Annotated in this window: 46 protein-coding genes; 28 read left to right on the top strand and 18 right to left on the bottom strand. The window is 71.2% G+C overall.

Annotated features, from left to right (window positions below):
• Positions 1 to 278: 278 nt before the first annotated feature.
• Both AOK17_RS02310 and AOK17_RS02305 read right to left on the bottom strand, forming a co-directional pair.
• Entirely contained in the window at positions 279 to 830 is a 552-nt protein-coding gene (locus AOK17_RS02310) for a hypothetical protein (protein ID WP_055610557.1), read from the bottom strand.
• A gap of 35 nt (positions 831 to 865) precedes the next feature.
• A complete protein-coding gene (locus AOK17_RS02305; RefSeq protein WP_055610556.1) occupies positions 866 to 1,975 on the bottom strand; it encodes a magnesium and cobalt transport protein CorA in 1,110 nt (369 codons plus the stop codon).
• 513 nt (positions 1,976 to 2,488) lie between these two features.
• Between AOK17_RS02305 and AOK17_RS02300 the strand changes: the two genes are divergently transcribed.
• Positions 2,489 to 3,094 (top strand): suppressor of fused domain protein, encoded by a 606-nt coding sequence (locus AOK17_RS02300; protein ID WP_055610555.1) that lies wholly within the window; start codon positions 2,489 to 2,491, stop codon positions 3,092 to 3,094.
• A gap of 49 nt (positions 3,095 to 3,143) precedes the next feature.
• On the opposite strand, the gene AOK17_RS02295 is transcribed toward AOK17_RS02300, so the two are convergent.
• A complete protein-coding gene (locus AOK17_RS02295; RefSeq protein ID WP_055610554.1) occupies positions 3,144 to 4,409 on the bottom strand; it encodes an MFS transporter in 1,266 nt (421 codons plus the stop codon).
• 195 nt (positions 4,410 to 4,604) lie between these two features.
• Between AOK17_RS02295 and AOK17_RS02290 the strand changes: the two genes are divergently transcribed.
• The 3 genes from AOK17_RS02290 to AOK17_RS02280 all read left to right on the top strand — a co-directional run bounded on the left by AOK17_RS02290 (position 4,605) and on the right by AOK17_RS02280 (position 7,148).
• On the top strand, positions 4,605 to 5,246 hold the full coding sequence (locus tag AOK17_RS02290) for a DUF6758 family protein (RefSeq protein WP_055610553.1): 642 nt from the start codon (positions 4,605 to 4,607) through the stop codon (positions 5,244 to 5,246).
• Positions 5,247 to 5,466: 220 nt separating this feature from the next.
• Complete coding sequence (locus tag AOK17_RS02285; protein WP_055610552.1) at positions 5,467 to 6,333, top strand: PHP domain-containing protein; 867 nt, start codon at positions 5,467 to 5,469, stop codon at positions 6,331 to 6,333.
• A gap of 209 nt (positions 6,334 to 6,542) precedes the next feature.
• Positions 6,543 to 7,148 (top strand): MarC family protein, encoded by a 606-nt coding sequence (locus AOK17_RS02280; RefSeq protein WP_055610551.1) that lies wholly within the window; start codon positions 6,543 to 6,545, stop codon positions 7,146 to 7,148.
• Between the two features lie 151 nt (positions 7,149 to 7,299).
• On the opposite strand, the gene AOK17_RS49785 is transcribed toward AOK17_RS02280, so the two are convergent.
• Complete coding sequence (locus AOK17_RS49785) at positions 7,300 to 7,452, bottom strand: hypothetical protein (RefSeq protein ID WP_107102274.1); 153 nt, start codon at positions 7,450 to 7,452, stop codon at positions 7,300 to 7,302.
• Between the two features lie 214 nt (positions 7,453 to 7,666).
• On the opposite strand from AOK17_RS49785, the gene AOK17_RS02275 reads away from it, so the two are divergent.
• Positions 7,667 to 8,569, top strand: coding sequence for an NYN domain-containing protein (locus tag AOK17_RS02275; protein ID WP_055610550.1), 903 nt, complete (start codon positions 7,667 to 7,669; stop codon positions 8,567 to 8,569).
• A gap of 120 nt (positions 8,570 to 8,689) precedes the next feature.
• Here AOK17_RS02275 and AOK17_RS02270 read toward each other — a convergent pair whose 3' ends face one another.
• Entirely contained in the window at positions 8,690 to 9,595 is a 906-nt protein-coding gene (locus AOK17_RS02270) for an alpha/beta fold hydrolase (RefSeq protein WP_055610549.1), read from the bottom strand.
• 659 nt (positions 9,596 to 10,254) lie between these two features.
• Positions 10,255 to 12,813: a DEAD/DEAH box helicase gene (locus AOK17_RS02265; protein WP_055610548.1), complete on the bottom strand. Its 2,559-nt coding sequence runs from the start codon at positions 12,811 to 12,813 to the stop codon at positions 10,255 to 10,257.
• Positions 12,814 to 13,292: 479 nt separating this feature from the next.
• Here AOK17_RS02265 and AOK17_RS02260 point away from each other — a divergent pair, with 479 nt between their 5' ends.
• Complete coding sequence (locus AOK17_RS02260) at positions 13,293 to 14,030, top strand: ferritin-like fold-containing protein (RefSeq protein WP_079052748.1); 738 nt, start codon at positions 13,293 to 13,295, stop codon at positions 14,028 to 14,030.
• A 49-nt stretch (positions 14,031 to 14,079) separates the two neighbouring features.
• Here the strand turns inward: AOK17_RS02260 and AOK17_RS02255 are convergent, their stop codons facing one another.
• From AOK17_RS02255 to AOK17_RS02240, 4 genes are all read right to left on the bottom strand, one after another.
• A complete protein-coding gene (locus AOK17_RS02255; protein ID WP_055610546.1) occupies positions 14,080 to 14,349 on the bottom strand; it encodes a hypothetical protein in 270 nt (89 codons plus the stop codon).
• Positions 14,350 to 14,529: 180 nt separating this feature from the next.
• Positions 14,530 to 14,757: a DUF3107 domain-containing protein gene (locus AOK17_RS02250; protein WP_055610545.1), complete on the bottom strand. Its 228-nt coding sequence runs from the start codon at positions 14,755 to 14,757 to the stop codon at positions 14,530 to 14,532.
• 211 nt (positions 14,758 to 14,968) lie between these two features.
• Entirely contained in the window at positions 14,969 to 15,610 is a 642-nt protein-coding gene (locus AOK17_RS02245) for a TetR/AcrR family transcriptional regulator (RefSeq protein ID WP_055610544.1), read from the bottom strand.
• 195 nt (positions 15,611 to 15,805) lie between these two features.
• Entirely contained in the window at positions 15,806 to 16,021 is a 216-nt protein-coding gene (locus tag AOK17_RS02240; RefSeq protein ID WP_055610543.1) for a hypothetical protein, read from the bottom strand.
• Between the two features lie 298 nt (positions 16,022 to 16,319).
• On the opposite strand from AOK17_RS02240, the gene AOK17_RS02230 reads away from it, so the two are divergent.
• The 7 genes from AOK17_RS02230 (at position 16,320) to moeZ (ending at position 26,010) form a co-directional block, all read left to right on the top strand.
• Positions 16,320 to 17,309 (top strand): alpha/beta fold hydrolase, encoded by a 990-nt coding sequence (locus AOK17_RS02230; protein WP_055610541.1) that lies wholly within the window; start codon positions 16,320 to 16,322, stop codon positions 17,307 to 17,309.
• Between the two features lie 479 nt (positions 17,310 to 17,788).
• Positions 17,789 to 19,219: a DUF3152 domain-containing protein gene (locus AOK17_RS02225; protein WP_107102272.1), complete on the top strand. Its 1,431-nt coding sequence runs from the start codon at positions 17,789 to 17,791 to the stop codon at positions 19,217 to 19,219.
• Positions 19,220 to 19,466: 247 nt separating this feature from the next.
• Positions 19,467 to 21,320: a DUF3492 domain-containing protein gene (locus AOK17_RS02220; protein ID WP_055610540.1), complete on the top strand. Its 1,854-nt coding sequence runs from the start codon at positions 19,467 to 19,469 to the stop codon at positions 21,318 to 21,320.
• Between the two features lie 227 nt (positions 21,321 to 21,547).
• Entirely contained in the window at positions 21,548 to 22,915 is a 1,368-nt protein-coding gene (locus tag AOK17_RS02215) for a hypothetical protein (protein WP_425424585.1), read from the top strand.
• 147 nt (positions 22,916 to 23,062) lie between these two features.
• The gene (locus tag AOK17_RS02210) at positions 23,063 to 24,022 is read left to right on the top strand and encodes an NAD-dependent epimerase/dehydratase family protein (RefSeq protein WP_055610539.1); all 960 of its coding nucleotides are present in this window, start codon (positions 23,063 to 23,065) and stop codon (positions 24,020 to 24,022) included.
• Complete coding sequence (locus tag AOK17_RS02205; RefSeq protein WP_055610538.1) at positions 24,010 to 24,768, top strand: spherulation-specific family 4 protein; 759 nt, start codon at positions 24,010 to 24,012, stop codon at positions 24,766 to 24,768. Before AOK17_RS02210 ends, AOK17_RS02205 begins: the two co-directional genes overlap by 13 nt.
• A 63-nt stretch (positions 24,769 to 24,831) precedes the next feature.
• Entirely contained in the window at positions 24,832 to 26,010 is a 1,179-nt protein-coding gene (moeZ, locus tag AOK17_RS02200) for an adenylyltransferase/sulfurtransferase MoeZ (protein WP_055610537.1), read from the top strand.
• A gap of 110 nt (positions 26,011 to 26,120) precedes the next feature.
• Here moeZ and AOK17_RS02195 read toward each other — a convergent pair whose 3' ends face one another.
• From AOK17_RS02195 to AOK17_RS02185, 3 genes are all read right to left on the bottom strand, one after another.
• Positions 26,121 to 27,665 (bottom strand): alpha/beta hydrolase, encoded by a 1,545-nt coding sequence (locus tag AOK17_RS02195; protein WP_055610536.1) that lies wholly within the window; start codon positions 27,663 to 27,665, stop codon positions 26,121 to 26,123.
• Positions 27,666 to 27,783: 118 nt separating this feature from the next.
• The gene (locus AOK17_RS02190; RefSeq protein ID WP_055610535.1) at positions 27,784 to 29,334 is read right to left on the bottom strand and encodes an alpha/beta hydrolase; all 1,551 of its coding nucleotides are present in this window, start codon (positions 29,332 to 29,334) and stop codon (positions 27,784 to 27,786) included.
• Positions 29,335 to 29,471: 137 nt separating this feature from the next.
• Positions 29,472 to 32,291 carry a lysylphosphatidylglycerol synthase transmembrane domain-containing protein gene (locus tag AOK17_RS02185; protein WP_055610534.1) on the bottom strand — a complete coding sequence of 940 codons (2,820 nt, stop codon included), beginning with the start codon at positions 32,289 to 32,291 and terminating at the stop codon, positions 29,472 to 29,474.
• A 185-nt stretch (positions 32,292 to 32,476) separates the two neighbouring features.
• Between AOK17_RS02185 and AOK17_RS02180 the strand changes: the two genes are divergently transcribed.
• The 5 genes from AOK17_RS02180 (at position 32,477) to nudC (ending at position 42,986) form a co-directional block, all read left to right on the top strand.
• Complete coding sequence (locus AOK17_RS02180) at positions 32,477 to 32,842, top strand: MGMT family protein (RefSeq protein ID WP_055610533.1); 366 nt, start codon at positions 32,477 to 32,479, stop codon at positions 32,840 to 32,842.
• Between the two features lie 305 nt (positions 32,843 to 33,147).
• A complete protein-coding gene (locus tag AOK17_RS02175) occupies positions 33,148 to 36,666 on the top strand; it encodes an ATP-dependent helicase (RefSeq protein ID WP_079052744.1) in 3,519 nt (1,172 codons plus the stop codon).
• A gap of 222 nt (positions 36,667 to 36,888) precedes the next feature.
• Entirely contained in the window at positions 36,889 to 40,539 is a 3,651-nt protein-coding gene (locus AOK17_RS02170; protein ID WP_055610531.1) for an ATP-dependent helicase, read from the top strand.
• A gap of 10 nt (positions 40,540 to 40,549) precedes the next feature.
• A complete protein-coding gene (locus AOK17_RS02165; RefSeq protein ID WP_055610565.1) occupies positions 40,550 to 41,953 on the top strand; it encodes a dipeptidase in 1,404 nt (467 codons plus the stop codon).
• Between the two features lie 85 nt (positions 41,954 to 42,038).
• Positions 42,039 to 42,986 carry an NAD(+) diphosphatase gene (gene nudC / locus AOK17_RS02160; protein WP_055610530.1) on the top strand — a complete coding sequence of 316 codons (948 nt, stop codon included), beginning with the start codon at positions 42,039 to 42,041 and terminating at the stop codon, positions 42,984 to 42,986.
• 12 nt (positions 42,987 to 42,998) lie between these two features.
• Here the strand turns inward: nudC and AOK17_RS02155 are convergent, their stop codons facing one another.
• Positions 42,999 to 43,241: a mycoredoxin gene (locus tag AOK17_RS02155; protein ID WP_055610529.1), complete on the bottom strand. Its 243-nt coding sequence runs from the start codon at positions 43,239 to 43,241 to the stop codon at positions 42,999 to 43,001.
• Between the two features lie 253 nt (positions 43,242 to 43,494).
• Here AOK17_RS02155 and AOK17_RS02150 point away from each other — a divergent pair, with 253 nt between their 5' ends.
• The 5 genes from AOK17_RS02150 to AOK17_RS02130 all read left to right on the top strand — a co-directional run bounded on the left by AOK17_RS02150 (position 43,495) and on the right by AOK17_RS02130 (position 47,367).
• Positions 43,495 to 45,699 (top strand): ATP-dependent DNA helicase UvrD2, encoded by a 2,205-nt coding sequence (locus AOK17_RS02150; protein ID WP_245696983.1) that lies wholly within the window; start codon positions 43,495 to 43,497, stop codon positions 45,697 to 45,699.
• A gap of 162 nt (positions 45,700 to 45,861) precedes the next feature.
• The gene (locus AOK17_RS47945; protein WP_079052742.1) at positions 45,862 to 46,176 is read left to right on the top strand and encodes a hypothetical protein; all 315 of its coding nucleotides are present in this window, start codon (positions 45,862 to 45,864) and stop codon (positions 46,174 to 46,176) included.
• Positions 46,177 to 46,351: 175 nt separating this feature from the next.
• A complete protein-coding gene (locus AOK17_RS02140; RefSeq protein WP_055610526.1) occupies positions 46,352 to 46,720 on the top strand; it encodes a WhiB family transcriptional regulator in 369 nt (122 codons plus the stop codon).
• Entirely contained in the window at positions 46,717 to 47,040 is a 324-nt protein-coding gene (locus AOK17_RS02135; protein WP_055610525.1) for a hypothetical protein, read from the top strand. The genes AOK17_RS02140 and AOK17_RS02135 overlap by 4 nt, the downstream gene beginning before the upstream one ends.
• Positions 47,041 to 47,157: 117 nt before the next feature.
• A complete protein-coding gene (locus AOK17_RS02130) occupies positions 47,158 to 47,367 on the top strand; it encodes a hypothetical protein (protein ID WP_055610524.1) in 210 nt (69 codons plus the stop codon).
• 50 nt (positions 47,368 to 47,417) lie between these two features.
• Here the strand turns inward: AOK17_RS02130 and AOK17_RS02125 are convergent, their stop codons facing one another.
• Both AOK17_RS02125 and AOK17_RS02120 read right to left on the bottom strand, forming a co-directional pair.
• Complete coding sequence (locus tag AOK17_RS02125; RefSeq protein ID WP_055610523.1) at positions 47,418 to 48,830, bottom strand: ABC1 kinase family protein; 1,413 nt, start codon at positions 48,828 to 48,830, stop codon at positions 47,418 to 47,420.
• A complete protein-coding gene (locus tag AOK17_RS02120) occupies positions 48,823 to 50,016 on the bottom strand; it encodes a TOMM precursor leader peptide-binding protein (RefSeq protein ID WP_055610564.1) in 1,194 nt (397 codons plus the stop codon). The genes AOK17_RS02125 and AOK17_RS02120 overlap by 8 nt, the downstream gene beginning before the upstream one ends.
• Positions 50,017 to 50,226: 210 nt before the next feature.
• On the opposite strand from AOK17_RS02120, the gene AOK17_RS02115 reads away from it, so the two are divergent.
• The 4 genes from AOK17_RS02115 to AOK17_RS02100 all read left to right on the top strand — a co-directional run bounded on the left by AOK17_RS02115 (position 50,227) and on the right by AOK17_RS02100 (position 54,162).
• Positions 50,227 to 50,823 carry a M48 metallopeptidase family protein gene (locus tag AOK17_RS02115; RefSeq protein WP_079052741.1) on the top strand — a complete coding sequence of 199 codons (597 nt, stop codon included), beginning with the start codon at positions 50,227 to 50,229 and terminating at the stop codon, positions 50,821 to 50,823.
• Between the two features lie 153 nt (positions 50,824 to 50,976).
• Complete coding sequence (locus AOK17_RS02110) at positions 50,977 to 52,695, top strand: TerD family protein (protein ID WP_055610521.1); 1,719 nt, start codon at positions 50,977 to 50,979, stop codon at positions 52,693 to 52,695.
• A gap of 13 nt (positions 52,696 to 52,708) precedes the next feature.
• Positions 52,709 to 53,389, top strand: a complete 681-nt coding sequence (locus AOK17_RS02105; RefSeq protein WP_055610520.1) for an AIM24 family protein — start codon at positions 52,709 to 52,711, stop codon at positions 53,387 to 53,389.
• A 17-nt stretch (positions 53,390 to 53,406) separates the two neighbouring features.
• Positions 53,407 to 54,162, top strand: a complete 756-nt coding sequence (locus AOK17_RS02100) for an AIM24 family protein (RefSeq protein WP_055610519.1) — start codon at positions 53,407 to 53,409, stop codon at positions 54,160 to 54,162.
• 157 nt (positions 54,163 to 54,319) lie between these two features.
• Here AOK17_RS02100 and AOK17_RS02095 read toward each other — a convergent pair whose 3' ends face one another.
• Entirely contained in the window at positions 54,320 to 54,841 is a 522-nt protein-coding gene (locus AOK17_RS02095; protein ID WP_055610518.1) for an NUDIX hydrolase, read from the bottom strand.
• Positions 54,838 to 56,289, bottom strand: coding sequence for a zinc-dependent metalloprotease (locus AOK17_RS02090; RefSeq protein ID WP_055610517.1), 1,452 nt, complete (start codon positions 56,287 to 56,289; stop codon positions 54,838 to 54,840). Before AOK17_RS02090 ends, AOK17_RS02095 begins: the two co-directional genes overlap by 4 nt.
• A 190-nt stretch (positions 56,290 to 56,479) precedes the next feature.
• Here AOK17_RS02090 and AOK17_RS02085 point away from each other — a divergent pair, with 190 nt between their 5' ends.
• Positions 56,480 to 57,592: an SDR family oxidoreductase gene (locus tag AOK17_RS02085; protein ID WP_055610516.1), complete on the top strand. Its 1,113-nt coding sequence runs from the start codon at positions 56,480 to 56,482 to the stop codon at positions 57,590 to 57,592.
• Positions 57,593 to 57,671 lie beyond the last annotated feature (79 nt).

Here is a 57,671-nt window from a genome sequence, read left to right as displayed (position 1 = left end):
TGAGTCAGGGCTGAGTGCGCGGTTCCCCGCGCCCCTGAGGGGTGGTGGTGCGGGCTTGTGCGTCGGCTGCGGGTACGTCGTGGCTGGGTGCGCGGTTCCCCACGCCCTGGAGGGGGTGGCTGAGGCCGGTGCGTACAAGTGCGGGTGAGTCGTTGTTGAGCGCGCCCCTAAAAAGCCCGGCCCCGCTATTTAGGGGCGCGAGGAACCGCGCACCCCCGCCCCGACTCACCCGCACCCGAAACACACGGCCCGCCGTACCCCGCCTCCCCGCGGAGAGCTCAGCCGCGCTTGCGCCTTTTGAAGAGCAGCCGCGGCAACCCCGCCGGAATCGGCAGACGCGTAGTCGCAGACGTAGGCAACGGCGGCGCGGCAAGCGACCCCTCCGGCAGCGACGCAGTCGCCCCCGTCGGCGCGAGCCGAACCACCCGGCACTCCCGGGCCCACCGCCCGGTCATGGCCTCGCCGTCGGGCGCGTTCAGCCGCTTGCCCTTCAGCTCGCCGACGGCCGCGTCCCACTCCTCGGACCCGGGAGCGAGCTCCACCACCTTCGCGGACCAGGAGACAAGACGACCGCCCTTGTCCTTGCTGCGGACGGTGACGACGGCCTCGCCCCCGTCCACGAGCCCGGGCAGCGGCTGCTCACCGGGCCCGTCCCCGACCAGGCACACCGCCCCGTCGTGCCAGACGTGCCACAGCGCCTGGGAGGACGCACCGTCCGACGACCCGTCCCCCTGGACGGGGCCCTGGGCGGGAATCCCCCGTACCCAGACGAGCCCGGACTTCTTCGTGGCCTCCTCGACGAGGGCCTGGTCGAGCAGCTGATCCGTCATGCGGGCCAGCCTAGTGCCGGGCCCCTCGGGGCAGGTCAGAGCCAGCCGTTGCGCTTCAGGGTCCGGTGGATGCCCAGGCAGAGCACCACGGTGATACCCATGATCACCGGGTAGCCGTACTTCCAGTGCAGCTCCGGCATGTGGTCGAAGTTCATGCCGTACACCCCGCACACCATCGTCGGCACGGCGATGATCGCCGCCCAGGACGTGATCTTGCGCATGTCCTCGTTCTGCGCGACGGAGGCCTGCGCGAGGTTGGCCTGGAGGATCGAGTTGAGCAGCTCGTCGAAGCCCACGACCTGCTCCTGGACCCGCGCGAGATGGTCGGCGACATCGCGGAAGTACTTCTGGATGTCGGGGTCGACCAGCCGCATCGGCCGCTCGCTCAGCAGCTGCATGGGCCGCATCAGCGGCGACACCGCACGCTTGAACTCCAGCACCTCACGCTTGAGCTGGTAGATCCGCGCCGAGTCCACACCGCGCGACACCCCGCCCCGGGGCCCGGGCGAGAACACCTCGGTCTCGACCTCGTCGACGTCGTCCTGGAGAGCGTCCGCGACGGCCACGTACCCGTCGACGACGTGGTCGGCGATGGCGTGCAGCACGGCCGAGGGGCCTTTGGTGAGCAGCTCGGGGTCGTCCTGCAGCCGGTGCCGCAGCGCCCGCAGCGAGCCCTGGCCGCCGTGCCGGACGGTGATGAAGAAGTCCCGTCCGGTGAAGCACATCACCTCACCGGTCTCGACGACCTCGCTGGTGGCGGTGAGCTCGTCGTGCTCGACGTAGTGGATGGTCTTGAAGACGGCGAACAGCGTGTCGTCGTACCGCTCCAGCTTGGGCCGCTGGTGGGCGTGGACGGCGTCCTCGACGGCCAGCGGGTGCAGCCCGAACTCGGCGGCCACACCGGCGAATTCGGCCTCGGTCGGCTCGTGCAGGCCGATCCAGGCGAACCCGCCGTCCCGCCGCGCCTGACGGATCGCCGCACGCGGGGTGAGGCCGTCGTCGGACGGGAGGCGGACGCCGTCGCGGTAGACCGCACAGTCCACGACGGCCGAACTGGCCCCGGCCGCGCGGGTGGTGTCGTACGCGCCGCCGTCCTTGCGCAGCGAGGGACGGACCGCGGCACGCAGGTCACGAATCATCGACATGGCTGGCTCCTTCGCGGAACGAGAGCCGCCGGCAACGGTTGAGACTGCCCGGAATGGGGACGTCCTGAGTGCGGATGTTTGGCACGTCCACAAAGCGGGGAGCACCGCACCGTCGCGGTGGCAGCTTCGCTACTGATACAGATCAGAAAAATTCAGACAGATCAGGAAAAACGAAGTGCTCTTCCGTTGTGCACCGGAGGCCAGGACGCGAGTGCGAGAGGTGGCAGCCAGTAGAGCGTGAGCTCTGGAGCTGAGAGGGACTCAGCAGCCGGAAGAGCGGGTGGTACTGCACGGTCGACTTCGATCCATGGAGCCCCACCTCCTCCGGCCGGTCCCCCGTAGGGGAGGTCCATCCCCCGTAGGGGAGTCTCATGCGTCGAGACTGTCGAGACTTGGGTCGGGACTCGAGAGCGACGCTTCTGCGTGCTGCCCCGACCAGCGGCCAAGACTATCAGCCGACTGAAGTGTCAAGCCGTCGCTTTGCCCGTCACTGACGAGTTCTATGCTCGGCGCATGGCTGATGTTCTTCCTCTGGTCGAGGCCCGGTTGCGTACCGCGCTGGGCGAACCGGACGCGCGCGCCGCGGTGACCTTCCTCGGCACGGACCGCATCGAGGTACTCCGCTTCAGCGACGGAAACGGCGGAGGAACGGACAAGGGGATCGTCCGCTACGCCACGCTCGGCATGTCCGCCCAGCCGATGGCCGACCCCACGGCGGTCGTCGCCGATCCGGTCGCGGGCCCGCGCGCCGAGTTGGTCCTCTCTGTACGGGCCGGCTCCGCCGACACCGACAAGGTGCTCCGCCCGCTCGCCGTACTGGCCGCGTCCCCGCAGGTCGAGGGCCTGGTCGTGGCCCCGGGCGCCTCGCTCGACGTGGGCGAGCCGCTGTGGCCGGGCGCCCCCTTCACCTCCGTACTGGTCGCCGAGGCGGGCGGCCTGATCGAGGACCTGGAGCTCGACGCACCCCTCGACCCCGTACGTTTCCTGCCGCTGCTGCCCATGACGCCGAACGAGGCCGCGTGGAAGCGGGTGCACGGCGCGGGGGCTCTCCAGGAGCGCTGGCTGACGAGCGGAACGGACCTGCGCGATCCCTCACGCACGTCCGTCCCGCTGGACTGATCCGGGCGGCCCGGGGTGAGTAACGTCACCAACCCGTGGCCGAAATCCGTCAGTTGGCAAACACGGCCACACTGTCCTCGGCCGCGTGCCGGGTCTCCAGTTCCTCGGCGTCGTGGGTGAGGGACTTCCGGCGTACGAGGACGACGACCGCACCCAGCACCGCGGTGACCGCCGCGACCACGAACGGGATGTGGATGTCGGTCCACCCCTCGATCCTCGGCGCGAAGAAGGGGGCGGCGGCAGCCGCGAACCAGCGGACGAAGTTGTAGCCGGCGCTCGCCACCGGGCGCGGGGCGTCCGAGACACCGAGCGCGAGCTCCGTGTAGACGGTGTTGTTCACGCCGATGAAGGCGCCCGAGAGGATCGTGCAGACGACGGCCGTGGTGTGGCTGCCGTAGCCGAGGACGAGCACGTCGGCCGCGAGCAGCACCAGTGAACCGCCGAGTACCTTCAGCGACCCGAACCGTGCCTGCAGACGCGGTGCCACGAGCACCGAGAACACGGCGAGCAGCAGCCCCCAGGCGAAGAAGACCGCGCCGGACTTGTACGGGCTCATGTTCAGCACGAACGGCGTGAAGGCCAGCACGGTGAAGAACGTGTAGTTGTAGAAGAACGCTGAGGCCGCCGCAGACGCGAGCCCGCCGTGGCCGAGCGCCTTGATCGGGTCGAGCAGGCCCGTCCTGCGCGCGGGCTTCGGCTGTTCCTTGAGGAACGCCGTGATGCACAGGAACCCGATCGCCATCAGGACCGCGGTGCCGAAGAAGGGGTAGCGCCAGCTGGCGTCCCCGAGCAGCGCGCCCAGCAGGGGCCCGCAGGCCATGCCGAGGCCCAGGGCGGACTCGTACAGCAGGATCGCCGCGGCGCTGCCGCCGGCCGCGGCGCCGACGATGACGGCGAGGGCCGTCGAGACGAACAGCGCGTTGCCGAGCCCCCAGCCTGCGCGGAATCCGACGAGTTCGCCGACCGAACCGGAGGTGCCGGACAGGCCCGCGAAGACCACGACCAGGGCGAGGCCGAGGAGCAGGGTCCTGCGTCCTCCGATACGGCTGGAGACGAAGCCCGTGACCAGCATCGCGACGGCCGTGATCAGGAAGTACGAGGTGAAGAGGAGTGAGACCTGGCCGGCGGTGGCGTCCAAGCCCTTGGCGATGGAGGGCAGGATCGGGTCGACGAGCCCGATGCCCATGAAGGCGACGACGGATGCCCCGGCGGTCGCCCAGACCGCCTTCGGCTGACGCAGGAGGCCCCCGGCCCCCGCGTCGAACGTGTCCCCTTCGGTGGGACCTCCTGTGTGCTCTGCCGTACCGCTGTTCATGCCGGCTCCTTCACTCCTCGCATGGGGATCGTTGGCGTATGCACATAATAAGTTAGCTCGACTAATAAATGCAAGCTACATGTAATTTTTGGATGGTGATCCGAGGTGACCCGAGGTGAGGGGAAGGTGACAGGCGCACGCCGGACGGGTGATCGTCCTTGACTCAACCAAATACGGGGAGGACCGTTGGGCCTTATGAGGGGCGAACCCAGTTGCCCGAAGTGTGGTGGCCGGGTCAGGGCTCCCGGCCTCTTTGCCGACTCCTGGCAGTGCGATGTGCACGGCATCGTGCATCCGCTGCAGCCTGTGATCCCGCCCAGCGTCGAAGCCCTCGGCGTGGTCGTGCACCGTGCGCGCGTACCGGTGTGGATGCCGTGGCCGCTGCCCGTCGGCTGGCTCTTCACGGGCGCCGCGTTCGCCGGTGACGACCGTAGTGGCGGTCGCGCCACGGCCGTGGCCTGCTCCGGACCGGGGCCGCTCGGTGGCATAGGGGAGCTGGTTCTCATCGCCGAGGAGCTCGGTGTCGGGCTCGGCGCGCGGTACGCGGGGATCGACGGGCCCGATCCGGGGCCGTACATGAGCGTCGAGAAACCCGCCCAGGCGAAGCTGCTCGCCGCGGGGCGGCCGACTCCGTTGTGGCACGTCGCCGGGACGCCCGACGACCGGGCCGTCTTCGCGGGGGAGGCGCGGGGGTTGTGGCTCTGGGCCGTCGTGTGGCCCGAGCAGTCGGGGTTGCTGATGTACGACGAGCTGGTGCTCACGGATCTGCGCGATGCGGGGGCGGAAGTGGATCTGTTGCCCTGCGGGGCGCTGTCGCCGCGGATTCTGGAACCGTAGGTTCTTCGGGCGGCCACGGGGGTGGGGTGCCGGTGGTCTGCCGGGTGCGGGTTGGGTGTGGCTGGGTGCGCCCACGCGGCGGAGCCGCAAATTGATACGGCCCCACGCCCCTAAAAGCATGTAGGGGGTGATCCCGCGCTTTGGGTGTGACAGGAGGCGGTCCTGGGGCCGTTATCCTTGAGCGGTCCGTCTTGTTCCGTTCGTGTCTGGAGTTCGTGTCGTGCGCATCGATCTGCACTGCCACTCCACGGCGTCCGACGGTACGGACACCCCCGCCGAGCTGGTGCGCAACGCCGCTGCCGCCGGGCTCGACGTCGTCGCGCTGACCGACCACGACACCACGCGCGGGTACGCGGAGGCCGTCGCGGCCCTGCCCGCCGGGCTGACGCTGGTGACCGGGGCCGAGCTCTCCTGCCGTCTCGACGGGGTGGGCCTGCACATGCTGGCGTACCTCTTCGATCCCGAGGAGCCCGAGTTGCTGCGCGAGCGCGAGCTCGTACGCGACGACCGGGTGCCGCGGGCCCGGGCGATGGTCGGCAACCTCCAGGAACTGGGCGTGCCGGTGACGTGGGAGCAGGTGGAGCGGATCGCGGCCGGCGGCTCCGTGGGCCGGCCGCACATCGCCACCGCGCTGGTCGAGCTGGGCCTCGTGGGCAGTGTCTCCGAAGCGTTCACGACCGATTGGCTCGCCGACGGCGGGCGCGCCTATGTCGAGAAGCACGAGTCGGACCCCTTCGAGATGATCCGGCTCGTCAAAGCCGCGGGCGGGGTGACCGTCTTCGCGCATCCCGCCGCCTCCAAGCGCGGGCAGACCGTGCCGGAGTCCGCGATCGCGGAGCTCGCCGCTGCCGGGCTCGACGGCATCGAGGTCGACCACATGGACCACGAACCGGCCACCCGGGACCGACTGCGAGGCCTCGCGGGCGAGTTGGGGCTGCTGCCGACCGGGTCCAGCGACTACCACGGCAGCCGGAAGACGTGTGTGCTCGGCGAGTTCACGACGGATCCCGAGATCTACGGGGAGATCACCCGTCGGGCCACCGGCGCGTTTCCCGTGCCGGGGGCCGGCGGGGGCGCCGCGCGGTAGGTGGTCGGCGGTGGGAGGTCAGCGGTAGGTGGTGAGCGGTAGGTGGTGAGCGGTCCCGCCCGGTTTCCGCTCGGGTCGCTTTGAAAGCGCCGCGCTCCGGACCGCGCTGAACCCTTCCGAGCCGCGCCAACCCCTTCCGTGCTGTCTGCTGCCCCTCCCTCGTCCTGTGTCCCGTTCTCCGTCTCGTCCCTCTTCTCGCAAGGCTCACCGTGTTCGACCTCGCCGTCTTCGGCTCTCTCTTCCTCACTCTCTTCGTCATCATGGATCCCCCCGGGATCACCCCGATCTTCCTCGCGCTGACGGCCGGACGGCCGGCCAAGGTGCAGAAGCGGATGGCGTTCCAGGCCGTCTGCGTGGCCGGCGGAGTCATCGCCGTCTTCGGGCTGCTGGGGCACCAGATCCTCAACTACCTGCATGTGTCCGTCCCCGCGCTGACGATCGCGGGCGGGCTGCTGCTCCTGCTCATCGCGCTCGACCTGCTCACGGGCAAGACGGACGAGCCCAAGCAGACGAAGGACGTCAACGTCGCCCTCGTACCGCTGGGCATGCCGCTGCTCGCCGGGCCGGGCGCGATCGTGTCCGTCATCCTGGCCGTGCAGAAGGCGGACGGTGTGGCGTCGCAGGTGTCGGTGTGGGCCGCGATCGTCGCCATCCATGTCGTGCTGTGGGTGGTGATGCGGTACTCGCTGCTGATCATCCGGGTCATCAAGGACGGCGGTGTCGTGCTGGTGACGCGGCTCGCGGGCATGATGCTCTCCGCGATCGCCGTGCAGCAGATCATCAACGGCGTCACGCAGGTCATTCAGAGCAGCTGAAGGTCCTCGTGCGCGCGCTCTCCGCGGCGCCGAACGCAGAACCCCCGTACGGCTTCGGTGCCGTACGGGGGTTCTGAAGTCTGTCCGTCAGTCAGTGCGTCTGTCTGTCCGTCAGTGTGTCTGTCGGTCGTGGTCTGTCGAGCGTCCGGTGTTATGAGGCCGAGGTGTTGGCCGGGCGGATCCAGAGGCGCTGCCCGATGGCTGCTGCCTGCTGAACGATCCTGTTGACGGAGGCGGCGTCCACGACGGTGCTGTCCACGGGGGTTCCGTCGACGTCGTCAAGGCGCATGATTTCGAAGCGCACAGGCTTCTCCCTTCGTCTGGTCATCCTCCTGAGGAGAACTACTTGGTTACATAGGGATCCAACGGCATGCGTGTTACAAACATTCCCTACGCTAAAGAAATTTTTCGAACGGCTAACTACTGACTGGTATCCGACCGGTGTCCAGGCCGGCTTCGAGGTCGATTTCCGGACCGGTTGTGTTCGTCCCGTGACCGCCTGCGACAATGAGGCGCATATGAATGACGACCTCGATCCAGCGGTGCTCGGTGCGCATATCGACCGCACGAACGAGCTGCTCCAGCGCATGCTCGCCGAGGTGGCGAAGACGCCGTCGACTCATGCGATCTTCGTCGACGCGGGGTATCTCTACGCTGCCGCGGGCCGGCTCGTCGCCGGGACGGAGGACCGCCGGGCCTTCGATCTGGACGCCGAGGGACTCATCGAGGCGCTCATCGACCGGGCGCGCACGATTTTCGCGGACAGCAGGCTGCTGCGCGTCTACTGGTACGACGGGGCGCGGCGCCGCATCCACACCGCGGAGCAGCAGTCCATCGCCGAGCTGCCCGACGTGAAGGTCCGCCTCGGCAACCTCAACGCCAACAACCAGCAGAAGGGCGTCGACTCCCTGATCCGTACGGATCTGGAGTCGCTGGCCCGGCACCGCGCCATCAGCGACGCGGCGCTCATCGGCGGCGACGAGGACCTGGTCTCGGCGGTCGAGGCGGCGCAGGGGTACGGGGCCCGCGTGCACCTGTGGGGCATCGAGGCGCCGGAGGGGCGCAACCAGGCGGAGCCGCTGCTCTGGGAGGTCGACAGCCAGCGCACGTTCGACCTGGAGTTCTTCAAGCCGTACGTCGCCCGGCGGACCTCCGCCTCGTACGACACGTCGGCGGCGGGCCGGCCCACGCGCGAGGACGTGCGGTTCGTGGGCGCGCAGATCGCCGCGAAGTGGCTGGCCGCGCGCGGGCGCGAGGCGCTCGCGGAGCTGCTGCCCGGGCATCCGTACCTGCCCGGCCCTGTCGACCAGGATCTGCTCGTGGAGGCGGAGGGGCTGCTGCAGTACTCGCTGCGGGGGCAGGCGGACCTGCGAAGGTCGCTGCGGGACGGGTTCTGGGAGCACTTGCAGGGGCAGTACTAGCCCGCGCGTCCGCTGTTTCCGGCCGGACTGGGGCCGAGCTGGGGGCGCCCCTTCAGGGGCGCGGGGAACTGCGCACCGAGCCACGAACGGCCCGCAGCCATAGAACCCGCCGGCAGAGCGTCAGCCCACCCGGTCCCAGAACGCGCCGAGCGCCTCGGCCGTCTCCCGAGGCCGGTCCGAGTTCGGCGAGTGCTCGGCCCCGGGGACGATCGTGCGGTGCGCGTCGAGGCGTACGGCCATGTCGTCGAGGAGTGGCACGGGCCACGTGTCGTCGCGTTCGCCGGACAGGACGTGGACGGGCAGCCCGACGGCGGCCAGCTCGGCAACCCGGTCGGGCTCCTCGCACAACTGGCGCCCCGCGGCGATGAGTTGGGCCGGGCTGTTGCCGAGCCAGCGGCGCTTCAGGTCGTCCTGGTCCTCCAGACCGGCGTCCAGGTCACCCGCGGCGTCCTCCGGCGGCTCAAGGGCCTGGATTGCTTCCCACACCTGACCCATGTCCATCACGGCGAGCGCGTCCCGCAGGAGCTTCACGCGCTGCTGCTGGGAGGGCGAGATCTCGGCGGGCCCCGACGACATCAGGGTGAGCGAGCGGAAGCGGGACGGATCCAGCAGCACGGCTGCCCGGGCGACCTGTCCGCCGAAGGAGTGGCCCACGAGGTGGACGCGCGCCTGCGGGCCGTCGGCCGGGGCGCGGGCCGGACCCTGGGCCGGACCGCCGGTCAGGGCGTCGATCTGGGCGAGGACGTCCTGCGCCAACTCGGCCTGCGCGTAAGGCGTTTCGTCGTCCGTCGGGCCCGGCGTCTCGTACTGGCCCCGCCCGTCCACGGCGACGGTCCGGTACCCGGCCGCGGCCAGCGGTTCGTGCAGCGAGATGAAGTCCTCCTTGCTGCCGGTGAACCCCGGCAGCAGGAGCGCGGTGCCCTTCTCAGGGCTGCCCGCCTCGATCACGGCGAACTCCCCGCGCGCGGTGACGAGCCGATACGCGCGGGCTCCGGGGGGCGGGACGAAGGTGGCGGGCCTGCTCATGAGGAGGAGGCTATCCGGGGAACCTTTCGGACGGCATGCCGGGCGGCACGCCGGGCGTCGGCCGAGGGACGCCGGGCCGGTCTCATGGGCCCTTGACCGTGGGCGGGGGTGCCGGCGGTGGGCTCGCGATTGCGTGAGCGGGGTGTCGGAGATGGGTCCGCGATTGTGAGTGGGGGTGCAGACGATGGGCTCGCGATCGTGTGCGGGGGCGCCGACGACGAGCTCGCGATCGTGTGCGGGGTGCCTGCGATGGGCCTGCGGTTGTGCGCGGGGGCGCCGGTGGCGAGCCCGTGATCGTGGGGGCCCTTGACTGTGCATGGGGGTACCGACGATGAGCCCGTGACTGCGCACGGGCACGCCGACGACGCGCCCGGGATCGCGCGTGGGAGCGCTGGCGACGGGCCCGTGACTGTGGGGGCCGACGATGGCCCGCGACTGTGCGCGGGAACGCCGACGACGGCCCCCGACTGTGCGCGGGAACGCCGACGACGGCCCCCGACCGTGCGCGGGAACGCCGACGACGGCCCCCGACCGTGCGCGGGAACGCCGACGACGGCCCCCGACCGTGCACGGGCACACCGACGACGGCCCCCGCCCACGCGTGGAAACGCCGACGGCCCGGCCCCGCCGAAGCGGGACCGGGCCGTCAGGTGTGAGCGTCAGCTCTCCGTCGGCTCGGCGGCGGCTGCTGCCGTCTTCCGCGCACGGCGGCGGGGCTTGGCCTCGGGGGCGGCCTCGGCCGCGACAGCGTCCGTGACGGTGGCCGTGGCCGCCGTCTTGCGGGTGCGGCGCGCCTTGACCGGGGTCTCGGTCGAGGCGGCCTCGGTGGCCTGGGCCGGGATGTCGGCCTCGGCGACCGCGACCTTGCGGGCGCGGCGGCGGGGCTTCGTCTCGGCAGCCTCGGTCGCCTCCGCGGTGTCCACGGCGGCCTCAGCGGCTGCCGCGGTCTTGCGGGTGCGGCGCGGCTTCGTCGCCGTGGCCGCCGGTGCCTCGACCGTCGTGCCCTCGGCGGTGTCCACCGCGACCTCGGCGGCCTTGCGCGTACGCCGACGCGGCGTGGCCTCCGCGACGGGCGCCTCGTCCACCGGAGCGGTCTCCGCGACCGTGGCGGCCGTGACGGCCTTACGGGTGCGGCGACGCGGCTTGGCCTCGGCCTCGGCCTCCTCGGCCACCTGGGCCGGGATGGCGGCTTCGACGGCCTCGACCGCTGCGGCGACCTCGTCGGACGCGGCGGCCTTACGAGTACGGCGGCGCGGCTTGACCTCCGCGGCCTCGGCGGTGTCCAGGGCGGCCTCCGCGGCTGCCGTGGTCGTCGCCTTGCGGGTGCGGCGCGGCTTGGCCTCGACGGCCTCCACCGGCTCGACAGCGGCTTCCACCACGACCTCGGGGGCCTGGGCGGTCTTACGCGTACGGCGACGCGGCTTCGTCTCGACGGCCTCCGCCGTCTCGACGACCGTGCCCTCGGCGGTGTCCACCGCGGTCTCAGCAGGCGCGGTGGCCGTGGCGGACTTGCGGGTCCGGCGGCGCGGCCTGGTCTCGGACGCCGGCTCGGACACCTCGACCGCCTCGGCGACGGGGGCCACGGGAGCCGTGGGGGCCTCCTCGACGACGGCGGCGGCCTCGGGCTGAGCGGCCTCCGCGGTCCGGCGCGAACGGCGGCGACGCGACCTGGGCTCCGCGGCGACCGGCTCGGCCGACGCGATCGGCTCGGCGGCCTCCGCCACCGTGCCCTCGGCCGTGGCGACGGCCGTCTCGGCCGCCTCCGACGCGCCACCGGAACGCGTACGACGACGGCGACGCGGCGTGCGCGGCTCCGTGGCCGCGGCGGCCGGCGCCGACTCCGTGGTCTCCGGGGTGGTCTGCTGCGTGGTCTGCTGCTCCGTGCCGTCGAGCGGCGTGCCGTTACGGGTGCGGCGACGGCGACGCGGCGTACGGGCCGGACGCTCGCGGTCGCGCTCGGCGACCGGAGCCGAGGCCGACGCCGGGGCGCCGGAACGGCCACCTCGGCCGCGCGGGCCACGCCCGCCGGTCTCGCCGAGGTCCTCGACCACCTCGGCGGAGAGGCCGGCGCGGGTGCGCTCGGCACGCGGCAGGACGCCCTTGGTGCCCGCCGGGATGCTCAGCTCCTCGTAGAGCCGCGGGGACGTGGAGTACGTCTCCGGCGGGTCGCTCAGACCGAGGTCCAGCGCCTTGTTGATGAGCTGCCAGCGCGGGATGTCGTCCCAGTCGACGAGGGTGATCGCGATGCCCTTGGCACCCGCGCGGCCCGTACGGCCGATGCGGTGCAGGTACGTCTTCTCGTCCTCGGGGGACTGGTAGTTGATGACGTGCGTGACGCCCTCGACGTCGATGCCGCGCGCGGCCACGTCGGTGCAGACGAGGACGTCCACCTTGCCGTTGCGGAAGGCGCGCAGCGCCTGCTCGCGGGCGCCCTGGCCGAGGTCGCCGTGGACCGCGCCGGAGGCGAAGCCGCGCTGCTGCAGCTGGTCGGCGAGGTCCGCCGCCGTCCGCTTGGTGCGGCAGAAGACCATCACGAGACCGCGGCCGTCGGCCTGCAGTATCCGCGAGACCATCTCCGGCTTGTCCATGTTGTGCGCGCGGTAGACGAACTGCTTGGTGTTGCGGACCGTCTGGCCCTCGTCGTCCGGCGCCGTGGCGCGGATGTGCGTTGGCTGCGACATGTAGCGGCGCGCGAGACCGATGACCGCGCCCGGCATGGTCGCCGAGAACAGCATCGTCTGACGGCGGGCCGGCAGCATGTTGATGATCTTCTCGACGTCGGGCAGGAAGCCCAGGTCGAGCATCTCGTCGGCCTCGTCGAGGACGAGGGACTTGATGTGCTTGAGGTCGAGCTTCCGCTGGCCCGCGAGGTCCAGCAGTCGGCCCGGGGTGCCGACGATCACGTCGACGCCCTTCTTGAGGGCCTCGACCTGAGGCTCGTACGCCCGGCCGCCGTAGATGGCCAGAACGCGTACGTTACGGACCTTGCCGGCCGTCAGCAGGTCGTTCGTGACCTGCGTGCACAGCTCGCGCGTCGGGACGACGACGAGGGCCTGCGGGGCGTCGGTGAGCTGCTCGGGCTTGGCCCGGCCCGCCTCGACGTCCGCGGGAACGGTCACGCGCTCAAGGAGGGGAAGACCGAAGCCCAGTGTCTTGCCGGTGCCGGTCTTGGCCTGGCCGATGACGTCGGTGCCGGTCAGGGCAACGGGGAGCGTCATCTCCTGGATGGGGAAGGGACTCGTGATGCCGACCGCCTCAAGGGCCTCGGCAGTCTCGGGAAGGATCCCGAGGTCTCGGAAAGTAGTCAGGGTGCTGCCTCTTCTGTGTACGCGGTGCGAGGCGAGCGCGGGGGTCGTGTCGGGACCGTGCCGGGGACGTCGGCCGCTCTTGACCAGCGGGCCGGGTGGCATGGGACCACTGCCGACGCTCGAGCTCTCGTACCGCTGAGGGTTCCCTCCGGGTGTCGTACGCAATGTGCCGTACCGACGAGGAGGGCTGTCTGGTCGGAGCCGATCGGGCCACCGACCGGGCATCCTCATTCGTGCGGCCCGTCGAGTTACGTAGATCAACCCAGCGAGCGCATTACCACCATACCCCGGAATCGCGCATATGCGATGGCCGATTTGGTCACGTAGTCGTCGTCACACTGATTGACCAGGGCCTTCCGTCGTACGGTGGGCGGGCTATTGTGCGCTTCATGACGACGCCTGACAACGCTTCCGACGCATCTGCCGCTCACACCGGAGTCGCCGCCCAGGACTGGGCCAAGGCCTCCGTCGACCCCCAGTACCGAGCCGCGGTCGTGGACCTGATCGGAGCGCTGGCGTACGGGGAGCTGGCGGCGTTCGAGCGCCTCGCGGAGGACGCGAAGCTGGCGCCGACGCTCGCGGACAAGGCGGAGCTGGCGAAGATGGCGTCGGCGGAGTTCCACCACTTCGAGCAGCTGCGGGACCGGCTCACGGAGATCGGGGCGGAGCCGACGCAGGCGATGGAGCCGTTCGTCGCCGCCCTCGACGGTTTCCACAAGCAGACGGCCCCCTCGGACTGGCTGGAGGGCCTCGTCAAGGCGTACGTCGGCGACTCCATCGCCAGTGACTTCTACCGGGAGGTCGCGGCCCGGCTCGACTCCGATACGCGCGGGCTCGTACTGGCCGTGCTCGACGACACCGGGCACGCGTCGTTCGCCGTCGAGAAGGTGCGGGCCGCCATCGACGCGGATCCGCGGGTGGGCGGTCGACTCGCCCTGTGGGCACGGCGGTTGATGGGCGAGGCGTTGTCGCAGTCCCAGCGGGTGGTTGCCGACCGGGACGCCCTGTCGACGATGCTCGTCGGTGGGGTGGCCGACGGGTTCGACCTCGCCGAGGTGGGGCGGATGTTCTCGCGGATCACCGAGGCGCACACCAAGCGGATGGCTGCGCTGGGGCTGGCCGCCTAGCTTTTTTGGCCCCGGTTCCCCTGAAGGGGCGCGCCTCAGTCGTCGTCGTTCACACCGCTGCCGAGTGGCGGCTCAGTCTTCCCGCGGGGCGCAGGAGCAGGGAGACGGACGCCGCCGAGACCGCCACCGCGCCGAGCATCACGGGCAGGAAGCCGACCGATCCCAGGGCGGTGTGGGTGAGGAAGGCGCCGAAGAGGCCTCCCGCGATGCCTGTCCCGAGGACGAGGCGGCGAGCGGGCAGGCGGTGCGGCAGGCGATACGCGGCAGCCCAGGCCAGTGCCAGACCGAGAATCGCGGAGCCGAGCGCTTCCAAGAACATCAGTGGGTCCCTCCCGCACGGCTGTGTGCACTTCGGTCGTAGCCCGTCATACCCGTGACCTGCGGAATGCAATCCTCCTCTGTGAGCGAGTTGTGCTCCATCCGTGAAGCACGGACACCAGGGGCGAGAGCATGGAAAAGGGGCTCGACGGCAACTGCCGTCGAGCCCCTTCTCATCGCCTTACAGCGCGCTGAAGCCCACCTTGCGGGTCGTCGGCTCGCCGAGCTCCACGTAGGCGAGGCGGTCCGCCGGAACCAGGACCTTGCGGCCGTGGTCGTCCACGAGGCTGAGCAGCTGCGACTTGCCGGCCAGCGCCTCGGACACCGCGCGCTCGACCTCTTCCGGGGTCTGACCGCTCTCCAGAACGATCTCGCGGGGCGCGTGCTGCACGCCGATCTTGACCTCCACGGCTATGTCCCTCCGACGGTCACTGATGTGCGCGTTCGTCCGCGCCGTACGCAGCACACATTAGCCCGGTGAGGGGACGTACATGCTCCGCCCGAGAACGCCAGGAGCGAACATCCGGTGGGAACAAAGTGGCGGTCGGTGGTGATCCCCCGTGGTGATTCCCGTGATCAGTGGTGATGCCCCTGGCCTCGTGGTGCTCTGTGTCCCGCGGTCAGTGGTGCTCGCTGCCGTGCAGCGGGAAACCGGCGATGCCCCGCCATGCCAGCGAGGTCAGCAGCTGCACCGCCTGGTCGCGCGGCACGCTGCGGTCGCTGTGCAGCCAGGAGCGGGCCACCACCTGGGCGAGTCCGCCGAGACCCGAGGCCAGCAGCATCGACTCGGCCTTGGACAGTCCGGTGTCCTCCGCGATGACCTCGCAGATCGCCTCCGCACACTCGAACGTGACCTTGTCGACCCGCTCGCGCACGGCCGGCTCGTTCGTCAGGTCCGACTCGAAGACCAGGCGGAACGCGCCGCCGTCGTCCTCCACGTACGCGAAGTACGCGTCCATGGTCGCCCGCACCCGCAGCTTGTTGTCCGTGGTGGACGCCAGGGCGGCCTGTACGGCCTGCAGCAGTGACTCGCAGTGCTGGTCCAGCAGCGCGAGGTAGAGGTCGAGTTTGCCGGGAAAGTGCTGGTAGAGCACCGGCTTGCTGACGCCCGCGCGTTCGGCGATGTCGTCCATCGCGGCCGCGTGATATCCCTGCGCGACAAACACTTCCTGGGCAGCGCCGAGGAGCTGGTTGCGTCGGGCACGGCGCGGCAGGCGTGTGCCCCGCGGGCGTGCCGCCTCTGTCTGCTCGATGGCTGTCACGCCGCCTCCCAAAATCGTCCACATTGCGGTGAGCGCCGCGCGGCCATCGTACTTTTCGGTAACCGTGGTGTGCGCGGTGCGAGCGCAGAATTTCACGGACCGGACGCCGGTGATAACCCTGCATAACCCTTCATGAAGGGGCATAACGGGCGGTCGTGTCTTCTCCGACGCCGTCCCGGTTCGCCTCACCTCGGCTCAGCGGTAGTCGTCCTCGTCGAGTTCGACGACCCTCGCCTGTTCCGCGAGGTCCGCCTCGTCGGCGCTGTCCTTGTCCGCGTCGGTCAGTGGTTCGTCGCGGTGGGGCGCCAGGTCCGCGTGCTGTTCGGCCGCGTCGGCTTCGGGGGCCTCGACACCGATCTCGGTGTCGTCGGATTCCTCGATGGTCTCGGGGTCGGTGGGGTCGACAGTCATGTGTCCTCTTCCCGAGTGGGTGCGAGTGCGCTCTTGTGCGAGTAACGAGTGCCCTCGTCTATGAAGCGTATGAGAGTCGAGATCGGGACGCTATGCGATCGCGCCGTCGTTCGGCCGCCGTCCGGCTGTGGCCCGGTCGTGGTTCGGTCGTGGTTCGGACGGCGACCGGTCGTTGTCCGACTGCTCCTCGGTCGCCGCGGTGCCGCCGCGGCGGGCGTCGGTTCGCCCGTCGTGCGACACCGGACCCTGTGACTGCGAACACACGATCCAGCGCGTGATCGTCTCGTAACATTGCCGCATGTCTTCGACCGAACTGCCGTCCGTACTGGCCACTTCAGTCGCTCCGAAGGTCGGGACCGTCAGGGTGGCCGAGGGGGAGCGGCTGCGCACGGTCGGGCTCCCCGGGATCACGCTGACGGTCCGGTCGAGACCGCCGGTGCGGGAGGGACTGCCGCCCGCGCTGTACGTGCACGGGCTGGGCGGTTCCTCGCAGAACTGGTCGGCGCTGATGCCCCTCATGGACGGCCTCGTGGACAGCGAGGCCGTCGATCTGCCGGGCTTCGGCGACTCGCCGCCGCCGGACGACGGCGACTACTCGGTGACCGGGCACGCGCGCGCGGTCATCCGCTTTCTCGACGCGGCCGAGCGCGGTCCCGTGCACCTCTTCGGGAACTCGCTGGGCGGCGCCGTCACGACGCGCGTCGCGGCCGTACGGCCCGATCTCGTCCGCACCCTCACCCTCGTCTCGCCGGCGCTCCCGGAGATCCGGGTGCAGCGCTCGGCCGTGCCGACGGCACTGCTCGCCCTGCCCGGAGTGGCGGGCCTGTTCACCAGGCTCACCAAGGACTGGTCCGCCGAGCAGCGCGTACGGGGGGTCACGGCGCTCTGTTACGGCGACCCCGGCATGGTCACGCCCGAGGGATTCCGCAACGCGGTCGAGGAGATGGAGCGGCGGCTCGCCCTCCCCTACTTCTGGGACGCCATGGCGCGTTCGGCACGCGGCATCGTGAACGCGTACACACTGGGTGGCCAGCACGGACTGTGGCGCCAGGCCGAGCGGGTGCTCGCGCCGACGCTCCTCGTCTACGGGGGGCGCGACCAGCTCGTCTCGTACCGTATGGCCCAGCGCGCGGGACGCGCCTTTCGCGACTCGCGGTTGCTGACGTTGCCTGACGCGGGACATGTGGCGATGATGGAGTACCCGGAGACCGTGGCCACGGCCTTCCGCGAACTCCTCGCGGACACCGGCGAGTTGGCCGACACCGGCCCTACCAGCGCGAGGAGCTGAGGCGGGACGTGGGACGTCACAGCCGCCGCGGGCCGGCCCCCAAGGGCGACACCGCTGACATACACGTGGTTCCAGCTGCGCGGTCGGAACCTGAGCCGGTGAAGAAGAAACGGACCGGGCGCCGACGGGGCTCTGCCGAACAGCAGACTCCTCAGCCGCCGAGGGGCGGGACGCCGTCCCAGGGCGTGCCCCGGCTGCCCAAGGGGTGGGCACCCCGAGGGCCTGAGGGCGTACAGGGGCAGGGAGTTCCGCGGTCGGGCGGCGGGATGCCTTCGGGCGGAGCACCGGGTCGAGGCCCGGGCGGGGCTTCGGGATTCGCGGGTGGCGCGCCGACGGGGGGACCTCCGCGGTTCTCCGGCGGCCCGTCGGCGGGAGGAGCGGCCGGTGGGGGAGCGCCCACCGGGAGGCTGCCCGACGGCACGCCTGCGTACGGGTTTCCGCGCCTTCCCGACGGGACTCCGGCACACGGATTTCCGCGGATGCAGGACGGGCGAACGCAGGGCGGGCGGATGCAGGACGGCACCCCCGCCTACGGCTTTCCGAGGCCGCAGGACGGCACCCCTGCCCACGGCTTTCCGCGGTTGCCCGACGGGACTCCGGCGCACGGGTTTCCCCGGCTGCCCGACGGGACTCCGGTTCGTGGCACACCGCGTTACCCCGACGGAACTCCCGCTCACGGCGTGCCCCGGGTCCGCGGTGGGCATCCCGAGCAGCGTGAAACCGGCGGTGCGTGGGGCGAGTTGAGGGGTGGGCCGCAGGCATCCCCGCAAGGGCCTCCCGGGGCGGTACGGCCCGGGCCCGGGCAAGGCCAAGGAGGGCAGCCGGGCCGGCCCGGTCCGACGGTTCCCCGGCAGCGGTTCGCGCCGCCCCGGTCGGGACCCGGTGGCCCCAGGCAGGCCTACGTCGACGCCTTCGACCAGGGCGACGACCCCTACGCGCCCCGTTCGGGCGCCGCCGCGACGCTTCGCGCCGACCCCTACGCCTCCGTCACCGTCTGGGACGACGAGGTCGAGCACAAGGTGGCCCCGGGCGGGCACAAGAGGCCTCCGGGCGACCAGGAACCTCCGGACGCGCGGCCCGACAAGGCCAGGGGAGGCAAGGGGCGGGCCTTCACCGGCATCGCGGCAGCCGCCGTCACCACCGTCCTGGCCGTCGTCGTGGCCGGGCAGGTCACCGGCGGACGCGAGGACGACTCCGTACGCCCGCAGTCCGCGAGTGGTGCCGACCGGGAGGGCAAGGACTCGGCGTCGCGCACCGACAGCCGGCCGGTCCCGTCCGCGTCGGTGGATGCGGGGCAGAGTGCGGTCACGCTGTCGTACTCCCAGCAGATGGCGAAGAAGTACCCCCTGGCGGCCGATCTCAAGGGCTCCGGCGAATTCGACGCGGTCTCCGGGTTCGACAAGGCGCCGGGGACCGGGCGGAAGTACACCTATCGCGTCGACGTCGAGAAGGGCCTCGGCCTCGACGGCGGGCTCTTCGCGGAGGCGGTGCAGAAGACCCTGAACGACGACCGGAGTTGGGCCCATGACGGCGGCCGTACCTTCGAGCGGGTCTCCTCCGGGAAGTCGGACTTCGTCATCACCCTGGCAAGTCCCGGGACGACGGCGTTCTGGTGTGCCAAGTCGGGCCTCGACACCACCGAGGACAACGTCTCCTGCGACTCGGCCGCCACCGAACGCGTGATGATCAACGCTTACCGCTGGGCCCAGGGTTCCGAGACGTACGGCGACAAGATGTACGCCTACCGCCAGATGCTGATCAACCACGAGATCGGCCATCGGCTCGGCTTCGGCCATGTGAGCTGCAGTGTGGACGGCGCGCTCGCCCCTGTCATGCAGCAGCAGACCAAGTTCCTCGACCACGACGGAATCCGCTGCCGGCCCAACCCCTGGGCGTTCCCCGGGAGCTGACGCCTTTCCCTCGGGAATCGACGGCCCCTCGCCGGAAACCGGCGGGCCGTGACATGACGAAACGTGTTCGGTTGATCTCTTAGCGCGACAGAACGCGACCCGCACGGGAAAGTTACGACCGTTCACCCCTTTTGGTGGCGCGATGGACAACCGTCCATCGCGCCACCGTCATGTCCGCATACGTTCGTCCCGCTGCGAGCCGCCGGGTCAACGGCGGCTCCCCATACGGGAGATCGGGGGTGCGCTCGTGCGCATCGGACTGCTTACGGAGGGTGGCTATCCGTATGTGAGCGGTGACGCCAGGCTCTGGTGCGACCGGCTCGTGCGCGGGCTCGGGCAGCACGAGTTCGACATCTACGCGCTCAGCCGCAGCGAGCAGCAGGAGGACGAGGGCTGGATCGAGCTCCCGCCCCAGGTCAGCCGCGTACGCACCGCACCGCTGTGGACCGCCGAGGACGACGGTGTCGGATACGGGCGACGGGCGCGGCGGCGGTTCGCCGAGTGTTACGAGGAGTTGGCGGCGGCCGTGTGCGCCGGGGACGCGCCTGTGGGATCCGCCGCGTTCGAGGGATCGGCCGGGGCCGGCGGGTCTGCTGGGTCTGCGGTGGCAGCCGGATCCGTTGGGGCGGCTGGGGGTGGAGTAGCGGCCGGGGGCGCCTCCGCGGCTGTGGCGGACCGTTTCGGCAGTGCGCTGTACGGGCTCGCGGAACTCGCCCGGGACGAGGGCGGACTGGTCGGCGCCCTGCGCTCCGAGACCGCTGTGCGCGCCTTGGAGCGCGCCTGCCGCGCGCCCGGCGCACTTCGTGCCGCACGCGGCGCACGCGTCCCCGATCTGCTCACCGTCGCCGCCCAGGTGGAGCGCACGCTGAGACCGCTGTCCCTCGACTGGTACGAGGACGACGGGCTCGGCTCGGTCGACCTGTGCCACGCCACCTCCGGCGGCGCGGCGGCCCTGCCAGGGCTGCTGGCGCGGCACTTCTCGGGCGTGCCCCTGCTCGTCACCGAGTACGGCGTGCAGCTGCGCGCGCACTATCTGGGTGCGCGGGAGGACCTGGAGGGCCGTGCGGCCTCGTCCTCGGCGCGGGCGCTGCTCGCCGCGTTCCACGGCCGGCTCGCCGCCGAGGCCTACCGGCAGGCCGAGATCATCACGCCCGGCAACACGCACGCCCGCCGCTGGCAGGAACGCTGCGGCGCCGACCGCGCCAGGATCCGTACGGTCTATCCCGGCATGGAGGCGTCCCGCTTCTCGGACGTGGGCGAGAGCGCCGAGGCCGCCGACGCGGACACCCTGGTGTGGGTCGGACGCATCGAGCCCGCCAAGGACCTGATCTCCCTGCTGCACGCCTTCGCGGAGATCCGCAAGGACGAGCCGAAGACGCGGTTGCGCATCGTCGGCGCGCCGGCCGAGGGGCTGGAGGGCGCGACCTATCTGGCGCACTGCAAGGCACTCGCCGCGCAGCTCTTCCCCGACGAGGCGGACGGCGTGCACACCGTCGGCGACAACCCCGTCTCCTTCGAGGAGATCGGCGGACCGGAGGTACCGACCCTCCCGGAGGCGTACGAGGCGGGCGCCGTCGTCGTCCTGTCCAGCGTCGTCGAGGGCTTCCCGATCAGCCTCGTCGAGGCGATGTTCTGCGGACGCGCCACGGTGTCCACCGATGTCGGCGCGGTCGTGGAGGTCATCGGCGGTACGGGTCTCGTGGTGCCGCCGCGCAATCCGCGGGCGCTCGCCGAGGCGTGCGTCTCCCTGCTGCGCGACCCGGAGCGCCGTGCGCGCCTCGGCGCGGCGGCACGCGCGCGTGCGCTCGAACTGTTCACCGTCGAGCAGAACATCACGGCATTTCACAGCATTTACCTGGATATCCTCTCGCGCTGTCCGGTCCGGCGGGTCCTCGTCGACGCCTCGGGCGAGCCCCTGCCGTTCGCCATACCGGCCGAGGTCCATGTACCGGGGCGGTGGGCCGACTCCGGCACCCGACTGGTCGCGGGCAGACCCGGGCCGGGATGGGCCGCGGGACCACCGGTCCGGGGCGTCCCGCTCGGGTCCGCCTCGGGGGCCGCTTCCGGCGAGCCCGTCCCCGCGGGGGAGGGGGCGTGGTGAACGGACGACGACGGACGGGGCGCGCGGACGCGACCAGGGCGCCGGGAAGCCCCGGGGCATGGGACGCAGGGTCCGAGGAGTGGCTGACGGGAGTCGAGGAGCCGGGCACCCCGGACGCCGAGGTGGGCGAGACGCGGGTCGTCGACGTCCAGCCGGGAGAAGTCCGCGTGGTGGACGTGCAGTTGGGGGAGTCGAGGGTGGCGGATGCCCGGCGCGAGGCGCCGAGCGTGGCCGACGCCCGGCGCGGGTGGGATGCCGTTTCCCGTGAGGATGCCGGTGCCGCTTCCCGCGCGGCTGCGGCTGCGGCTGCCGGTGCGGGGGCGGCGGCCGTGGCTCCGGTCTCCGGCCGGAAGCCGTCGGCTCACGTGGGCGAGGCCGCGTCCGCCGTCCGCGAGGATTCCGTCCGCGGGGATTCCCCCTACGGGAGCGAACCGGCCGGCTCCGACCGTGAGGCATCCGCCTACGCCAGGGGAGGCGCCGCCGGGGACCGCAAGTCCTCCGCCCGGCGCGGTGCCGTCGACCCCGTGAAGGCCCTGATGCACCGCCACCGCGAACTGTGCGAGCGCGCGGTGGACCCGCTGGAGATCGCCGCGGGGCTGGAGGCACACGGTGTGACCGACCGGACCGCCACGCGCTTCCGGCACCGGGACGTGTTCTCGCTCGCCGAGGAGATGTACGCGCGCGTGCCCCGCGCCGGTGACCCGGCCCCGCAGTCCGAGGCGCCGGACACCCCCAGGGCGCGCGCCGACTGGGCTCTGCTCACCCTGCTGCCGGGCGCCCTCTGTGCGGCGACCCTGGCCGGGCTCCGGTTCACGGAGGGACGGCCGCGTCTCGCGGTGGCCGTCGTGGGCGTGTTCGCCATCTCCATGGGCCTGCGCGCGGCCGTACGCCGCGGCCCGCTGCGCGCCGCACGCGCATGGCACCCGACCACGTCCACACGCGCGTGGACCTGCGGGCTCCTCGCCTACGCGCTCCTCGGCGACGGCCTGCTCGCCGCCGGGATCGAGGGCGGCCCCGACGGACCGCCCACCGGCGGCCCCGACAGCCCCTGGCCGATAGCCCTCGCATCCGTGCTCGCGCTCACCCTGGCCGTCGTCCCGGCGGCCTGGTGCGCACACCTCTTCGCCGTACGCGCCCGGCGCCGACTCGCCACCAGCCGGGGCCTGGAGGAGTTCGCCTCCTCCGTGAGGCCCCTGCTCCTGGGCGTGTTCGGACTGTTCCTCTGCGCCCTGGGCGGACTGCTCGCCGGCAGCGGGGCATGGCTGGGCGAGCCTCCCGCGTACGCCGCGGCCGGTGCCCTCGGCGCACTTCTGCTGCTCGCCCGGCTCCTCACCGTGCACGGCTTCACCCACGCTCCCGCCGTCATCCTCGCGGCCACGGGCACGGCCGAGGCGCTGGCACTGGTGAGCGTCTTCGCCGGCCGCCTGCCCGGCTGCTCGCTCCTGGCCCGGCCCGTCGAGACCGTGGCCGCCGCCTGGGGTCCGGGATCCGTCCCCGCCCTCGTGTGCGGGGGCGCGGCACTCGTCCTCCTGATCCACGCGACCAGGACCCTCACCCGGGCCTCGGCCCACGCGGCACACGGAGACACACCGTGAACCGCCCCCGGCGCCCGGCCTCCGTGCCGAGCGCCCTTCCCGCGGGGCCGACACCGCGGGCCTTCCGCACGACCCACGGCAACACCCTGAAGGAGAACGCCAGATGATCACCCTCCGCATCGGAGAATCCGCCCCGGGAGCCGCCCGATGAGGGTGCTGCTGATCGGAGCCAACGGATACCTGGGCCGCTTCGTCGCCGACCGTCTGCTCGCCGACCCCGCCGTGCAACTCACCGCGCTCGGCCGGGGTGACGACGCGGACGTGCGCTTCGACCTCGCCAGCGGCAGTCCGGGAGCGCTCACCCGCTTCCTGGACGCGGTGCACCCCGGCGTCGTCGTCAACTGCGCCGGAGCCACCCGCGGCGGCGCCCGCGAGCTGACCCGGCACAACACCGTCGCCGTCGCCACCGTCTGCGAAGCCCTGCGCCGCAGCGGCTGCGGGGCGCGCCTCGTGCAGATCGGCTGCGGCGCGGAGTACGGCCCCAGCCAGCCCGGCTCCTCCACGGCCGAGGACGCCGTGCCCCGCCCCGGCGGCCCGTACGGCGTCAGCAAGCTCGCGGCCACCGAACTGGTCCTCGGGTCCGGCCTCGACGCCGTCGTCCTGCGCGTGTTCTCGCCCGCCGGACCCGGCACCCCGGCCGGCTCGCCCCTCGGCCGCCTCGCCGAGGCCATGCGCCGCGCCATGCAGTCCGGCGACGGCGAACTCAAACTCGGTGGCCTCGGTGTCCAGCGCGACTTCATCGACGTACGCGACGTCGCCCGTGCCGTCCATGCCGCCTCCCTCTCCGCCGCACAGGGCGTCATCAACATCGGATCCGGTCGTGCCGTACGCCTCCGCGACGCCGCCTCCGTCCTCGCACGCGTCGCCGGCTACGGCGGTGCCCTGCACGAACTCGACGGACCGCCCGTCCCGGTCAGGCCGTCCATCGGCCACCCCCGCTCCGAGGCGGAGCACACGGCCCCGGCCGCCTACCCCTACCCGGACGGCTGCGGCAGCTGGCAGCAGGCCGACGTGCGCACCGCACGCGACCGGCTCGGCTGGCGCCCCCGGATCAACCTCGAGGAATCCCTCGCCGATATCTGGATGGAGGCGGCATGCCGCATCTGACCAGCACCGCAACGGGCACCGCGAGCACCGATTTACAGGTCGGCTTCGGCATCCCCGGGTATGCGCACCCCCTTGTCGCCCCGGTCGAATGGGGCGAACTCACCCGCCCCGGAACCCCCTTGCACTGGGTCGTCCTGAACGTCGCCGACGGCCCCGGCACCCGCCCCGACCCCCGCTGCCTGGAGGCGGCCGGACGCCTGCGCAACGCGGGCGTCCGTGTCCTCGGCCACCTGGATGTGACGTACGGCGCACGAGCCTTCGGTGAGCTTGTCTCCGACGCGCACCGCTATCGCGACTGGTACCAGGTCGACGGCTTCCTCCTGGACCGCTGTCCCACGGAGCGGACAGCCTTGCCCGAGATCCGTCGCACGGCCACCACCCTGCGCGCGCTCTTCGGCGAGGGCCGTGAGGGCCACATCGTCCTCGGCCACGGCACCCACCCGTATCCCGGATACGCCGAGGCCGCCGACCAGTTGGTGACCTTCGCCGGGCCCTGGAGCGATTACCGCTGGTCGCAGGTGGCCGAGTGGACCGCCGAGTACCCGCCCGAGCGCTTCTGCCACTTCGTGCACAGCGTGCCCCGCGGCCATCTCGACGAGGCGCTGCGCATCGCCCGCTGGCAGGGCGCCTCGACGATCTACTTCACCGACCGCACGGCTCGCGGGGGTTCGGCCGATCCCTGGGAGAGCATGCCCGGCTACTGGGACGAGATCGTCTCGCGGGTCGGAACGGGTGTCTCGGAATGAAGAAGGGCGTGGCAGTGTTACGGGGAGAACAACTGTAGTGATTGACCGACCAACGGAGTCCCCGTGTCGCTGCCACCCCTGGTCGAGCCAGCTGCTGAGCTCACCGTAGACGAGGTCCGCAGGTACTCCCGCCACCTGATCATCCCCGACGTGGGCATGGACGGGCAGAAGCGGCTGAAGAACGCCAAGGTGCTCTGTGTGGGCGCCGGCGGCCTGGGCTCGCCGGCGCTGATGTACCTGGCCGCCGCGGGCGTGGGCACGCTCGGCATCGTGGAGTTCGACGAGGTCGACGAGTCGAACCTGCAGCGCCAGATCATCCACAGCCAGGCGGACATCGGCCGCTCCAAGGCCGCGTCGGCCCGGGACAGCGTGCTGGGCATCAACCCGTACGTGAACGTGGTCCTTCACGAAGAGCGGCTCGAGGCCGAGAACGTGATGGACATCTTCAGCCAGTACGACCTGATCGTCGACGGCACGGACAACTTCGCGACCCGCTACCTGGTCAACGACGCGTGCGTGCTGCTCAACAAGCCGTACGTCTGGGGCTCGATCTACCGCTTCGACGGCCAGGCCTCGGTGTTCTGGTCCGAGCACGGCCCCTGCTACCGCTGCCTCTACCCGGAGCCCCCGCCGCCGGGCATGGTCCCCTCCTGCGCCGAGGGCGGCGTCCTCGGTGTGCTGTGCGCGTCCATCGGTTCCATCCAGGTCAACGAGGCCATCAAGCTCCTCGCGGGCATCGGCGAGCCGCTCCTCGGTCGCCTGATGATCTACGACGCCCTGGAGATGCAGTACCGCCAGGTCAAGGTCCGCAAGGACCCGAACTGCGCGGTCTGCGGCGAGAACCCCACCGTCACCGAGCTCATCGACTACGAGGCCTTCTGCGGCGTCGTCTCCGAAGAGGCCCAGGAAGCGGCGGCCGGCTCGACGATCACTCCCAAGCAGCTCAAGGAGTGGATCGACGACGGCGAGAACATCGAGATCATCGACGTCCGCGAGATCAACGAGTACGAGATCGTCTCGATCCCCGGCGCCAAGCTGATCCCGAAGAACGAGTTCCTCATGGGCACCGCCCTGGAGACCCTTCCGCAGGACAAGAAGATCGTCCTGCACTGCAAGACGGGTGTCCGCAGTGCGGAGGTCCTCGCGGTCCTCAAGTCGGCCGGATTCGCGGACGCCGTGCACGTGGGCGGCGGCGTGATCGGCTGGGTCAACCAGATCGAGCCGGAGAAGCCCATCTACTAGGGGCAGGCTTCGCAGGCACAGGTCTTGCGGCGAGGGGCCCGGCACCAGGTGTGCCGGGCCCCTTTTCGTCGCCCCGGTCGGGATCGCTCCCGTCGGGACGGCCCGGACCGCTACTCGCAGACCTTGCCGTCCTTCGGCACCTTCCCGTCCAGCAGGTAGTCGTTCACCGTGCTGTCGACACAGTCGCTCCCGCTGCCGTACGCCCCGTGTCCCTCGCCCTTCCAGGTGAGCTGCACACCGACGCCCTTGCCCAGCTCGTCGGCCATCTTGCGGGCGCCCTCGTACGGCGTCGCAGGGTCGCCGGTGTTGCCCACCACCAGGACGGGCTCCGCGCCGGGCGCGCTCACCTCCGCCGTCTCGTGCTGGCCGGCCACCGGCCAGTTGTGGCACCAGCCCGCCGTGTCCCAGCCCATCGAATCGCCGAAGACGGGCGAGATCTTCCGGAACTCGGGGAGCAGCGCCTTCGCCTCCTCGGGCGTCGGCCGCTCCTTGTCGTCCAAGCACGATATGACCCGTTGTGAATGCGTCGTCGTGCCATAGCGCCCCGACGCGTCACGGTCGTTGTAGCCGTCCGCCTGCGCGAGCAGTTCCGTACCGTCGCCGTCCTCGGCCGCTTCGAGCGCGCTGGTGAGCGCGGGCCAGGACGACTTGCTGTAGAGCGGGTAGATGACGCCCGTGAGGGCCAGCTGTTGGGTGAGGTCGCGGCCGCTCGCCGTCGGCAGTGGTTCGGAGTCGATCCGCTTCAGCAGGTCCGCGATCTTCTGGGAGCCCTCCTGCGGGTCCTGGCCCGTCGACTTGAGGTAGTCCTCCAGGGCGCGCTGGAAGCCCTTGGCCTGGTTCTTGGCGTGGCCCACCGTGCCCGCGCTCGGGTCGACGACCGCGTCGAGGAGCAGGCGCCCCACGTTCTTGGGGAACAAGTGGGCGTACACGCCGCCCAGTTCCGTGCCGTACGAGATGCCGAAGTAGTGCATCTTCTGGTCGCCGAGGACATGGCGCATCAGGTCCATGTCCCGGGCCGTGTCCGTCGTCGAGACATGCTCCATGAGCTTGCCCGCCGACTCCTCGCAGCCCTTGCCGAAGTCGGCCGCGTCCTGGAAGAACGTGGTCTCCTCCGCGGAGGTGTCCGGCGTGGTGTCGACCGACTCGGCCGTCTGGATCTCCTTGTTGTCGCGACAGCGCACGCCCTCGCTGGCCGCGACGCCGCGCGGGTCCCAGCTCACCAGGTCGTACCGCTTGTGGAGCTCGGCGAACGTGGGCCCGTACGGCGGCAGATAGTCGACGCCCGAGCCGCCCGGGCCGCCGAAGTTGAACAGCAGCGAGCCGATGCGCTCGTCCGAGGAGCCGCTGGACTCGCTGCGGATCAGCGCTATGCCGATGGTCTCGCCCGTCGGCTTCGACCAGTCCAGCGGCACCTTGAGCGTCGCGCATCGCCAGTCGTCGCCCGGAGCGGGGCCTGTCCCCGTGGCCTTGCAGCCTTCCCAGTCGAGCTTCTGCGAAGTGAGGGAAGCGGGCAGCCCGGTGGTGTCGGAGGGCGCCGCGGCAGGCGGCCTTCCGTCGTCCTTGCTCTCGTCCCCGTCGCTCCCGGACGAGCCGCTGCAGCCGGCCACCAGCAACGCGGCGGCGGCCACAGCCGTCCACCGTGCGATACGCGCCATGAACACTTCCCCCCTCGCGGGCGTCGTCCGCCGGATGTCGCGGATGACAGTCAGGCAATAGTAGGCAGATGGCCGCGAGCGCCGTGATGCCCTGTGGATAACCGTCTGACCTGCTATTTCACGAGCAGACCTTGCCGCTCGGCGGGACCTTGCCGTTCAGCAGGTAGCCGTTCACGGCGTCGCGCACACACTTGTTTCCGCTGTCGTACGACCCGTGCCCCTGGCCCTTGTACGTCAGCTCCACCCCGACGCCCTTGCCCAGCGAGTCCACCATCTTGCGGGCTCCCTCGTAAGGCGTCGCCGGGTCGCCGGTGTTACCGACCACGAGGATCGGCGCCGAGCCCGGCGCGCTCACGTCCGGGTGGTCGGCGGCGCCCGCCACGGCCCAGTCGGTGCAGCCGACCAGGCCCCACGCCAGATAGTCGCCGAAGAGGGGCGAGGCCTCACGGAACTCCGGAAGCTTCGCCTGCACGTCGGCGGTGGTGTAGCGGGGCTTGTCGTCGGCGCAGTTGATGGAGACGTTGGCGGCGGCGATGTTGCTGTACTCGCCGTCCTGATTACGCCCGTTCATCGAGTCGGCCAGCAGCATCAGCACCCTGCCGTCACCGTCGTACGCCTGCTGGAGCCCCTCGGTCAGGTACTCCCAGAAGTCCTTCGAGTACAGGGACTGCGCGATGCCGCTGGTGGCTGCGGTCTGGGTCAGCTGCCGGGGGAAGACGCCCGGGATGGGCTTGCTGTCGAGGTCCGTGAGCAGTTTGGCGATCCGGTCCTTGACGTCCTGGGCGCTGTCGCCGAGCGGACAGTCCTCCGTCTTCGACGTGCAGTCCTCGGCGAAGTTGTCGAGCGCGAGCTGGAAGCCCTTGGCCTGCCCGAGCGACCCCTGCTCCGAGTTCTGGGTCGGGTCCACGACCGCGTCGAAGACGGCCCGCCCCACCTTCTTGGGGAACAAGTGGGCGTACACGCCGCCCAGTTCCGTGCCGTACGAGATGCCGAAGTAGTGCAGCTTTTCGTCGCCGAGGACCTGCCGCATCAGGTCCATGTCGCGGGCCGCGTCGGTGGTGCGCACGTGCGGGAGGGTCTTGCCGGAGTTCTTCTCACAGGCAGCGTTGAACCCCTTGGTGTTGTCCAGGAGCGTCTTCTGCTCGGCCGTGTCGTCGGGAGTGGCGTCCTGCTGGAAGTACTCGTCGAGTTGTTCGTTGCTCTCGCACTTCACGCCCGCGCTGCGGCCGACGCCCCGGGGATCGAAACTGACCAGGTCGTAGCGGGTGCGCAGTTGCTCGTAGTCCTGGCCGAACGCGGGGAGGGTGGTCACGCCCGAGCCGCCAGGGCCGCCGAAGTTGAAGATCAGTGAGCCGATGCGCTGGTCCTTGGCGCCGCTCGCCTCCGCGCGAATCAGCGCGAGCCCGATCGTGTCCCCTTCGGGCTTGTCCCAGTCGAGGGGCGCCTTGAGGGTCGCGCATTTCCACGTGTCACCGTCCGGCAGGGGCGACGGTGCGTCTCCGCCGCCTTCGGCCTCGGAGGGCTCCGGGCAGTCCTTCCAGCTCAGCTTCTGCGCCGACAGATCCTCGTCCTTGGAGTCACCGTCGCCGCCACAGCCGGCGAGGGCCGCCGACAGCAGAACGGCGGTGGCGGTCAGGGCGGCGGCCCGCAGCGGGGAAGGGTTCGGCATGCTCCCATCCTGAGGTCGCCCGGGGCGGGGCGCTCGGGGCACGGGCCGTGCGGGTGAGAGCCCCTACGCCCTTCCGCGGAGCGCGCTCTCGTCTCCCAGGGGGCAGCTCAGGGGCGGCTCCAGGGGCACCTCAGGGGTCAGAGCGCGCCCTTGCGGGTCAGGTGGTTGAAGAACAGCCATCCCGGCAGCACGGGCAGCCACAGCGTGAGCAGTCGGTACAGGAGGACGGCGGGCGCCGCGACCTCGCTGGGGAGCCCGACGGCGATCAGACCGACCGTCAGGGTCGCCTCGACCGCGCCCACGCCACCCGGGGTCGGCGCGGCGGAACCGAGCGCGTTTCCGGCGAGGAAGACCACGGCGACGCTGGCGATGCTCAGCGAGGGCATGCCCTCGGTCCCGAACGCCCGGACCGACGCGTCGAGGCACATCACGAAGCAGGCCGTCAGCAGAAGCATGCCGCCGATGCCGGTGAGGAGCTTCTGAGGCCGCTGCAGCACATCCAGCATGCGCGGCACGACACCCGCGAACAGCGACCTCACGCGCGTGACGACGAATTTGCGCAGGAACGGCACCGAGGTCACCACGAGGACGAGGACCGCCACGGTCAGCAGACCTGCGATGACGGTCCTGGACGGCGACAAGGAGGGCGTCTTCTCGGTACCGGTCAGATAGCCGAAGGAGAGCAGCATCAGGATGTGGCAGCCGAGCCCGAACAGCTGCGACGCGCCGACACTCGCCACCGCGAGCCCCGGCCGTACCCCCGAGCGCTGGAGGAACCGCGTGTTGAGGGCGACACCGCCCACCGCCGCGGGCGCCACGATCTTGACGAAGGACCCGGCGACCTGCGCGGCCACGGTCCGCATGAACGGCACCCGCTCCGGCACGAAGCCCAGCAGGCTCATGGCCGCCGCGAAGTAGCTCAGCATCGAGAAGAGCACGGCGGCGGCGACCCAGCCCCACTCCGCTTCGTCGAAGAGCGTGCCGAACTCGATGTGCGTGAGCTGCGTCAGCAGGAAGTACGCGCCGAACGCGCCCGCGATGAAACTGATCAGCGTGCGCGGCCGGATGCGCTCCAGACGGGCCGGTTCGACCGGTGCCTGCGGCCTGATCAGGAGCACCTGGTGACGGATCTGGGTGAGCAGATCCTCCTCGCGCGCCTCCTCCAGGGCATCGTCGATGGCGCGTTTCTCGGCCCGCTGTTCGGCGCGTACGGCCTTCTTGTCGGGCTTCTCCAAGACGGGCCTGGTCGCCTCGGGAGTGTGCTCGTGCTCCTCGGCGCGGGCCAGTTTGGCCTGCCGGGAGGCTTCCAGAACGGCCTCGCGCTCGCGCTCCGACCGTTCCCGGGCCAGCTTCCGCAGCGTCGCGCGGTGGGACCGCGTGAGCGCGATGGGCTGCAGCATGGGCAGACAGTCCGCGACCGCGTCAGGGCCGAGCACCCCGACGGCCGACGCCACCGCGCGCTCCGCGCCGACCCGCAGGCCGAGCGTGGTCACCAGCTGGGCGACGTCCATGCGCAGCAGCAGCTCACCGGCCGCGATCTCGCCGTTGCGCAGATCCGTGAGGATCACCGTGCCGGAACGATCCACCAGGATCGCGTCGCCGGCCAGCCTGCGGTGCGCGATGCGCCGAGACTGCAGCGCCTGTACCTGATGCCAGGTGTCCCGGAGCAGGTCGTCGGTGATGTCCTCGTCCGGCAGCGAGTCGAGCGTGCGCCCACCGGTGTGCTCGTAGACCAGCATCACGGCGTCGGGGCCGAGCTCGGACGTCGCGATCAGCTTGGGCGCGTTGGCTCCGGCCGCGATGGCCGCGTACGCGAGGAGGGCCTCCTGCTCCAGGGCCTGGCGCAGTGACTGGAGGCTGCGGCGCGTGGTGATGCCGCGCAGCGTCAGACGGCGCCACACGCGGTAGAAGAAGCCCTGCGCCTGCTGCTCGCGGTCGACCACCGTGACGTCCAGCGGTGGACCGTCCTGGAGCGTCACGAAGTACCGGCGGCCACGGTCGCCGTCCAGGGCCTCCGGAGTCTCGTCCCTGGCCGCACTCACCGGGTGGAAGCCGACGTGCCGCAGGCCCGCCATCAGGGTCCGCCCCGTGGGCCGTACGTTCGGCGAGCCGACCGCGTACAGCGTCCCGTACGCCACGCTCCAGCCGATCAGCACGGTCAGGATGATCGAGAACGGGGTCGTGTAGCCGGTGACCAGCATGGAGAAGGCGTCGAGCATCAGCACGACCCACAGCACCGCGCGCCAGCGTGGCCGGCGAGACATGCCGACGGCCGTCATGTACGCGATCACCGGTGCGAGATAGCCGTGCACCGGGTCGGTGAGGGCGTGGATGTCGCCGGGGGAGGGCTGTGTGAGCGCCTTCTGGATCGAGTCCGGTGCCGCCTTGGCGACCCACAGGTCTGTGGCGAGTGTCACTCCGTGTGCGAGGACCGCGGCCAGCACACCGTCGGCGATACGCAGCCCGTCGCGTTTGATCAGCCGCTCGATGGCGAACGCGACCGGCACCAGGAGGATCGCGATGCTCGACGCGAGCCCCGCGATCTTGATCAGCAGGTCGGGCGCCTCGTCGGTGCCCTTGTTGATGTCCTGCGCCAGCCCCGACGTCGTGCCGTGCGCGAACGCGGCGATCGCCAGCAGCAGGGCGATCGCGAGCACGCCCACCAGGAGACGCATCAGGTCGGAAGGGCGGTGCACGCGCGCGGGGAGCAGCGGTTCGTCGCCCTCGACCTCTTCGCTGTGGGCGTCGTCGTCGGCGCAGTCCGCGGCCTCGTCGCCCCTCTCCTTATGCGTGTCCGCCTGCCCGTCGGCTCGCTCGTCGGGGTCCGTCTTCTTGGTCAGATCGGGCTTCTCGGAAGCGTTCGCAGTGCGCTCGTCCGAGTCGTCGCCGGTGTCCGGGCGCGACGAAACCTCAGAGGTGCCCTCCGCGTCTTCGGGGTGCACGCCCTGCTGTTTCATCGTCTCTTCTTGATCTCGTATCACCAGTAACCGCCCGCACGATGGTGGCATGCCCCGCCGACACAGGGGGGCATCAGGGTGCAATGCGGGGTCGCACAGTCTGCCTGAAGCGCTGCTCCGGGGCGAGGGATACGCACAGTCGCCGCCGCGTCACGATGTCGGTGCTCTGGGGCAGGATGGGCCGGATGAGCGAGCAGAGCCTTCCGGCGGACGCCCTGCCGGAGTACGCGGAGCGGGTCCTCGATGTCGCCGAGCTGATCCCGCCCGGGCGTGTCATGACGTACGGAGATGTCGCCGAGTGGCTGGATGAGGGCGGACCCCGGCAGGTCGGCCGCGTCATGGCCCTCTACGGAGGAGCCGTTCCCTGGTGGCGGGTCATACGCGCGGACGGCGTGCTGCTCCCCGGCCACGAGCTGGAGGCGCTGGGCCACTACCGCGCCGAGGGCACGCCCCTGAAGGAGGCGAGCAGGGCTTCCGAGGGCCATCTCCCGCGCGTCGACATGAAGCGGGCGCGGTGGGACGGCGGCGGGCGCTCGGAGGGTCACACCTGACAGCTTCCGGCATCGAGCTGTCAGGAGGGGTACCGATGGCCCGTACGGGGGAAGCGGGGCACGTCCGTGACATGCCGTACGTTCGTGAGGCGGGAGACGCGTGTGCCTGGTGGGAACAAGAGGAAGCGCTGCTTCCACCACATCCACGGGCGTAGCGTCGACGGCGCGCATCCCGTTCATCCCGCGGCCACCGCCCTCACCGCGCGAGGGGCCCTCCACCCGTCGCCCCACCACCACCGCTGAATGACGGCGTTCCGCGTCGACAGAGACAGACCCAAGCACACCCACCAGGACCGGCGAACCACGTGAGCTCCTCTTTCTCCACCAGGCGCCTGTCGCACCCCCAGGGGCGACAGGGGGCCCGTGGCGCTTACCGACTGGTGCGTACCCCGCCGGCCAGGATGGCTCCCCCTCTGCTGGACGCAGGGCAGCGCGCGGCGGTTGACCACGAGCACGGTCCGCTGCTCGTCCTCGCAGGTCCGGGCACCGGCAAGACGACCACACTCGTGGAGTCCGTCGCGGCGCGGATCGCCCGTGGCGCCGATCCCGAGCGGATCCTGGTGCTCACGTTCAGCCGCAAGGCCGCCGTCGAACTGCGCGACCGCATGGCGCTGCGCATAGGAGCGGCCCGCGCGCCCCAGGCGACGACCTTCCACTCCTTCTGCTATGCCCTGGTCCGCGCCCACCAGGACAGTGACCTGTTCGTGGAGCCGCTGCGGCTGCTCTCCGGCCCCGAACAGGACGTGGCGGTACGGGAACTGCTCGCGGGCCAGCCCGGCCTTGAGCGGCTCGGCCTGGCCCATGTGCGCTGGCCGGACGAACTGCGCGCCTGCCTCACCACGCGCGGCTTCGCCGACGAGGTCCGCGCGGTTCTCGCCCGCAGCCGCGAACTGGGCCTCGGTCCCGACGCCCTCCAGGCCTTCGCGCGGCGTATCGGCCGCCCCGACTGGCTCGCCGCCTCCGCCTTCCTCGCCGAGTACCTCGACGTCCTCGACATGCAAGGAGTCCTCGACTACGCGGAACTGGTGCACCGCGCGGTGCTGCTCGCCCGGCGCCCCGAGGTCGCCGAGCGCCTCGCCGCGCAGTACGACGCCGTCTTCGTGGACGAGTACCAGGACACCGATCCGGCACAGGTACGGCTGCTGCACGCGCTCGCGGGCGGTGGCCGCACCCTCGTGGCCTTCGGCGACCCCGACCAGTCGATCTACACGTTCCGGGGCGCCGACGTGAACGGCATCCTCCAGTTCCCGGAGGCATTCCCGCGCGCGGACGGTACATCGGCACCGATGGAGGTCCTCAGGACCTCACGAAGGTCCGGCGCCGGCCTCCTGGCGGCCACCCGGCTGCTGACCCAGCGCATGCCCATGACCCGCCTGCCCGCGGAGAAAGTACGCGCCCACAGGGAGCTTGCCTCCGTAAGGGGCGGCGGCACCGTCGAGGTCCACACGTACCCGACGCCCGGCACGGAGCTGGACAACATCGCGGACATCCTGCGCCGCGCCCACCTGGAGGACGGCGTCCCCTGGAACGAGATGGCCGTCCTGGTGCGCGCGGGCTCCCGCACCATCCCGACCATCCGTCGCACCCTCACCGCAGCCGGCGTCCCCCTCGACATCGACGGCGACGACCTGGCACTGCGGCACGAACCGGCCGTGTCGCCGCTCCTGACGGCACTCAGGGCGGTGGCCGCGGCGGAGACCTCGGGGGGCGTGGCCTCGGCGGCAGAGGTGCAGGCCGACGAGGACGTACGGGCCGACGACGATGCGCGTCCCGCCGAGGACGTACGAGCCGAGGCGGATGAACCCGCGGAGGCGGACCACGAGGACACCCCCTCCGAAGGTGTCGGCGCGCCACCCGAAGAAGTCGTCGCGCCCGACGAGGAGTCCCACGGCGCCGCCCCCTCCGAGGAACCCGCCCCGGAAGCGCCCTCTCCCGACAGGCCCTGGCTCGACATCGAGACCGCGCTCAGCCTCCTCGCGTCCCCGCTGGCAGGCATGGACGCCGCTGATCTGCGCCGCCTGGGCCGCGCCCTGCGCGAGGAGGAGCGCGCCGCGGGCAATCATGTGCCGCCGCCCTCCGACGAGTTGCTGGCGCGAGCGCTGGCCGAGCCGGAGCGGCTGGTGGCCCACGACCCGTCGTACGCGCGCGGAGCCCAGCGTCTGGGTGCCCTGCTGCGGAAGGCGCGGGAGCGCCTCGCGGGCGGCGGTACGGCCGAGGAGGCGCTCTGGGAGCTGTGGGACGGCACGCCCTGGCCGCAGCGCCTGGAGCGGGCAGCCCGGCGCGGCGGCGCGGCCGGCCGCAACGCGGACCGTGACCTCGACGCCGTGTGCGCGCTGTTCGCCACCGCGTCCCGCGCGGAGGAACGCACCGGAGGCCGCGGCGCGCTCAACTTCCTGGAGGAAATTGACGCCGAGGACATCGCGGCCGACACGCTCACCCGCAGGGCCGTACGCCCCGACGCCGTACGTCTGATGACCGCGCACCGCTCCAAGGGGCTGGAGTGGCGCCTCGTGGTCGTCGCGGGCGTCCAGGAGGGGCTGTGGCCCGACCTGCGCCGCCGCGGCTCTCTCCTGGAGGCCGACCGCATCGGACGCGACGGTCTCGCGGAGCCGCTGACTCCCGGAGCGCTCCTCTCCGAAGAGCGCCGTCTGTTCTACGTGGCCGCCACGCGCGCGCGTGAACGCCTCGTCGTCACCGCCGTGAAGGCCCCTGCCGACGACGGCGACCAGCCCTCGCGCTTCATCACCGAACTCGGTGTGGAGCCCAAGGACACGACGGGCCGTCCCCGCCGCCCCCTGTCCGTCGCCGCGCTCGTCGCCGAACTGCGCGCCACGACGGTCGACCCACGTGTCTCGGACCGGCTCAGAGAGGCCGCCGCCCGCCGGCTGGCCAGACTCGCCGCGCTCGGCGACGAGGACGGCCGCCCCCTCGTGCCGTCCGCCCACCCCTACCGCTGGTGGGGCATGTACGAGCCGACCGAGAGCAAGGTGCCACTGCGCGACCGCGACCATCCCGTGGTGCTGTCCGGGAGCGCCCTCGACCAACTCGCCAACACCTGCGCCCTGCAGTGGTTCCTGGGCCGCGAGGTGAAGGCCGACGCCCCCGCGACCGTCGCCCAGGGCTTCGGCAACGTGGTGCACGTCCTGGCCGACGAGGTCGCCTCCGGCCGCACCCCCGCGGACCTCGCCGTCCTCATGGAGCGCCTCGACTCCGTGTGGGACGCGCTCGCCTTCGACGCGCCCTGGAAGTCGGCGCAGGAGAAGGAGCACGCGCGCGTGGCGCTCGAACGCTTCCTGAAGTGGCACGTCGATTCCAATGGCGCCCGCGCGGGCCGCACGCCGGTGGCGAGCGAGCACGACTTCGACGTCACCCTCGAAGCGGGCTCCTACGAAGTGCGCATCCGCGGCTCCATGGACCGAGTCGAGCAGGACGCCGAAGGCCGTGCCTACGTAGTCGACTTCAAGACCGGCAAACAGGCACCGAGCGCGGCCGAGGTCGCCCACCACCCGCAGCTCGCCGTCTACCAGCTCGCCGTCCGCGAAGGCGCGGTCGACGAAGCCTTCGAGGGCGAACGCCCCGACCCGGGCGGCGCCGAACTCGTCCAACTCCGTCAGGGCGCCCCCAAGAAGGACGGCGGCGAGACCCTGCCCAAGGTGCAGGCCCAGCAGCCGCTGGAGGGGGAGTGGGTCGGCGACCTCCTCGCCACCGCGGCGGGCAAGGTCCTCGACGAACGGTTCACACCGACGACCGGCCAGCACTGCACCCACTGCGCGTTCCGGGCCTCGTGCAGCGCGCGGCCGGAGGGGCGGCACGTGGTCGAGTGAGCCGGAGGGGCGGAACGTGGTCGAGTGACAGGGCGCGGGCCCACGGAGGGCGTGCTGGCATCCGCCGAACCGAGAGCTCCGCCGTACCGGGAGCTCCGCCGTTCGGAGGGCTCCCGCCGTACGCGAAGTGACGTACGGCACCACGCGTGCTGACCAGCGCATCCTCCGGCCCGGCCACCGATTCGGCATCGGCTGTCAGTGGGCGCGGCTAGCCTCTCTGACGTGCCAGCCCGTATCTCTGACCCCGAGCAGCTCAAGGAGCTCCTCGGCATCCCGTTCACCCCGGAGCAGACGGCCTGCATCACCGCACCGCCCGCCCCGCAGGTGATCGTGGCAGGCGCCGGATCCGGCAAGACCACGGTGATGGCCGCGCGCGTGGTGTGGCTGGTCGGCACCGGACAGGTCGCTCCCGAACAGGTCCTCGGCCTGACCTTCACGAACAAGGCGGCGGGCGAACTCGCCGAGCGCGTACGGAAAGCCCTCATCAAGGCGGGGGTCACAGACCCGGACGTGATCGATCCGGACAACCCGCCCGGCGAGCCGGTCATCTCCACCTATCATGCCTTCGCGGGCCGCCTGTTGACCGACCACGGACTGCGCATCGGGCTCGAACCCACCGCGCGTCTCCTCGCCGACGCGACCCGCTACCAGCTCGCCGCGCGCGTCCTGCGCGAGGCGCCGGGTCCCTACCCCGCCCTTACCCGCTCCTTCCCCGACCTGGTCAGCGACCTCCTCACGCTCGACGGCGAGCTCGCCGAACACCTCGTACAACCCCAGGACCTGCGGGCCTACGACGCCGCACTGCTGCGGGCCCTGGAGAGCGTCAAGCTCACCAACGCCGACCTGCGCAAGGTCCCCGAGACGGCCGCCGCCCGGCGTGAACTGGCCGAACTGGTGAGCCGCTACAGGACGGCCAAACGCGAGCGCGACCTCCTCGACTTCGGCGACCAGATCGCCCTCTCCGCGACCCTCGCCAGCACACGCCCCGAGGTCGGCGGCATCCTGCGCGACGAGTTCCGAGTGGTCCTGCTCGACGAGTACCAGGACACCTCCGTGGCCCAGCGCATCCTCCTGGCGGGCCTGTTCGGCAGCGGCACGGGCCACCCGGTGACCGCCGTCGGCGACCCCTGCCAGGCGATCTACGGCTGGCGCGGCGCCTCCGTCGCCAACCTCGACGACTTCCCCCAGCACTTCGCCCACGTCGACGGCAGCCCCGCGACCCGCCAGTCGCTCAGCGAGAACCGCCGCAGCGGCGGCCGGCTCCTCGACCTCGCCAACGGCCTCGCCGAGCCCCTGCGCGCCCTGCACGCGGGCGTGGAGGCCCTCCGCCCGGCCCCGGGAGCCGAGCGGGACGGCATGGTGCGCTGCGCCCTCCTGCGCACCCACGCCGAGGAGATGGACTGGCTCGCCGACTCCATTGCCCATCTCGTACGCACCGGAAAGGCGCCCGGAGAGATCGCCGTCCTGTGCCGCACGGCGACCGACTTCGCCGAGATCCAGGGCGCCCTCGTCGCCCGCGACATCCCCGTCGAGGTCGTCGGCCTCTCCGGGCTGCTGCATCTGCCCGAGGTCGCCGACCTGGTCGCCGTCTGCGAGGTCCTCCAAGACCCGGGAGCCAACGCCTCGCTGGTCCGCCTGCTCACCGGCCCGCGCTGGCGCATCGGCGCCCGCGACCTCGCCCTCCTGGGGCGCAGGGCCCGCCTTCTCGTGTCGCACGCGCGCGTGGGGGCCGACGACGACCCCGACCGACGGCTCGCCGCCGCCGTCGAGGGCATCGACCCGGCCGAGATCATCTCGCTCGCGGACGCCCTCGACACGTTCCTGGAGACACTCCTCGGAGACCACGGGGACGACGACGGCCTGCCCTTCTCCGCCGACGCCCGCGTACGGTTCGCACGGCTCGCCACCGAACTGCGCGACCTGCGCCGCTCGCTCTCCGACCCGCTCATGGACGTCCTGCACCGGGTCCTCGCCACCACCGGTCTGGAGGTGGAGCTCTCCGCGTCCCCGCACGCCCTGGCCGCCCGCCGCCGCGAGACCCTCTCCAACTTCCTGGACATCGCCGCGTCCTTCGCCGCCAACGACGGCGAGGCCTCCCTCCTCGCCTTCCTCGGCTTCCTGCGCACCGCCGCCCAGTACGAGAAGGGCCTCGACAACGCCCTGCCGGGCGGCGAGAACACCGTCAAGGTGCTCACCGCGCACAAGTCCAAGGGCCTGGAATGGGACGTCGTCGCGGTCCCGGGCCTCGTCACCGGCACCTTCCCCAGCGGCCAGGGCCGCGAGAAGTGGACCTCACAGGGCAAGGTCCTGCCGCACGAGCTCCGCGGCGACGCCGACACCCTGCCGGACATCGGCGCCTGGGACTCCCGCAGCATGAAGGCCTTCCACGAGGCCATGAAGGAGCACCAGCACACCGAGGAACTCCGCCTCGGCTACGTCACGTTCACCCGCCCCCGCTCCCTGCTGCTCGGCTCGGGCCACTGGTGGGGCCCCTCCCAGAAGAAGCCCCGCGGCCCCTCCGACTTCCTGCAGGCCCTGTACGAGCACTGTGGAGCCGGGCACGGCGAGATCGAGGCCTGGGCGGACGAACCCGAGGAGACCGAGGAGAACCCCGCGCTCCACGAGGCCGGCGGCGACCACGCCTGGCCGCTCCCGCTCGACGACGCGGCCATGGCCCGCAGGCGCGCGGCCGCCCAGACGGTCCTGGCCCACCTGGAGTCCGGTCACTCCCACGAGACGGCCCACCCCTCGTCCCACGACGCCCCGGAGCCGTACGACGACCCTGACTGGCCGCCTCCGCCCGAGGACGACGAACCGCCTTACGACGAGCCGCCCTACGACGAGCCCCCTTACGGGGACGACGACTTTCCGGATGAGCCTCCCTACGGGGACGACGATTTCGCGGACGTGCCCTACGGAGAGGCGTCACCCAGAGAGACGCCCCACGGGGACGGCCTCCACGAAGAGACCGATCTCACAGACGAGGCAGCCCGCGGAGACGGGAACTCGTGGGCCACGAACCGTCCCCGGGTTCCGCACCCCACCCAGTCCCCGGACGCGCACCCCACCGGCTCACCGGACGCGCGCCAACACCCTCCGGAGACGCCGCGCCCCGTCTCCGAGACCAGGCACCTCACCCCGGAGGAAGCCCGCACCGTCGCCTCCTGGGACCGCGACCTGGACGCCCTCACCGGCGAGCTCCTGCGCGCCCGCGAAGGCGTCACGGACGTCACCCTGCCGGCCTCTCTGACCGCCTCCCAGCTGCTGAGCCTGGCCGCCGACCCGGACGCCTTCGCACAGGAACTGGCGCGCCCCATGCCGCGCCCGCCCCAGCCGGCCGCCCGCCGCGGCACCCGCTTCCACGCCTGGGTCGAGGCCCGCTTCGAAGAGCTGCGGCTGCCGATGCTGGAACCGGAGGAACTGCCCGGCAGCGAGGCCGAGATCGCCGACGAACGCGACCTGGAAGCCCTCAAGGACGCCTTCGAACGCACCCCGTACGCCCACCGCACCCCCTACCGCGTCGAGGCCCCCTTCCAGCTCGCGATCGCCGGACGCGTCGTACGGGGCCGCATCGACGCCGTCTACAAAGAGGACGACGGCGACGGGACGACGTACGAGATCGTCGACTGGAAGACCAACCGCGCCCGCAACGCCGACCCCCTCCAGCTCGCCCTGTACCGGCTCGCCTGGGCAGAGCAGCACGGCGTACCCCTGGAATCCGTACGGGCCGCCTTCCTGTACGTGCGCAGCGGCGAGGTCGTACGGCCCGAGAGCCTGCCCGACCGGGCCGCACTGGAGCGGCTCCTCCTCGAAGAACCACCCGATGGGGTCCCCGAGGAACCGCCGGACCAGCACGCGCGCGTGGACGGCTAGGCTCGTGACCATGAGCAAGACTCCGGACAGCGCCGTCCGCGCGTACATCGAGCAGCACCGCGCCGCCTTCCTCGACGACCTCGCCGAGTGGCTGCGTATCCCGTCCGTGTCGGCGCAGCCCGAACACGCCGCGGACGTACGGCGCAGCGCCGACTGGCTCGCCGCCAAACTCCAGGAGACCGGCTTCCCGACCTGCGAGGTCTGGGCGACACCCGGCGCCCCGGCCGTCTTCGCCGAATGGCCCTCCGACGACCCGCAGGCACCCACGGTCCTCGTCTACGGACACCACGACGTACAGCCCGCCGCCCGCGAGGACGGCTGGGACAGCGACCCCTTCGAGCCCGTAGTCCGCGGAAACCGCCTCCACGCGCGCGGGGCCGCCGACGACAAGGGCCAGGTGTTCTTCCACACACTCGGGGTCCGCGCCCACCTCGCCGCCACCGGCCGCACCGCCCCCGCCGTCCACCTGAAGCTGCTCATCGAGGGCGAGGAGGAGTCCGGCTCCCCGTACTTCCGCGCACTCGTCGAAGAGCGGAAGGACCGCCTCACCGCCGACGCCGTGATCGTCTCCGACACCAGCATGTGGTCCGAGGACACCCCCACCGTCTGCACCGGCATGCGCGGCCTCGCCGAGTGCGAGATCACGCTCCACGGGCCCGACCAGGACATACACTCCGGCGCCTTCGGCGGCGCCGTACCCAACCCGGCCACCGCGGTCGCCCGCCTCGTCGCCGCCCTCCACGACGAGCACGCGCGCGTGACGATCCCCGGCTTCTACGAAGGCATCGCCGAACTCACCGACCACGAGCGGGAACTCTTCACCGAACTGCCCTTCGACGAGGAGCAGTGGCTGCGCATCGCCAGGTCGACGGCCACCCACGGAGAGGCCGGACACACCACCCTGGAGCGGATCTGGGCCCGCCCGACCGCCGAGGTCAACGGCATCGGCGGCGGCTACCAGGGCCCCGGCAGCAAGACGATCATCCCCTCCTCGGCCATGGTGAAGCTCTCCTTCCGGCTCGTCGCCGGACAGGACCCCGACCACATCGAGAAGATCGTCCGCGCCTGGGCCGCCGAGCGGATACCCGCCGGAATCCGCCACGAGATCACCTTCGCCGCCGCCACCCGCCCCTGCCTCACACCGCTCGATCACCCGGCACTGCAGTCCGTCGCACGCGCCATGGGCCGCGCCTTCGAGCAGGAGATCCGCTTCACCCGCGAGGGAGGATCAGGGCCCGCCGCGGACCTCCAGGACGTCCTCGCCGCACCGGTGCTGTTCCTCGGCATCTCGGTCCCGTCCGACGGCTGGCACGCCCCCAACGAGAAGGTCGAACTCGACCTGCTCCTCAAGGGCGTCGAAACCACCGCCTACCTGTGGGGCGACCTGGCCGAGAACTGGCGCGATGCACACTGAAGAAGCCCCTTCGCACACGTCCTGCCGTACAGCCGCTGAACCACCCGCCGAAACAACCGTTCCACCGGGGGAGTTGGAAGCACCCGTGACCACCTGGACCGACCACACCGCCGACCGTCCCATCTCGCTCACCGCCCCGAGCGGCATCGACCGGGCCGCCCACCACCGGCTCGACGAGGCCTGGCTCGCTGCGGCGTGGAGCCACCCCACCACCCGCGCCTTCGTGGTCTCCGGCGGCCAGGTCCTCATCGACGAGACGGCGGACGGCACCACCGAACTCGTCATGACCCCGTCCTTCGAAGCGCCCCTCACCGAAGCGCACCGCTACTTCCTGGGCACCGACGACGACGGAGTCAGCTACTTCGCACTCCAGAAGGACGCCCTTCCGGGCCGTATGGACCAGTCCGCGCGCGCGGCCGGCCTGCGCGAAGCGGGCCTGCTCCTCTCACAGCGCGACGCCGGCCTGATGGTGCACGCGGTCGCCCTGGAGAACTGGCAGCGCCTGCACCGCTTCTGCTCCCGCTGCGGCGAACGTACGGTGATCGCGGCGGCCGGCCACATCCGCCGCTGCCCCGCCTGCGGCGCCGAGCACTACCCGCGCACCGACCCCGCCGTGATCATGGCCGTAACCGACCACGAGGACCGCATCCTCCTCGGCCGGCAGGTCCACTGGCCCGAAGGGCGCTTCTCCACCCTCGCCGGATTCGTCGAGCCCGGTGAGTCCATCGAGCAGTCGGTCCGGCGCGAGGTCTTCGAGGAGGCCGGGGTCACCGTCGGCGAGGTCGAGTACATCGCCAGCCAGCCCTGGCCCTTCCCCTCCAGCCTCATGCTGGGCTTCATGGCCCGTGCCACCTCGTCGGAGATCAACGTCGACGGCGAGGAGATTCAGGAAGCCCGCTGGTTCTCCCGCGAAGACCTGCGGGCCGCCTTCGAGTCCGGGGAGGTCCTGCCTCCGTACGGCATCTCGATTGCGGCCCGCCTGATCGAGCTCTGGTACGGCAAGCCCCTGCCGACGCGCGGGGCAGCCGCCTGAGGCACGTACCGACTACGCGCCGATCTTCTGCTTGACCTGCGCAAGCGAAGGGTTCGTCAGCGTCGAACCGTCCGGGAAGAGGACGGTGGGAACCGTCTGGTTCCCGCCGTTCGCCTTCTCCACGAAGGCCGCCGACGCCGGGTCCTGCTCGATGTTGATCTCGTTGTACGTGATGCCCTCGCGGTCCATCTGGCCCTTCAGCCGGCGGCAGTAGCCACACCACGTGGTGCTGTACATCGTCACAGTGCCCAGCATGTCTCTCATGCTCCTTCGCTGCGGGGGAGTGCGTGTTCGCAGTGATGGAACGTACGCGACCCGGCCGCCATTCCCATACGCGGCAGGGGAGAGAGCCGATCCACACGGCGGAGGACGGCCCCGGTGAAAGGGGCGCTGCCGCCGGTGCCGAGCCGGGCGCCTGCCGCATTGGTGCGCCGCATTAGTACGACTGCGAGCGCCTCCCTGTGGACAACCGGCACACCCGTCTCCGCCGACCTGGCAGCATGGCGGGGTGACAGCAGCAACGCATTCCACCCTCTTCCCGCAGGCCCCTGACACGGCCGACGCGGTACTGGAAGGGCTCGACCCCGAGCAGCGCGAGGTCGCCACCGCCCTGCGCGGCCCGGTGTGCGTGCTGGCGGGAGCCGGTACGGGCAAGACCCGCGCCATCACCCACCGCATCGCCTACGGAGTACGCGCCGGGATCCTCCAGCCCTCCAGCGTGCTCGCCGTCACCTTCACCAACCGCGCCGCCGGAGAGATGCGCGGCCGGCTCCGCCAGCTCGGCGCCTCCGGAGTCCAGGCCCGCACCTTCCACTCCGCCGCGCTGCGCCAGCTCCAGTACTTCTGGCCGAAAGCCGTCGGAGGCAGCCTGCCGCGGATCGTCGACCGCAAGATCCAGCTCGTCGCCGACGCCGCTGCCACCTGCCGCGTCCGCCTCGACCGCGGCGAGCTGCGGGACGTCACCGCCGAGATCGAGTGGTCCAAGGTCACCCAGACCGTCCCCTCCGACTACGCCGCCGCCGCGGCCAAGGCCGGCCGCGAAGCCCCCCGCGACCGCGCCGAGATCGCCCAGCTCTATGCCGCGTACGAGGACCTCAAGCGCGACCGCAGCGTCATCGACTTCGAGGACGTCCTGCTGCTGACCGTCGCCATCCTCCAGGACCAGCACGAGATCGCCGAAGCGGTCCGCGCCCAGTACCAGCACTTCGTGGTCGACGAGTACCAGGACGTCAGCCCCCTCCAGCAGCGCCTTCTCGAACTGTGGCTCGGCGAGCGCGACAGCCTCTGCGTCGTCGGTGACGCCAGCCAGACCATCTACTCCTTCACCGGCGCGACCCCCGACCACCTCCTCGACTTCCGCACCCGCCACCCCGGAGCCACGGTCGTCAAACTCGTCCGGGACTACCGCTCCACCCCCCAGGTCGTCCACCTCGCCAACGGCCTGCTCGCCCAGGCCCGCGGGCGCGCCGCCGACCACCGCCTGGAGCTGATCTCCCAGCGCACCGCGGGCCCCGAACCCGGCTACACCGAGTACACCGACGAGCCCGCCGAGGCCGAAGGCGCGGCCCGACGCATCCGCGACCTCATCGCCTCCGGCATCCCCGCGAGCGAGATCGCGATCCTGGTCCGTACGAACTCGCAGTCCGAGATCTACGAACAGGCCCTCGCCGATGTCGCGGTGCCCTACCAACTGCGCGGAGCCGAGCGCTTCTTCGACCGGCCCGAGGTGAAGAGAGCCATCCACGCCCTGCGCGGTGCGGCCCGCTTCGGAGGCAACGACTCACTCCTGGACGACGCCCCCGACCTGCCCTCGCAGGTGCGAGCCGTCCTGTCAGGGGACGGCTGGACCCACCAGCCCCCCGCGGGCTCCGGAGCCGTCAGAGAGCGCTGGGAGTCCCTCGCCGCCCTTGCCCACCTGGCCCAGGACTTCGCCGCCGCCAAACCCGACGCCACCCTCGGCGACCTCGTGGCCGAACTCGACGAACGCGCCGGCGCTCAGCACGCGCCCACGGTCCAGGGCGTCACCCTCGCCTCCCTCCACTCCGCCAAGGGCCTGGAGTGGGACGTGGTGTTCCTGGTCGGCGTCGCCGAAGGCATGATGCCGATCACCTACGCGAAGACCGACGAACAGATCGAGGAGGAGCGCCGTCTCCTCTACGTCGGCGTCACCCGGGCCAGAGAGCACCTCTCCGTCTCCTGGGCACTGTCCCGCTCACCCGGCGGCCGGCCCAACCGGCGACCCAGCCGCTTCCTCGACGGACTGCGCCCCGGCTCCGTCACCACGGCGAACCGCGGCGGCGCGGCGGGCCCCCTCGGCTCGGGCGGCATCGAGCGCGGCGCTCCCGGCAGCGCCCCCGGCGTCACCCGACGGGCGAACCGCACCCCCGCCCGATGCCGGGTCTGCGGCCGCACTCTCAACGACGCCGGCGAGATGAAACTGATGCGCTGCGAGGACTGCCCGTCCGACATGGACGAAGGCCTCTACGAGCGGTTGCGCGACTGGCGGGGGGTCCAGGCGCAGCGCAGTGGGCAGCCGGACTTCTGCGTCTTCACGGACAAGACCCTGATGGCCATCGCGGAAGCGGTGCCGTCCACTCCGGTCGAGCTGTCCCGCATCCCAGGGGTCCGCGCCCGCAAGCTCAACCGCTACGGGGCCGACGTACTTGCCATCTGTGCAGGTCAGGAAGTTGAGGGCGGCGCAGACGAGGACTGATTCAAACTCGTCGAGAAAATAGTTTGCGCATGCCCCAGCAATCCCCATAGGTTCTAAAGCACGGAAACGGAGGCCTTCTCGAAGGCCCTGGTTCCGTGCTGTACTTAATAACCGTCGGACCGGCTCGCCCGGTCCCAGAGACGCCGAGAGGAGGCGATTCCAGTGATCAGCATCAACAGCAGCTCCGTCAGCACCGCCAAATTGACCGATCGCTCGGTCGTCTCCACGTGCCTGCTCGGCTTCTCGAACCTGGGCACCGGTCTGTCCGGCATTCCTGCCGTCCGGCCGGCGTCCTCCGTGTCTCTCACGGGTCTCCCTGTCCGTGAGCGCAATGAACGACCGATGAAGGCACTGGAAGCAGTAGAGGCACAGGCGCATGCCTATGCCTTTGCGGCCACCGGTGCCGGAGCCGCCAAGCAGACGCACCACACGATGTGGGCCTTCCGTGGGCCTGAACCCTGGAGTGATCCAGCCTGATCGACGATCAGGCCGGCGCCTTCAGGGCCGCGGAACCCCACCCGGGATCCGCGGCCCTTCTGTTTGTCCCCGAACAGGGACGACAGAGCGAAGGGGCCTCGGGACAAGAAAAGAACCCGGTACCAGCCGCCAACCGGCCAACCCGGCCGGCACGACCAGACGAGGAAGACCAACCGTGCAACTCGAAGCGCACGCCCCGTCCGTACCGCCTTCCGAAACGATCCCCCCGCCCGGCCTCACGGAGGACTCCACCTTGATCCCGCTCACTGCGCTCACCGCGCTCGACGACGCCATCGAGAACCTCGGCGTACCCGTCCCCTGCCGCTCCTACGACCCGGAGGTCTTCTTCGCCGAGTCGCCGGCCGACGTCGAGTACGCCAAGTCCCTCTGCCGCACCTGCCCGCTGATCGAGGCCTGCCTTGCCGGCGCCAAGGAGCGGCGTGAGCCCTGGGGCGTCTGGGGCGGCGAGCTCTTCGTCCAGGGTGTCGTTGTCGCCCGGAAGCGGCCGCGTGGCCGCCCGCGCAAGAACCCGGTTTCGGCATGAAGACCCTAGGAACGATCGATCGCCCCCTGACGCACGACCCCAAGAAGCAGGTCCCGATGAAGCCGTCCACCAGCGAGCCCGCCGGCTCCGCGACCCCAGACTTCACCTCCACCGGCGCGAACGACACGCGCCAGAACAGGACCCGAGAGATGCAACTCATCCCAGAAGCCCTGGCTCGTGCGCATATGCACGACCGGCTGCATGAGGCGGAGCAGGAACGCCGGGCGATGCGCCTGGTGACCGCCCGCCGCATGCAGCGCCGTGCCGAGCGCGCCTCACGCCGCGCCCGCCGCGCACTGGCCATGGCGGTCATGCAGTAGAGCCGTTCTCGCAACGGCAACAGAAGCAACAGCTGATGCGGGGGCCGGTCCGAACGGACCGGCCCCCGCGGTGCGTTGCGCCTCACCAACCGCGGATCCCGGAGTTATCGTCACCACGTGACGAGTCTTCCCGGGGACAGTGACAGCGGCGGCTCCACCGCGGAGCCCCGGCCCGTCGTGTGCGCCCGCTGCGGCGCCACGTCAGAGGACCCGCCCCTCACCTGGACCTTCTCCGTCGAGAACGGCACCCGCCACTACATCTGCGACGCCTGCGCCCGCGCCAACCTCAGAGCGATCGAAGGGCGACTGGACTCGGCTTGGTGGTGAGATCCGGAGTCCTCTTGGGCCTCTCCCGCCCAAGGACCGGCACCCCAAGCTCACGCCCCAGCCGCTGAGTCCTCCTCCGCCAGTGTCTCGTCCTCGGCCAGGACGAATCCTGGTAGCCACTCCTCCAACTCGTCCCGCAGTCGTACTGTCGCTCCCAGCTGGCACAGCACGCCGATGGTGCTCAAGGTCACTCGGTGGATGAGCAGGTAGGCCGGGGGCAGGTTGAGTTGTTTGCCGAGTTGGTGGGCGGGGGAGCGGGGGTCGGCGATGCGGGCCGCCTGACTGCGCATCCAGCCGCGGGTGAAGGTGAACTCGTCCGCCTGGGCCGGCTCGATGATGGGGAGCAGGTAGTCCAGAACGGCGTCCGGGTCGAGCTCTATGGACTCCTTGACGAAGCCCTCCTCGCGGAGCAGGTCGTAGACCGCCTCGGCGTCGCCGTCGAGGGTCATACGGAGCGAGTCGCCGATCGTCGGAGGCAGGCCGCCCGGCAGGCGGTCCACCGTGCCGAAGTCCAGGACGCCCAGCCGCCAGCCGCCCTTGCCTCCGGAACCCTCGGCGTCTTCGGCGACTTTGGCGTCTGCGGGGTCGTCCGGCAGGAGACGGAAATTGCCCGGGTGAGGGTCGGCGTGCAGCAGGCCGGTGCGGGACGGGCCGGAGAAGAGGAAGCGGGCCAGGAGCTGGCCAGCCCGGTCCCGCTGCTCCTGCGTACCGTCGGTGATCACCTCGGACAGGGGGATCCCGTCGATCCACTCCGTCACCAGGACCTGCTCGCACTGGTGGACCACGGCCGGCACCAGCACGTCCGGGTCGTCCGCGAACTCCTCCGCGTGCGCCCGCTGTGCCTGTGCCTCCAGGGCGTAGTCGAGCTCCTCGGACACCCGGTCGCGCAGCTCCGCGATGAGCGGCTTGATGTCCATGCCGGGAATCAACGGCCCCAGAAGGCGGGCAAAACGACTCAGCTGGTTCAGATCGGACAGCAGGGCCTCGCCCGCCCCGGGGTACTGCACCTTGACCGCGACCTCCCGGCCGTCGTGCCACACCGCCCGGTGCACCTGGCCGATCGAGGCCGCCGCGGCGGGCTTGTCCTCGAACTCCAGGAACAGGTCGTGCCAGTCCTCGCCGAGCCGCTCCGCCAGCACGGAGTGCACCGTGCGGGTCGGCATCGGAGGGGCCGCCTCCTGGAGTTTCGTCAGCGCCGCGCGGTACGGACCCGCGACCTCCTCGGGCAGCGCCGACTCGAAGACGGACATGGCCTGTCCGAACTTCATGGCGCCGCCCTTGAGCTCGCCGAGCACCTTGAAAAGCTGCTCCGCCGTGCGCTGTTGCAGCTCGCGACCCACGAGCTCGGCGGACTTGCCGCCGATTCGTTTGCCGAGTCCCCAGGTCGCCCGCCCGGCGAAGCCGAGCGGTAGTGCGGCGAGCTTGGCGGTTCGGGTGACCGCCTTCCGGGGAAGATCAGACATGCGCCCTCCAAGTACCGGACAGCCGTGCCGCGTGCGGCTGTTGCCCGGCCATTGTCTCGTGCGGCCCTTCGTTGTCCGAGGTCTGCTCCCCCTTAGCTTTTTCCGCGGCCCCGCAGCGGCATGCGGGATGCTCCCACACCGGCGTCGCGTGCCAGTCGAGACCAGGCACCGAGACCTCCCAGCGGGCCCCCGCACTCGACGGAAGTTCCCCGTCCAGAAAGGCCAGCGCATGCCCCGCGGCCAGCCCGGCGACCGCGGTGGACAGCGCCAGATCACATGCCGGTACGTGGCGGGACTGGGCGGAACGCCACTGTGCCAGCAGGCGCGGCCAGGTCGGGTCCCGGTCGGTGCGTCCCAGATCCAGGCAGCCCGCGCAGGCCGTGTCGCCCGGCAGGACGAGCGGGCCGACCACTCCCGTGCCCTCCACCACCCCGGCGTAGAGATGGGGTGTTCCGGAGTCGATCAGGGGCTCGGTAGCCGACGGGTCGGGCGCGTGGACCGCGAGGCCGTCCCGGGGTGTGACGATCACGAGGGAGAGGCCCGGATCCTCTTCATCGGGAGAGGGGTGTGCGTTGCCGCGCCGGGGCGGGCGGTTCGGTGCCGCACGGCGCACCGCACGGCGCGCGGCCTCGTCCCTGCGCTCGCCGATGGATTCGACGGGCAGCCCGCCCGGCGCCACGTCCCACGGCTCGACACAGCCGCCGTCCTGCACGTCGACCTGGCCCACGCCCGCTCCCGCCAGTGCCGTGGCCAGTACCGCTCCCACCCGGCCCGCGCCCCGCACCTGTACGCGCAGTGAGCGGCGGGCCGCCAGCCGCCGCATGGCCTCGCCCGGCTCGGGAGTGACCAGGGAGAGCGATGCGGCGTCGGGTCGCAGTCGGTCGAGGACCGCCGGCTTCTTGCGCAAAGCGTCGGCGGCCGGGCCGCCGCCCGTCGCGTCGTCCAGCAGTCCCGCCTGGGCCAGTCGCTCCACCAGACCGTCGACATGGCCGTCCGGCAGACCCATGCGGCGCCCCTCGTCACGTAACAGAGGCAGTCCGCGGGTGCCGTCGAACAACGTCAGGAGACTGCCCGTCGCCGTGTCCATCGGGCCGAGCACCATCGCGTGTGCGGGTGCCATCCCGAACTGCACGGTGTTGAGATCCCGCCAACCGCGCCGCAGTGCGGGCTTCACCATCGGATGCATGACCGACCCCCGTACGTCCCCGTTGTGCCGGCGGGCGTTCGTCCTGCTCCGCCGGTCGAATGTCAGCATGCCCGCATTGCCCGGCCCGTGCCGAAAGTTGTCCACAGGCGGTGGATATTCGTCGTACAAATCGAGCGCGTGGGGTGCGGTTCGGCATCGATGCGTCCCGGAGGCGGGACTTCCCCCGTGTGCAACGGGTAACGTCGGGGCGTGCCCGCCGACCCACTGCACCGCGCCGGAAACCCACAGCGCAGCACGACGAGCCAGCCGCCAAGCGGCTCGGGGACGAGCGCGATCGAGGTCCGCAGGAGCGCGCGACGGCGCAGAACGGTCTCCGCGTACCGTGAAGGCGATCGCACCGTCGTGCTCATCCCCGCCCGGATGTCCGAGGCGGAGGAGCAGCGCTGGGTGAGCGTCATGCTCGACAAGCTGGCCGCCCAGGAGAACAAGCGGGTGCTCGGCGACACGGAGCTGTCCGAGCGGGCCGCGCGGCTCTCCGATCTGTACTTCGACGGCCGGGCCCGGCCCAATTCGGTCCGCTGGGTCACCAATCAGAACACCCGCTGGGGCTCGTGCACCCCCGCCGAGGGCAGTATCCGTCTTTCGCACCGGCTGCAGGGCATGCCCGAATACGTCGTCGACTACGTCCTCGTCCATGAACTCGCGCATCTGCTGGTTCCCGGCCACGGTCCCGACTTCTGGCGGCTCCTGGAGGCCTATCCGCGGACCGAGCGGGCCCGCGGCTACCTCGAAGGGGTGGTCGCCGCCGACCGGCTGCCCCACCTGCCCGCCGCCCGCGACGAGTGACGTCGGCCTGACGCCCGTCCGGTGCTGAAGGCCTGCTCGGACCGCTCGAAGCAGGGATTCTGTACCGGGTCTGTACCGGCTTGGTCCGCGGCCGGATTTTGCCGTTAGCCTGACGCGACGCACTCGTATCGGGATGGGGGACGGTCGTTACGCATGGCCAGGGAATTCCAACGCGGCCACAAGGCCAAGATCAGTGACCTCACCGCGGGCACCGATCTGTACGTGGGTGTGCAGATCACCGGCCCCGGACTGAGCTTCGACATCAGCTGCTTCGGTCTTGACGCCGACGAACAGCTTTCGGACGACCGGTTCTTCGTCTTCTTCAACCAGCCGAAGACCCCCGAAGAGTCCATCCAGCTTCTCGGTGCGCAGGCGGGCGACACGGAGTCCTTCCGCGTCACGCTCGACAGGATCCCGCCGCAGATCCAGAAGCTGTCCTTCACGGCGACGATCGACGGCGCCGGCCAGATGTCGCAGGTCGCCCCCGGGTACCTCCGCATCGTCGCGGGCGGCGAGGAGGTGGCCCGCTACTCCTTCAACGGTGGCGAGTTCTCCACCGAACGCGCCGTGATGCTGGGCGACTTCTACCTCAAGGACGTATGGCGGTTCGCCGCGGTCGGACAGGGCTTCGACGGCGGGCTCGACGCGCTGCTGAAGAACTTCGGCGGCGAGGTCGCCGAGGAGGAGCCCGCGGCCCCGGCACCGGGGGCCGCCGCGCCCTCGTTCGCGCCGCCCGCCCAGGGCGCCGCACCGCCCGCGTTCGGCGCCCCGGCAGGCCCCGCCGTGCCGGCTCCAGCGTCGGCTCCGCAGCCTGCCGCCCAGGGTTTCGCACCGCCTCAGGGAGCCACGCCACCGCCGGCCCCCGCGCCTTCGGTGCACGCGGCGCCGACGATCATCGCGCCCATGACGCCGCCCGGTGGCGCCCCGGTACCGCCTCCGGCTCCCGCCCCGGCGCCCTATGCGCAGCCCGGCCAGCAGCAGCCTCCGTACGGCCAGGCCCCCGGCCAGACCGCACCGCTGCCGCCCGGCTACGGACAGCCACAGGCACCTCAGGCACCCGTTCCGCCCCCGGGCTACGGCCAGCCGACCCCGCCTCCGGGCTACGGTCAGCAGCCGCCGTTCGGACAGGTGCCCGGCCAGCCCGGCGCGCCGGGTATGCCGGGTGCGCCCGCCGCCTACGGAGTGCCTCAGGGCGCTCCCCAGGGAGGCGCCGGTGTCACGGCGGCGCTGCAGGCGTACAAGGAGACGCCCACCGGGCAGCGCTGGACGCAGCAGAACAAGAAGATGGTCCGTGTCGACCTCGGCATGGGCGGCGACCAGGCCGTACTGGCCCGCCAGGGCAGCATGGTGCTCTACCAGGGCAAGGTCGACTTCAGCTACAAGGGCGCCGGATTCTCCGGGCGGATCGTGGGCAACGCGACCGGCCAGGAGATGCAGCTCATGCGCTGTTCGGGCCGCGGCCAGGTCTTCCTCGCGGAGAACGGCGCCATGCTGCACCCCATCGAGCTGCAAGGAGACGCCGTCTGTGTCTCCGCGGAGAACGTCCTCGCCTTCGACGAGACGCTGCAGTACGAGGTGCGCCGCGTCGAAGGACACGGCATCCCCGGAGGCGCTCTGTTCACGATGCAGTTCCAGGGCACCGGCACGGTCGTCGTGAAGACGCGTGGCGTGCCCGTCGTCCTGCCCGTGACGCCGACGACGTTCGCCGACTGCAACGCCGTCGTCGCCTGGTCCGCCGCTTCCCAGGTGATCGTCTCCAGCCAGGTGCGGATGCGCAGGAACGCCTACCCGGGCGACACCGGAGAGAGCGTGAACCTCCAGTTCCGCGGCGCGCCCGGCAATTTCATCGTCGTCCAGCCGTACGAGGTCTGAGGGAGCCCGTCCTATGAATCAGCAGCTCGCGGGCTTCGCCCCGGCACCCGTTGCCGCACGCATGGAGAACCACGGCAACCACATGCTCAAGGTCGCCATGCAGACCGGAAACGACCTCCTCGCGCGCGTGGGGTCGATGGTCGCCTACGAAGGCTTCGTCCAGTACGAGCCGAATCCGCCGGCGGTACGCCAGATCGCCAAGGACTGGATGACCGGCGAGGGCGCACCTCTGATGAAGTGCTCCGGAGACGGTCTGCTGTACCTCTCCGACTACGGGGCGAACGTCGTCGTCATCAACCTCAACGGCGACGCGATCTCCGTCAACGCCACCAACCTGCTCGCCTTCGACGCGCACCTCACCTGGGGCGTCGAGCGCGTCAAGGGGCTGGCGAAGTTCGCCGGACAGGGCCTGTGGAACACCAAGATCTCCGGGCAGGGCTGGGTCGCCCTGACCTCCCGGGGCAAGCCCATCGTCGTCGACTGCGGCGGCGGCGAGGACGAGACGTACGTCGACCCTGACGCGCTCGTCGCCTGGTCCCCGAACCTCAAGGTGAAGGGCAAGCGCAGCTTCAAGGCGCAGTCCCTGATCGGGCGGGGCAGCGGCGAGGCCTTCCAGATGGCCTTCTCCGGACAGGGCATCGTCGTCGTCCAGCCCAGCGAGGACAGCACCGACCGCCTCCGGGTACGGGGCTGAGGGGGAGCACACACACCATGCAGAGCCCGCTTTTCGCCTACAACGACCAGCAGTCCCAGGAGCGCTACAGCCTGCAGAACAAGCAGATGCTGCGCGTCGTCCTGGAGGGCCACGACGACATGCTGGCCCGCAAGGGCACCATGGTCGCGTACCAGGGTCTTGTGGAGTTCGACGCCGAGTACCAGAACTCCGGTCAGCAGCGTTCGCGCGCGCACACCGGAGAGGGCCTCGACCTGATGCGCTGCCACGGGCAGGGCACCGTCTACCTGGCCAACCTCGCCCAGCACATCCATGTGGTGGAGGTGGACCAGGACGGCCTCACCGTGGACAGCAGCTACGTCCTCGCGATGGACTCCTCGCTGCACCACGAGGTGATCGCCGTGGACAGCCAGTACGGGATCTCCGGCTCCGGCAAGTACCAGCTCAACATCACCGGGCGCGGCAAGGTCGCCCTGATGACGTCGGGCATGCCGCTGATGCTTCAGGTCACGCCGGACCGGTACGTCAACTGCGACGCCGACGCGATCGTCGCCTGGTCGACGAGTCTGCGCGTACAGATGCAGGCCCAGACCCACTCCTCCGGCGTGTTCCGGCGCCGCGGCAACACCGGTGAGGGCTGGGAGCTCAGCTTCATGGGCCAGGGCTACGCGCTCGTCCAGCCCAGCGAGATGCTGCCGCCCCAGAACGCGGCGATCGGGTCGGGCCTTTCCGCCCAGTACGGGATGGGGCAGCAGGGGGCCCGGGGGCAGAACCAGGGCAACGCCTGGAGTTAGGCCTTTGGCGGGACGCTCTTCCGAGCCTTCCGCCCAAGGCCTGGGCCGGTGGTTGGCTGCGGGCCCGCCTTGGCTGGGCGCGCAGTTCCCCGCGCCCCTAAAAGGACGCGTGTGTAAGGGGCGGTCGCTACTGCGGCCGCCCCTTACACGTGCCTCTTCAGAGCCTTGCTCGTGTTGCTGCCAGGAGGCGTACGACCGAGTCGTCCGCCACCTTCGCCACCTCGTCGTACGGGAACCAGCGCAGGTCGAGGGACTCGTCGCTGATCTCCTGGACGGCGCCCGGCTCCGCCACCACCGCGTACTGCACGTCGAAGTGGCAGTGGCAGGGCGGCGGGATGGGATGCCGGTCCAGGCGTACGGGGCCGCCCGGCAGCAGGGTCAGGGCCGCGATGCCCGACTCCTCGGTGGCCTCGCGCAGGGCGGCGGCCTCCAGCGTGGCGTCGCCGGGCTCGCAGTGACCACCCATTTGGAGCCACATCCGCAGCTTTTTGTGGAGCGTCAGCAGCACCCTGCCGTGCCCGGGATCGATCACCAGGGCACTCGCCGTGACGTGACCGGCCGTGCAGGCCTTCCACATGCCGTCCGGATGCGCCTCCAGATGGTCGAGATAGGCCTGGCGCAGCTCCTCCTGGCCCTCGATGCCCTTCAGGACCAGGACGGCGTCGTCGTACAGGCTCACTTGTCGTCGTCGCCCTTTTCCTCGCCCTTTGCCTGGCCCTTTTCGTCGTCCTTGGGCTCGTCCTTCGTGAGGTTCGGCTTCTCGGAGGGGCCGCTCGCGGCCTCGCCGAGCATCTTGTCGAGCTCGGAGAAGTCCAGCTGCTCGCGGTGCACGAAGCCGTCCGGGTCGTCCAGGTCGGAGGCGGTCGGCAGCATGTCCGGGTGCGCCCACAGGCCGTCACGGCCGTCGACACCGCGCGCGTCCGTGAGCGAGGCCCACAGGCGCGAGGCGTCCCGCAGGCGGCGCGGGCGCAGCTCCAGGCCGATCAGCGTGGCGAAGGTCTGCTCGGCGGGGCCGCCCGTCGCACGGCGGCGGCGCAGCGTCTCCCGCAGCGCGTCGGCGGACGACAGACGCGGCTTCGCGGCCGAGTGGACCACCGCGTCCACCCAGCCCTCGACGAGCGCGAGCGCCGTCTCCAGGCGGGCCAGGGCGGCCTTCTGCTCGGGCGTGTCCTCCGGCTGGAACATGCCCTGCTGGAGTGCCTGCTGCAGCTCTTCCGGGTTCTGCGGGTCGAACTGGCCGACCACGTCCTCCAGCTTCGCCGTGTCGACCTTGATCCCGCGCGCGTACCCCTCGACCGCGCCGAACAGGTGCGAGCGCAGCCACGGCACGTGGGCGAAGAGCCGCTGGTGGGCGGCCTCGCGCAGGGCGAGGTACAGCCGCACCTCCTCCTGGGGGACGCTCAGGTCCTTGCCGAACGACTCGATGTTCAGCGGCAGCAGCGCGGCCTTGCCGACCGGGCCGAGCGGCAGGCCGATGTCGGTCGAGCCGACGACCTCGCCCGCGAGCACGCCGACGGCCTGCCCGATCTGCGTGCCGAACATGGCGCCGCCCATGGAGCGCATCATCCCGAGAAGCGGGCCCGCCATGGCCTGCATCTCCTCGGGCAGTACGTCGCCCATGGCCGCGCCGACCCGCTCGGCGACCGGGTCGACGAGCTCCTTCCACACCGGCAGGGTCGCCTCGACCCACTCCGCGCGGCTCCAGGCCACCGCGGAGCCGGCGCCGGACGGCAGCGACGTCGCGTCGTCCAGCCACAGGTCGGCCAGGCGCACCGCGTCGGCGACCTGGGTGCGCTCGGCGGGGCCGATGCTCGCGTCCTTGGTGCCGTCGGGAGTGCCCTGGGACACCGTCTGGCGGGCGATCTGCTTGGCCATGTCCCAGTTCACCGGCCCGCCCTCGTACGAGAGCATCTGGCCGAGCTGCTGGAACGCGGCGCCCAGGTCGTTGGGGTTCAGCGACCCGAACATGGCTGCGAGCGGGTTGTCGCCACCCGGTCCTCCGGGCCCGAAACCGAACGGGTTGGCAGGTCCCTGACCACCACCGCTCTGCTGGTCCTTCTTCTTGCCCTCGTCGCCGTCGTCCGGCTCCTCCGGCGGAAGGCCGAATCCGAATGGGGTGTCACTCACGGGATTCCTCGGCTGTTAAGGCCGCCGGTTCGCTCCGACGGCGGCTGCCCTACATCACCACCCAGCGTAGACACCACAACCGGTTCGGGCCTCGGTGCTTCGCCGACTCAGCGGCTGCGGCAGGATGGATGCCACCTGGTACGTACGCGTCACGCGCGTTCTTACTGAAGACAACCGCTGGAGACGCCCGGTGAGTTCCCCAGATCCACAGGTTCGCGCAGCGCGAAACCCTTCAACCAATCCGGCTCTACGCGGCCCCGTCGTCGCGATCACCGGCGCCGCGGCCGGAATCGGCGCGATGCTCACCGAGCGGCTCGCCGCCAGCGACGAGATCAAGCAGGTCATCGCCATCGACGAGCGGCGCGGGGAGTGCGCCGCCGCGCAGTGGCACATCCTGGATGTCCGGGATCCGGCGATCGCCGAGAAGCTGCGCGGCGCGGACGTCGTGGTGCACCTCGCGCTCGATCTCGACCTGGAGACGGATCCGGCCGCCCGGACGGCCTACAACGTGCGGGGGACCCAGACCGTGCTGACGGCCGCCGCCGCAGCCGGGGTGCACCGTGTCGTCCTGTGCACCTCGGCGATGGTCTACGGAGCCCTGCCCGACAACGAACTGCCCCTCTCCGAAGACGCCGAACTGCGGGCGACCGCGGAGGCCACGGGCGTGGGGGACCTCCTGGAGGTCGAGCGGCTCGCGCGGCGGGCGCCGCGTGCGCATCCCGGGCTCAACGTCACCGTCGTACGGCCTGCCGTGCTGGTCGGAGGCACCGACACGGCCCTCACCAGGTACTTCGAGTCGCCCCGGCTGCTGGTCGTCGCCGGGTCCCGGCCCGTCTGGCAGTTCTGTCATGTCGAGGACCTGTGCGGGGCTCTGGAGTACGCCGTTCTGGAGAAGGTCGAGGGGGAGCTCGCCGTCGGTTGCGAGGGGTGGCTGGAGCAGGAGGAGGTCGAGGAGCTCAGCGGAATCCGGCGGATGGAGTTGCCGTCGGCCGTCGCGCTGGGGGCCGCGGCCCGGCTGCACCGGATCGGGCTCACGCCGTCTCCGGCGGGGGATCTCGCCTACACGATGTATCCCTGGGTGGTGAGTGGGAGCCGGCTGCACGATGCCGGGTGGCGGCCGCAGTGGACCAATGAGGAGGTCCTTGCGGAGCTTCTGGAGGAGGTTGCCGGGCGGCATACGTTGGCCGGGCGGCGGCTTGGGCGGAAGGACGCGACTGCGGCGGGGGCCGCGGGGGCGACGGTTGCGCTGTTGGGTACGGCTGCGTTGGTGCGGCGGGCTCGGAAGGCTCGGCGGAGGATCTGAGGTGGTGGGGTGGTGGCGTGGTTTTTTCGCCCCCGCCGCCCCTTCCCATTCCCGTCCCTTCTGGGGGCTGCGCCCCCAG

The organism is Streptomyces phaeochromogenes (assembly GCF_001418655.1).
Classification (GTDB): Bacteria; Actinomycetota; Actinomycetes; order Streptomycetales; family Streptomycetaceae; genus Streptomyces; species Streptomyces phaeochromogenes.
The sequence above is the reverse complement of the archived record's forward strand: the minus strand, read 5'-3'. Positions and strand labels throughout refer to the sequence as shown.

Excerpts from the sequence above, each read along its gene's own strand:
- AOK17_RS02225 (WP_107102272.1), top strand. The coding sequence starts at position 17,789 with ATGCAGGACGGGCGAACGCAGGGCGGGCGGATGCAGGACGGCACCCCC.
- AOK17_RS02190 (WP_055610535.1), bottom strand. The coding sequence starts at position 29,334 with ATGCCGAACCCTTCCCCGCTGCGGGCCGCCGCCCTGACCGCCACCGCC.
- AOK17_RS02135 (WP_055610525.1), top strand. The coding sequence starts at position 46,717 with ATGAAGACCCTAGGAACGATCGATCGCCCCCTGACGCACGACCCCAAG.
- AOK17_RS02305 (WP_055610556.1), bottom strand. The coding sequence starts at position 1,975 with ATGTCGATGATTCGTGACCTGCGTGCCGCGGTCCGTCCCTCGCTGCGC.
- AOK17_RS02300 (WP_055610555.1), top strand. The coding sequence starts at position 2,489 with ATGGCTGATGTTCTTCCTCTGGTCGAGGCCCGGTTGCGTACCGCGCTG.
- AOK17_RS02165 (WP_055610565.1), top strand. The coding sequence starts at position 40,550 with ATGAGCAAGACTCCGGACAGCGCCGTCCGCGCGTACATCGAGCAGCAC.
- AOK17_RS02295 (WP_055610554.1), bottom strand. The coding sequence starts at position 4,409 with ATGAACAGCGGTACGGCAGAGCACACAGGAGGTCCCACCGAAGGGGAC.
- AOK17_RS02125 (WP_055610523.1), bottom strand. The coding sequence starts at position 48,830 with ATGTCTGATCTTCCCCGGAAGGCGGTCACCCGAACCGCCAAGCTCGCC.
- AOK17_RS02270 (WP_055610549.1), bottom strand. The coding sequence starts at position 9,595 with ATGAGCAGGCCCGCCACCTTCGTCCCGCCCCCCGGAGCCCGCGCGTAT.
- AOK17_RS02265 (WP_055610548.1), bottom strand. The coding sequence starts at position 12,813 with ATGACGCTCCCCGTTGCCCTGACCGGCACCGACGTCATCGGCCAGGCC.
- AOK17_RS02195 (WP_055610536.1), bottom strand. The coding sequence starts at position 27,665 with ATGGCGCGTATCGCACGGTGGACGGCTGTGGCCGCCGCCGCGTTGCTG.
- AOK17_RS02260 (WP_079052748.1), top strand. The coding sequence starts at position 13,293 with ATGACGACGCCTGACAACGCTTCCGACGCATCTGCCGCTCACACCGGA.
- AOK17_RS02255 (WP_055610546.1), bottom strand. The coding sequence starts at position 14,349 with ATGTTCTTGGAAGCGCTCGGCTCCGCGATTCTCGGTCTGGCACTGGCC.
- AOK17_RS02205 (WP_055610538.1), top strand. The coding sequence starts at position 24,010 with ATGCCGCATCTGACCAGCACCGCAACGGGCACCGCGAGCACCGATTTA.
- AOK17_RS02210 (WP_055610539.1), top strand. The coding sequence starts at position 23,063 with ATGAGGGTGCTGCTGATCGGAGCCAACGGATACCTGGGCCGCTTCGTC.
- AOK17_RS02105 (WP_055610520.1), top strand. The coding sequence starts at position 52,709 with ATGAATCAGCAGCTCGCGGGCTTCGCCCCGGCACCCGTTGCCGCACGC.
- AOK17_RS02310 (WP_055610557.1), bottom strand. The coding sequence starts at position 830 with ATGACGGATCAGCTGCTCGACCAGGCCCTCGTCGAGGAGGCCACGAAG.
- AOK17_RS02230 (WP_055610541.1), top strand. The coding sequence starts at position 16,320 with ATGTCTTCGACCGAACTGCCGTCCGTACTGGCCACTTCAGTCGCTCCG.
- AOK17_RS02185 (WP_055610534.1), bottom strand. The coding sequence starts at position 32,291 with ATGAAACAGCAGGGCGTGCACCCCGAAGACGCGGAGGGCACCTCTGAG.
- AOK17_RS02155 (WP_055610529.1), bottom strand. The coding sequence starts at position 43,241 with ATGCTGGGCACTGTGACGATGTACAGCACCACGTGGTGTGGCTACTGC.
- AOK17_RS02275 (WP_055610550.1), top strand. The coding sequence starts at position 7,667 with ATGAATGACGACCTCGATCCAGCGGTGCTCGGTGCGCATATCGACCGC.
- AOK17_RS02110 (WP_055610521.1), top strand. The coding sequence starts at position 50,977 with ATGGCCAGGGAATTCCAACGCGGCCACAAGGCCAAGATCAGTGACCTC.
- AOK17_RS02180 (WP_055610533.1), top strand. The coding sequence starts at position 32,477 with ATGAGCGAGCAGAGCCTTCCGGCGGACGCCCTGCCGGAGTACGCGGAG.
- AOK17_RS02100 (WP_055610519.1), top strand. The coding sequence starts at position 53,407 with ATGCAGAGCCCGCTTTTCGCCTACAACGACCAGCAGTCCCAGGAGCGC.
- AOK17_RS02290 (WP_055610553.1), top strand. The coding sequence starts at position 4,605 with ATGAGGGGCGAACCCAGTTGCCCGAAGTGTGGTGGCCGGGTCAGGGCT.
- AOK17_RS02240 (WP_055610543.1), bottom strand. The coding sequence starts at position 16,021 with ATGACTGTCGACCCCACCGACCCCGAGACCATCGAGGAATCCGACGAC.
- AOK17_RS02120 (WP_055610564.1), bottom strand. The coding sequence starts at position 50,016 with ATGCATCCGATGGTGAAGCCCGCACTGCGGCGCGGTTGGCGGGATCTC.